We start from the raw sequence: 55,102 nt of genomic DNA on the forward strand, positions 1-55,102 counted from the left end.
ATCCGAAAACCAGTGCACTGAACCGTTACCTGCAGAGCTGGGACGTGCACAACGTGTTTGTGCCGGGTGCGTCTGCCTTCCCGCAAGGCTTGGGATACAACCCGACAGGTCTGGTTGCTGCGTTGACCTATTGGTCGGCTCGGGCGATCCGCGAGCAGTACCTGAAAAACCCCGGCCCACTGGTTCAGGCATAAGGAGCGATGACCATGAAAGCATTTGTTATCGCGACCCTGACACTCTTCGCCAGCCTCTCGGCGGTGGCTGCAGACAGTGACCCGCAAGCGTTGGTCAAGCAAGGTGAATACCTGGCTCGCGCCGGTGACTGTGTGGCCTGCCACACCGCCAAGGACGGCAAGCCGTTCGCCGGTGGCCTGGCGATGGAAACCCCGATCGGTACGATTTATTCGACCAACATCACGCCGGGCAAAAGCGGCATTGGCAGCTACAGCTTTGAAGATTTCGACAAAGCCGTGCGCCACGGCGTCGCGCAAAATGGCAGCACCTTGTATCCGGCCATGCCGTATCCGTCCTATGCGCGGGTCAACGAGGCCGATATGCAGGCGTTGTATGCCTACTTTATGAAGGGCGTGAAACCTGTCGAGCAAGTGAACCAGGAGGCCGATATTCCGTGGCCGCTGAGCATGCGCTGGCCGTTGGCGATATGGCGCTGGCTGTTTGCTCCGCAGGTTGAAGACTTCAAGCCGCAAACCGGGCAAGACGCGGTGACCAGTCGCGGCGCGTATCTGGTGGAAGGCCTTGGGCACTGCGGTGCGTGCCACACGCCACGGGCACTGACCATGCAGGAAAAAGCCCTGAGTGCCAGCGACAGCCCGGCGTTTCTGTCAGGCAGCGCACCACTGGAAGGCTGGATCGCGAAGAACCTGCGCGGTGATCACAAGGACGGTCTGGGCAGTTGGAGCGAGGCGCAACTGGTGCAGTTCCTCAAGACCGGGCGCAGTGATCGCAGTGCTGTATTTGGTGGCATGAGTGATGTGATCGTGCACAGCATGCAGTACATGTCCGAGGATGATCTGACCGCTATCGCTCGATACTTGAAGTCGTTGCCTGCGGTTGATCCGGCTGACGTGCCCCATCAGTACGATCCGGCGGTAGCGGATGCCCTGTGGAACGGTGACGACAGCAAGCGCGGCGCGGCGGTGTATATCGATAACTGCGCGGCCTGCCATCGTACTGACGGTCATGGCTACACCCGAGTGTTCCCTGCCCTGGCGGGTAACCCGGTGTTGCAGTCGGCGGACCCGACGTCGCTGATTCATATCGTGCTTAAAGGTGGGACGTTGCCTGCGACGCATACGGCGCCGTCGACCTTCACCATGCCTGCTTTCGACTGGCGTTTGTCGGATCAGGAAGTGGCCGATGTGGTCAATTTCATCCGCACCAGTTGGGGTAACAAGGCGGGTGAAGTGAAGGCCGGGGATGTGAAGGCGATTCGCACACCCTGAGTATCGGGAGCGGGCTTGCTCGCGATGCAGTTGACTCGGTATGCCTGAATTACCGATTCGATCCCATCGCGAGCAAGCCCGCTCCCACAGTGGGTATTCAGGGTTGTTTTGCACCCATCCCGAACCATTTCTGCGACAAGGCCTCCAGCCGGCCATCGGCCTTGATCCGCTGCAGTGCCTTGTCCAGGCTGGCCTGGAACGCCGGGTTGCCTTTCTGGAAGGGAATGGCCAGGGCAACTTCCTCATCCGTGACCGGCGCTTTCTGCGCCACGGTTACCAATGGCCCGCGGTCGACAAACGCGTTGCCCTGAACTACGCCTAATGTCTGGCCCTGCAACATGGCAAGGCTGTTGGGTGAGCGCGGCGGTTCCTGCCGGGCTATCGTCTGCGCTTGCAGGTGGCTGTAAGGCTCGCTGAAGTCGAAACGATCCTGAAGTTCGGGAGTCAAAGCGATGTGGTTGATGGCAACGTCGTATTTGCCGCTCTCAACGCCCGGCAACAGGTCATTGCTGTCCGTCACAAGAATGGAGGGATGCACGTCCAGTTCCTGAGCCAGCAGTTCGCCCAATTCCACGTCAAAGCCGGTCAGGCGCCCGTCTTGCTTGAAGCTGAACGGGGGCATATCGGCCTCAAGGGCGATGCGCAGTTCGCCCCGGTCGTTCACGTCGTCGATCAGTTCGGCTTGAGCAAAAGGGCTCGCCAATGGCAGTAAAAGCATCAGGCCTGGCAGGAAACGCATGGACACTCCTTGGAATTTGTTGCAAGCGATTCGCAATTGGCGTCCGCTTTGCTTTATGTTGGTCAGTTGCGGCGTTGGACAACAGATTGGCTCAAAGTTGTCCGGCGTCGAAGAATTTTGCAAAAAACCGGAGAAAAAAATGAAAGCTCTACTGTCTCGTGTTGCGTTGGCTTCTGTGTTGATGGGCGCTTCGGTCATGGCGACTGCGGCTGGCCTGGAATCGGAACCGGCTCCAAAAGGCGCCAAGGTTTTCATCGTCGAACCTAAAGACGGTGCCACCGTTGATCAAACGTTCACCGTTAAATTCGGTATCGAAGGCATGCCTCTGGCGCCTATCACCGAAGCCACTCCCCATGCTGGCCACCACCACCTGCTGATTGACGTCGACCAGTTGCCAGCCGAGAACGCACCGATCCCGGCCGATGCCAACCATATCCACTTCGGCAAGGCCCAGACCGAAACCCAGGTAACCCTGCCACCCGGCAAGCACACCCTGCAACTGGTGCTGGGCAACCAGGTACACGTGCCGTTCAAGCCAAGCATCGTGTCGAAGAAAATCACGGTTGATGTGAAATAAGTATTTTCGACCCACAAAAAAGGGAGACCCGAGGGTCTCCCTTTTTAGTAGCGCGCGTTTAGAACAAAACGCGGCAACGGATCGTGCCGTTGACGGTCTGCAACTTCTCTTGCGCCAGGTCCGAAGACTCGGCATCCACGTCGATCACTACATAGCCAACTTTTTCGTTGGTTTGCAGGAACTGACCGGAGATGTTGATCCCGTTTTCGGCGAAGATCTTGTTGATCTCGCTCATCACACCCGGGATGTTCTCGTGGATGTGCAGCAGACGGTGCTTGCCAGGGTGAGCCGGCAGGGCCACTTCAGGGAAGTTCACGGACGATACCGAGGTACCGTTGTCGCTGTACTTGACCAGTTTTTCTGCCACTTCCAGACCGATGTTGGCTTGCGCTTCAGCGGTGGAACCGCCGATGTGCGGGGTCAGGATCACGTTGTCCAGGCCGCGCAGCGGGCTTTCGAACACGTCGTCGTTGGAGCGCGGCTCAACCGGGAACACGTCGATGGCGGCGCCGATCAGGTGCTTGTCCTTGATCGCGTCAGCCAGGGCGTCCAGCTCAACCACGGTGCCACGTGCGGCGTTGATCAGAATCCCGCCCTTTTTGATGGCGCGGATTTCTTTCTCACCGATCATCCACTGGGTGGCAGCGGTTTCAGGAACGTGCAGGGTGACGATGTCGGACATGCCCAGCAGTTCGTGCAGATTGCCGACCTGGGTTGCGTTGCCCAATGGCAGCTTGGTCACGGTGTCGTAGAAGAACACTTGCATGCCCAGGCCTTCAGCCAGTACCGACAGCTGAGTGCCGATAGAGCCGTAACCGACGATGCCCAGCTTCTTGCCACGGATTTCGAAGGAGTTGGCCGCGCTTTTGATCCAGCCACCACGGTGGCAGGAAGCGTTTTTCTCAGGGATGCCACGCAACAACAGGATCGCTTCAGCCAGCACCAACTCAGCCACCGAACGGGTGTTGGAGTACGGGGCGTTGAAAACAGCGATACCGCGTTCGCGAGCAGCGTTGAGGTCGACCTGGTTGGTGCCGATGCAGAAACAACCAACAGCGACCAATTTCTTGGCGCAGTCGAACACTTCTTCGGTCAGCTGGGTACGAGAACGGATGCCGATAAAGTGGGCATCAGCGATCTTTTCCTTCAGCTGGGCTTCAGGCAAGGAACTGGTGATGTACTCAATGCTGGTGTACCCGGCAGATTTGAGCACTTCAACAGCGGATTGGTGGACGCCTTCCAAAAGAAGGAACTTGATCTTGCTCTTATCGAGAGAAGTCTTGCTCATCTGCGTAAACCTGTGTCCCAGAGAAAAAATGGCAGGGAATGGACAGCGAGAGCTGACCTGGCCGGCGTGAAGACCGGCACCGAGAATCGTCCTACGGCTCGATTCTGCGGGGGGGTCGTATGCTAGCATAAGCGCCCCGCTAAACACCCATTCCTGCGACGTGAAGCGTTCTCAGGATGACCATGAATTGTTCGAGAGTTCTGTTGATGACCCATCCTGCCTTGATTGATGAGCTGAAGACCCTGGTAGAGCCTGGCAAGGTCCTGACCGATGCCGACTCCCTTAATGCTTACGGCAAGGACTGGACCAAGCATTTCGCCCCGGCCCCGCTGGCCATTGTGTTCCCGAAAACCACTGAACAAGTGCAGGCCATCGTGCTGTGGGCCAACGCCCATGACGTGGCGCTGGTGCCATCGGGTGGCCGTACCGGTTTGTCCGCCGCCGCCGTGGCCGCCAATGGCGAAGTGGTTGTGTCGTTCGACTACATGAATCAAGTGCTGGACATCAACCTGACCGACCGCACCGTGGTCTGCCAGCCGGGTGTGGTCACCGAGCACCTGCAAAACCTGGCCGAAGAAAACGGCCTGTACTACCCGGTGGATTTTGCTTCGGCAGGTTCCAGCCAGATTGGCGGCAACATCGGCACCAATGCTGGCGGGATCAAGGTTATTCGCTACGGCATGACCCGTAACTGGGTTGCGGGCATGAAAGTCGTGACCGGCAAGGGCGACGTGCTGGAGCTGAACAAGGACCTGATCAAAAACGCCACCGGCTACGACATGCGCCAGCTGTTCATCGGCGCTGAAGGCACCCTGGGCTTTGTGGTGGAAGCCACCATGCGCCTGGATCGCGCACCGAAAAACCTGACAGCGATGGTGTTGGGCACAGCCGATTTCGACTCCATCATGCCGGTGTTGCATGCCTTCCAGAGCAAGCTGGATCTGACGGCTTTTGAGTTCTTCTCCGACAAGGCGCTGACCAAAGTCATGGACCGTGGCGACGTGCCTTCGCCGTTCGAGACCGACTGCCCGTTCTACGCGCTGCTGGAATTCGAAGCGACCACCGAAGAAGTGGCCAATGCTGCGCTGGAAACCTTCGAACATTGCATGGAAGAAGGCTGGGTGCTTGATGGTGTGATGAGCCAGAGCGAAACCCAACTGCAGAACCTGTGGAAACTGCGCGAGTACATCTCCGAGACGATCTCCCACTGGACGCCCTACAAAAACGACATTTCGGTCACTGTGTCGAAAGTCCCGGCATTCTTGAAAGAAATTGACGCGATCGTCGGCGAACACTACCCGGATTTCGAAATTGTGTGGTTCGGTCACATCGGTGACGGCAACCTGCACTTGAACATCCTCAAGCCTGAAAACCTGAGCAAGGACGAGTTCTTCGCCAAGTGCGCGACGGTGAACAAGTGGGTGTTTGAAACCGTTGAGAAGTACAACGGTTCGATCTCTGCCGAGCACGGCGTGGGCATGACCAAGCGTGACTACCTGACCTACAGCCGCTCGCCGGTCGAGATCGAATACATGAAAGCCCTCAAGGCCGTGTTCGACCCGAAGGGCATCATGAACCCCGGCAAGATTTTTGCGGTTTAAACCCTAGCGTGTAGTCGCTGCCGCAGGCTGCGAAGGATTGCGGAGCAATCCGTTTTCCTGAAGCCCTTGCGATTCCTTTCGCAGCCTGCGGCAGCGACTACACACAATCAGCATCCATCAGCGGAGTCGGTCAATGAGCTATCAGCACCAGTATGTCGACGGTACCCGGATTCACTTTCCTATCGGTAAAGTGGTGTGCATCGGCCGCAACTATGCCGAACACGCCAAGGAACTGGACAACCCGATCCCGTCTGAACCCCTGCTTTTCATCAAGCCGGGCAGTTGTGTCGTACCGCTGGACGGTGGTTTCGCGATTCCAACCGAACGCGGTTCAGTGCACTACGAAGCAGAAATTTCAGTGCTGATCGGCAAGCCTCTGTCGAATAACCCAAGTGCTGAAGAAGTGCTGGACGCCATCTCCGGTTTTGCCCCCGGCCTGGACTTGACCCTGCGCGACAAGCAGACCGAGCTCAAGGGCAAGGGTTTGCCCTGGGAAATCGCCAAGTCGTTCGACGGCGCCTGTGTACTGGCTCCGTTCGTACAGAGCAGCACCTTTCCTGATCTGGCCGATATCGGCATTCGCCTGACCATCAATGGTGAAGTGCGCCAGGATGGCAACAGCGCCCTGATGCTCAACCCGATTGTGCCGATGATCCAGCACATGGCTGCGTGCTTCTCGCTGCAAGCCGGTGACGTCATCATGACCGGCACTCCAGTAGGCGTTGGTCCGCTGAATGTGGGCGACGAGCTGGTACTGGAACTGACCGGCGCCAGCCGCTTCGAAAGCAGCGTGCGTTAAGCGTGAGTTGTAGGAGCGGGCTTGCTCGCGATGGTCTCAGCACGGTTTGCCTGACAGACCGCAGCGACTCAATCGCGAGCAAGCCCGTTCCCACAGTGTCATGAAGTCCCGGACGCGGAGCGCCTAAAACGCTATTCTGTCGAGGATATTTCCTATACAGAATGTGAACTGCCGAATGCCTAACTGGAACCTCCTCATACAGCGCGTCCTTGAGTTGATGAAGCGCTATCCGGGGCTCATTGCGGCGTTCGGTTTTTGCTCGGGCGTGGGCAGTTTTATCCTGGTGGACCGTCAACAGGGCATGGCCCGCTGGATCGCCGTGATCCTGCTGGTGAGCTGGGTCTGGTTGATGCTGGAAAACAGTTTTACCCAGCTGTTCAGCCGGGTATTCAAACGCGAAATACCCCCGCCGCTGCTACGTTATGCGACCCAGATGATCCATCAGGAAAGTCTGTTTTTCGTGTTGCCGTTTTTCTTTATCACCACCACCTGGAACAGCGGGCAGCTTGTCTTTACCGGGCTTTTGGGTGTGTGTGCCCTGATCACCATCACTGACCCGCTGTATTACAAATGGCTGGCCCCCCGGCGCTGGCTGTTTTTGGCGATGCACACCCTCGCCCTGTTCGCGGCGATGCTGACGGCGCTGCCGATCATCCTCAACCTCACCACCTCCGAGAGCTACAAGCTGGCGCTGGGCACTGCTGTGTTGCTTTCAATCCCCAGCCTGGCCGTGAGCCTGCCGCTCAAGACCTGGCGCGGCTGGCTGGTGCTGCCACTGATTGTCCTGGCCTTGGGCGGCACCGGCTGGCTGCTGCGCTCCTGGGTGCCGCCTGCCACGCTGTGGATGACCGAAGTGGCGGTCACCACGCAACTGCAAGACCGCACGCCGGGCGAGAGCATTAAAGAAATCAGCGTCAGCGAGTTGCGTGGCCGTGGTCTGTACGCTTACACCTCGGTCAACGCGCCGCGGGGTTTGAACGAGCGGATTTACCACGTATGGCAACTCAACGGCCAGGAGGTCGACCGTATCGCGCTCAATATTCAGGGCGGGCGCAAAGAGGGTTACCGCGCCTGGACCCACAAGCAGAATTTCCCGCCCAACCCGGTGGGTCGCTGGCAAGTTCGGGTATTGACTGAAGATGGGCAATTGATCGGTGTTTTGCGCTTTCGGGTTAACCCAGATCAATCCGCGCCTGCGCCTGTTCAGGCAAACTGAAACACTTTTGCAGGATTGTGCTATTACATAAGGTCTGTGTTCAAACGTACTTAGCTGGGAGCTTAAGACTATTACGGCCATGGCGGGCAATGCCCAACTAGACACTTCCAGTAACCCGGCGCGGCTGTTGATCAGCGGCGACTGGACGCTTGCCCATTACACCCGCCTCAAGCAACAGACCGAGCAACTGATGGGCAAGTACGACGCCCAGACCGCTATCAACCTGGATGACGTGACCAGTATCGATACGGCAGGTGCGTCACTGCTGGTGGAGCTGCTGGGTGCCGAGCGGGTCGGCCAGTTGACCGACACGGCACAAAAACTCCCGGCCGCAGACCGCGCCTTGTTGCAGACGGTCTATTCCTCGATGCGCGACTTTTGTGTGCCGGTCAAAGCCGCCCCGCAGAACGTCGCGATCCTGTTGCTCAGCCGCATCGGCAGCGCGGTCTACAAGCTGTGGCAAGACACCCTGCAATTGCTCGGCTTTATCGGCCTGATCCTGCAAACCCTGGCGCGTAACCTGTTCAGGCCCAAGCAATGGCGCATCACGCCGGTAGTGGCACACATCGAGCAGATCGGCCTCAACGCTGCCCCGATTGTGATGCTGCTGACCTTTATGGTGGGCGCCGTGGTGGCATTTCTGGGGGCCACGGTGCTGGCCAGCTTTGGTGCGGGGATCTTCACCGTCGATCTGGTGGCGTTTTCCTTCCTGCGTGAGTTCGGCGTGCTGCTGACCGCCATCCTGCTGGCGGGCCGTACCGCCAGTGCCTTTACGGCGCAAATCGGCTCAATGAAAGCCAACGAAGAAATCGACGCGATCCGCACCCTGGGTCTCGATCCGATGGACTTGCTGGTGCTGCCACGGGTGCTGGCCCTGTTGATCGCCCTGCCGCTGCTGACCTTCCTGGCCATGATGTCGGGCATCATCGGCGGCGCCGTGGTGTGCGTGATCTCGCTGGGTATTTCTCCCGACATGTTTATTTCGATGTTGCACTCTGACATCGGCGTTAAGAACTTTCTGGTAGGGATAGTCAAGGCACCGTTTTTTGCCTTTCTGATCGCTGCGGTGGGCTGCCTTGAAGGTTTTAAAGTCAGCGGCAGCGCCGAATCGGTCGGTGCCCACACCACGTCCAGCGTGGTGCAATCGATCTTTATCGTGATCGTCCTCGACGCCGTGGCCGCGTTGTTCTTCATGGAGATGGGCTGGTGAGTACTTCCCTGCGCAAGCCCGGCGAGGCGGTGATCGAGGTGCGTGATCTGTGCAACCGCTTTGGCAGCCAGAGCGTGCACGAACACCTCGACCTTGATGTGTACAAAGGCGAAATCCTGGGAGTGGTTGGCGGCTCCGGTACCGGTAAATCGGTACTGCTGCGCAGCATTGTCGGCCTGCGTCGACCCACTGAAGGCCAGGTGCGGGTGTTTGGCCAGGACTTGATGAGCCTGCAAGAGGCCGAGCGCTCGTTGATCGAACGTCGCTTTGGCGTGTTGTTCCAGCGTGGCGCGTTGTTTTCGTCGCTGACCGTGACGGAAAACATTGCCCTGCCCCTGATTGAACACGCGGGCCTGAGCCGCCCTGACGCCGAGCACCTGGCGTGCGTCAAGCTGGCGCTGGCCGGGTTGCCGTTGTCGGCGGCCGATAAATACCCCTCTTCGTTGTCGGGGGGGATGGTCAAGCGCGCCGCGCTGGCACGGGCACTGGCACTGGACCCGGACATCCTGTTTCTTGATGAGCCCACCGCCGGGCTTGACCCGATAGGCGCGGCGGCGTTTGACCAACTGATTCTGACCCTGCGCGATGCGCTGGGCCTGAGCGTGTTTCTGGTCACCCATGACCTGGACACGCTGTACACCATCACGGACCGGGTGGCTGTGCTGTCGCAAAAACGGGTGCTGGTGGCGGCACCCATCCGCGAGGTCGAAGACTTCGACGACCCGTGGATTCACGAATATTTCCATGGCCCCCGTGGCCGCGCCGCATACGAAGCGGCAACCCAGCTTAAGGAGCAATGACATGGAAACCCGTGCCCATCATGTATTGATCGGCTTGTTCAGCGTCCTGGTCGTCGTCGGGGGCATGCTGTTCGGTCTGTGGCTGGCCAAGGCGAGCATGGACAGCACGTTCAAGGACTACGAAGTGGTGTTCAACGAAGCCGTCAGCGGCCTGTCCAAAGGCAGTTCGGTGCAATACAACGGCATCAAGGTGGGTGACGTCATTGAGTTGCGACTGGACGACAAGGATCCGCGCCGCGTGCTGGCCCGCATCCGCCTGGCCGCCAGCACCCCGGTCAAGGTCGACACCAAGGCCAAGCTGGCCCTGACCGGCGTGACGGGCACCTCGATCATCCAGCTCAGTGGCGGCGACCCGAACAGCCCGGACCTCAAGGGCAAGGACGGCAAGCTGCCGGAAATCGTGGCCTCTCCGTCTCCGATTGCCCGCCTGCTAACCGACGGCTCCGACCTGATGGCCAACGTCAACATGCTGCTGCATAACGCCAACAGCCTGTTCTCGGAAGAGAACGTCAGCCGCGTCAGCAAGACCCTGGACAACCTTGAGCAAACCACCACGGCCATTGCCGGTCAGCGTGGCGACATCAGCCAGACGCTGAAACAGCTGGCCCAGGTTGGCAAGCAGGCCAGCGCCACCCTTGAGCAGACCACCGCGCTGATGCGCAATGCCAACGGCCTGCTGAGCACCGATGGCAAGCAGATGTTCAGCAGCGCAGAGCGCGCCATGAAGTCGCTGGAACAGAGCAGTGCGACCATCAACACGCTGATCGACAACAATGAGGACTCGCTCAATAGCGGCCTGCAGGGTCTGAATCAACTGGGCCCTGCGGTCAACGAGCTGCGCGAAACCCTCGGCACACTGCGCTCGATCTCGCGGCGCCTGGAAGCCAATCCAAGCGGTTACTTGCTGGGCCGCGAACAGAACAAGGAATTCACTCCATGAAGCGTACCTATCGCCTGGCAGGCTCCATCGTGCTTGCGACAAGCCTGAGTGTGCTCAGCGCCTGTTCGATACTGCCCAAGCCCGAGATGGTCGACGTGTACCGGCTGCCGGCTGCGCAAGCGCCCATGGCTGCGAGTCACAGCGCGCCGGTGAAGTGGTCGTTGCGCCTCGACAAGCCGATGGCCAGTGGCGCCCTGAACAACCAGAACATCGCCGTGGTGCCCGAGGGCAACCTGATCAGCAACTACAAGGGCGCACGCTGGACTGACACCGCGCCCGTGTTGATGCGCAATCGTCTGCTTGATGCTTTCTTGCAGGATGGCCGAATTCAGGGCCTGAGCACTGACGACAGTAACTTGCAGGCCGATTACGAGTTGGGTGGAGAGTTGCTGGCGTTCCAGACGCACTACAACGGCAAAAGCCCTGAAGTGCTGATCCAGTACAACGCCCGTCTGGTTCGCAGCAGCGATCAGCGTGTGATTGCCTCCAAACGGTTCGAAGCACGTCAGCCCCTGAGCAATCCATTGGTGCCGGGCGTGGTTGCAGGGTTTGGCCAGGCCAGTGATGTGCTGATGCCGCAAGTGGTGCAGTGGGTCATGCAACAAGGGCAAGCGCAGCGCTGATTGCCCTTGCTTCAGATCTTGTGGGAGCGGGCTTGCTCGCGATAGGAATGACGCGGTTTACCGGGTAAACCGCGCCGTCTCAATCGCGGGCAAGCCCGCTCCCACAGGGGTCATCAAACATGGGCTGGCGGCGGCTCTTTGTTCTCCTTGATCTTGTACGAGGCCACATATAGCGCTGGCAAAAACAGCAGCGTGAGTAAGGTGGCCGACAGGATGCCGCCAATCATGGCGTAAGCCATTGGTCCCCAGAACACGTCGCGGGCAATCGGGATCATCCCCAGGCTGGCCGCCGCCGCCGTCAGCAGGATCGGTCGGCGACGGTGCTGGGTGGCTTGCATCACGGCATGCCACGGGTCATAGCCGTCGCGCTCGTACTGGTCGATCTGGGTCACCAGAATCACCGAGTTGCGCACGATGATGCCCACCAGCGCCAAAATCCCCAGAATCGCCACAAAGCCCATCGGCGTCCCGGTGGGCACCAGCGCCAGCACCACCCCGATCAGCCCCAGCGGCGCCACACTCACCACCAGGAACATCTTCTTCACGCTTTGCAGCTGGATCATCAGGAAGGTGGCCATCAGGAACAACATCAACGGCACCACCTTGGCGATCGGGCCCTGGGCCTTGGCGCTTTGTTCTACCGTACCGCCGGTTTGCAAGGTGTAGCCCTGGGGCAGACTTTCGGCGAACTTGTCGATCTCAGGCTTGAGTTGCGCCACCAGGTCGGTCGGTTGCATCGAGCCACGCACCGAGGCCTTGAGGGTCAGGGTGGGGATCCGGTCCCGGCTCCATATCAACGGTTGCTCCAGCTCGTAACGGACCGTGGCAAAGGCCAGGAGCGGAATCGAAGTGCCGCTGGGGGTGGTGATCTGCAGGTTGAGCAGGGTTTCAGGGGTGCCGCGCTCACTGCTGTTGGCCCGCCCGACGATGTTGACCAGGTAGATGTTGTCCTTGACCTGGCTGATGGCGGCACCGCTGACGATGCTGTTCATCACATGGGCCACGTCCTCGGACGACAGTCCGAACTGGCGGGCCTTGTCCTGGGCAATGTCGATGCGCAAGACCTTGCCGGGTTCGTTCCAGTTGAAGATGGTTTCGCCGACGTTGGGGTTGGCGTCGAGCACGGTGGCCAGGTCGATCGAATACTTGCGCACCAGGTCGATGTTTTTGCCGCTGACCCGGTACTGCAACGGTTGCCCCACCGGAGGCCCCAGTTCCAGGGTATGGACGAAGCTGCCGACCCCCACGAACTCTTCGCGCAGACGCTTGTTGAGACGCTCCATCAAGGCGTCGCGGCTATCAAGCCCGGTACTGACGATGACCAGTTGGGCGTAGAAGGGGTTTTGCAGTTGCTGGTCCAGCGGCAGGTAGAAACGGATTGCACCTTCGCCGATGTACGAGCTCCAGCGCACGATATCCGGATCGCCCTTGAGTGACTCTTCAAACCGCTGGGTAACTTTGAGGGTTTCCTGAATTGAAGCGTTTTGCGGCAGGTTCAGGTCGACCAGGATTTCGGGGCGATCGGAGGCCGGGAAAAACTGGTTCTGCACCAGCCCCATGCCGAACACCGACAGCACAAACATCAGCACCGTGGCGCCGATGGTCCACCAGCGATTACGCATGCACCACAGCAGAGCAGTGTTGAAAGCCCGGGCCAGGCGCCCGGGTTCTTCGGACTTGGGTTTAACCTTGGCACTCAGGATATGCACACCCAGCACTGGCGCGAACAGTACCGCCACCACCCACGACACCAGCATCGCCACGGCAATCACCGCGAACAGGGTGAAGGTGTATTCCCCCGCCGAGCTGTTGTTGAGCCCGATGGGAACGAAACCTGCCACCGTCACCAGGGTGCCGGTCAACATCGGGAAGGCCGTGGAGTGATAGGCAAAGGTGGCGGCCTGCTCCTTGGTTTCCCCCAGTTCGAGGCGCGTGATCATCATCTCCACCGTGATCATCGCGTCATCCACCAGCAGGCCCAGGGCGATGATCAGCGCACCCAGCGACACCCGCTGCATGGCAATGCCGGTGAATTCCATAAACACGAACACCAGCGCCAGTACCAGCGGGATCGAGATCGCCACCACCAGGCCGGCTCGCAGGCCCAGGCTGATGAAACTCACCGCCAGCACGATGACCACGGCTTCAAACAGCGCACTGGTGAAGCCGCTCACGGCTTCTTCAACCACCTGCGCCTGATCGGACACCATGTGTACGCCCACTCCCACCGGCAACTCTGCGGTCAGTTCATCGATGCGTTCCTGCAGTTGCTTGCCGAACTCCTGAATGTTGCCGCCATCAATCATGGCGATTGCCAGACCAATGGCGGGCTTGCCGTTGTAATGAAACATGGGGGCCGCCGGGTCAACGTAGCCCCGGGTGATGTCGGCGATGTCGGCCAGGCGGTAAAAACGGTCGTTGACCCGCAGGTTCACCGCGGCCAGGTCTTCAACACTGTGGAATTGCCCCGAGGTACGCACCGACATGCGTTCGGGACCCGCTTCGATGACCCCCGCAGGGGTAACGGCGTTCTGGGCTTGCAGGCTTTCCAGTATTTGCTGTTGATCAAGGCCCAGCGCTGCCAGCTTGCGGGTCGAAAAATCCAGGTAGAAGGTTTCTTCCTGCTCGCCAATGGTCATCACCTTGCCGCGATTGGGTACATCGCGAATGCCGGTGCGAACCTGCTCCACGTAATCGCGCAGCTGGCGCATGGTGAAGCCGTCGCCGGTGAAGGCGAAGATGGTGCCGTAGACATCACCGAACTCATCGTCGAACCCCGGGCCTTGAATGCCCTGGGGGAAGTCGCCGCGAATGTCGCCGATTTTCTTGCGCACCTCGTACCAGATATTCGGGATGGCATCGGCCTTGGTGGTGTCCTTGAGGAACACAAACACCGTGGACTCGCCAGGGCGGGTATAGCTTTGCACGTAGTCGAGGGAATCCAGCTCCTCGAGCTTTTTCTCGATGCGGTCGGTGATTTGCAACCGGGTTTCATCGACCGTGGCGCCGGGCCAGCGGGTCTGGATCACCATGGTTTTGATGGCAAAGGACGGGTCTTCGGCCCGGCCCAGATTGATGTACGAGAAAATCCCGGCGACCACCGCCACAAACATCAGATACCAGACGAATGACTGATGTTTCAGGGCCCACTCGGACAGGTTGAACTTCCCATTCATTGCGAGCTTTCCTTATCGAGTCTGACTTTCTGCCCAGGGGTAAGGCTATGCACGCCTGCACTGACCACCATGTCGCCGGTTTTGATGCCGCCAGATAACAACACGCTTTTTGCATCGCGCCGCAGAACCGTGACGTCACGGGGGCTGACGGTCTGGGTCGCGGCGTCGATGATCCACACGCGGGTGTGGCCGTCGGTTTCCTGCATGGCAGTCAGTGGCAGTTGAAAGTGCTCGGCGGTCGGGCTGCTGACGGTCACGCTGACCGAGCTGCCAAGTCGAAACGCCGCCGGGGTCGAGTCCAGGGTCAGGCGGGTGCGTCGTGTGCGGGTTGCACTGTCGGCCTGTGGAGCGATTTCGCGGATATGGGCGCTGGTGTTGATGTTCGGGTCGAGCTGGCCGGCAACGCGGAACTCGATGCCTTTGGGCAACGCCTCGGCCAGCGGTCCCGGCAGGTCGATCACCGCCTCTTTGATTTCAGGGCGCGCCAGGGTGACGACTTCCTGGCCGATGCTCACCACTTGCCCGGCCTCGGCCTGCCATTGCGTGATCACGGCGTCATGGTCGGCGCGCAGGTTGCAGTAACCGAGCTGATCCTGGGCCTGATTCACCGCCGCCTGTGCCTGTTGCACCGAGGCCTGGGTGGTCTTGAGGTCGGCTTGTGCCGTGTCCAGTTGGGCCTGGGCGCCCACACCACGGTCGAACAGCTCTTGCTGGCGGCGGGCGTTGGCTTTGGCGTTGATCAATTGCGCTTGTACCTTGGCCAGGTCGCCCTGTGCCGAACGCAACTGATTTTGCTGATCAGTGGGGTCGAGGTTGGCCAGAATGTCGCCCTGTTTGACCACCGTTCCCACGTCGTAATAACGGCGCACGATGCGCCCCGGCACACGAAAGCCCAGGGTACTTTCGTAGCGGGCTTCGATATTGCCGGCAAAGCGTCCCAGATCTTGCGCCAGCTCTGGCTGTGCCACCACATACAGTGCGGGCCGAATGGGTTCGGGAGGCTGTTTTTCAGAGCATCCCGCCAGCAGTGCGGCGGCCAAGGGCATCATCCACAAACGCCTCATAGTTGAACTCCCTGGGCTGGAGTGGGGACGATTTCAACCTTCATGCCGGGGTGTAGCAATTGCCCGCCTGCGACCACGACTTTTTCTCCATCCTTGAGCCCTTCGCTGACGATGACGCTGCCGGTCAGGTAGCGCCCGACCTTGACCCGCTGCAGGCGCACGTTGTTTTGTTCGTCGGCGATCCATACGGCGGGCTCGCTGATGTCCTTGGTCAGGGCTGACCACGGCAACTCAATGCTGGGGCTGGAGGGCGGGGTCAGGTTGACGCTGACAATCGAACCCAGGTCCATGCCTTTGGGCAGTGCATCCAGTTGCACCTTTATTTGCAGCGTGCCGCTTTGTGCCGCCACGGTGGGGGTGATTTCACGGATCTGGCCGTTGACCTTGATCGCCGGATTACTCAAGAGCGTGACCTGAACCGTGGGGTCCTTGGGCGGCTCGATAAACAGCGATTCGTACACGTTGAACACCGCATCCCTTGCACCATCGCGAGCCAGGGTGAATATCGGCATGGTGGCCTGCACCACTTGGCCTACCTCGGCCTGGCGCGCCGTAATAATGCCGGGCGCCTCGGCTTCAAGGTTGCTGTAGCTCAATTGTTCACGGGCGTTGGCCAATTGCGCCTGGGCAGCAGTCAAGGCACTTTTGGCGCTGAGCTGGGCGGCGTTGGCAGCGTCGTATTCGCTTTGGCTGGTGTAGCCTTTTGGCAGCAGCTTTTGCTGGCGAATAAACGCAGCACGGGTTTGCACCACTTGTGCCTGTTGCGCATTGACGCTGGCCTGGGCGGTTTCGACCTGGATCTTCAGGTCCTTGGGGTCGAGGCGGGCGAGCACCTGATTAGCCTGGATGTGGTCCCCCACATCCACCTTGCGCTCGATAATCTTGCCGCCTACGCGAAATGACAGCTGGGTTTCGATCCGGGCCTGAATATCACCGCTGAGTTGAATGGGCGCAGCGAACGCTCGAGTGCTTACCTGCTGCACATACACCCTTGGGGACAAAGGCTCCTTGGGACCCTCTTTGCCGCACGCGGTGAGAAACGCCAACAGGCTCAAGCCCAAAATGCCCGTGTTCAGTGGACCTGCCATGCAAGCTCCTTTGCGTGATGCCGATTAACATGCGGATACGGGTGATAGCGTAGAACAGTGTTCAGCGTCTGTGGGACTCTATTGCCGCCTATCAGCTTCACGAAATGAGGTCATACCATGCTCACCACCCTGGCCGTGGCCAACTATCGTTCGATCAATCAGTTGGTGGTGCCTTTGGGCAGGCTGAACCTGATCACTGGCCCCAATGGTAGTGGCAAATCCAACCTTTACCGTGCGCTGCGGTTACTGGCCGAAACCGCCCAGGGTGGCGTGGTGAATGCATTGGCCCGTGAAGGCGGGCTGAGCTCGACTTTCTGGGCGGGACCTGAAGTGATTTCCCGGCGCATGAAGTTGGGCGAAGTCGATGTACATGCCAGCGTGCGTCAGGAAACCAAGCGCCTGCGCCTTGGATTTTCCGGAGAGGATTTCAGCTACGCCATCGCCCTGGGCTTGCCGATACCCGGACGCACGCAGTTCAACCTCGACCCTCAGATCAAGCACGAGAGTATCTGGGCAGGGCCTTTTTACCGGCCGGCCAGTGAATTGGTCGAGCGTAAAGGCCCGATGGTCCGCGCGCGTAATGGCCGTGACTGGCAGGTGCTGGCACAGCACACGCCGCTGTTCGACAGTCTGTTTGATCAGGTTGGCAGCTTGCAGGCTTCGCCCGAAGTGTTGCAGCTGCGCGAATCGATCCGTGGCTGGCGCTTTTACGATCACTTTCGCACCGACCCCCAAGCACCTGCGCGCCAACCGCAACTGGGCACTCGCACGCCGGTGCTGCATCACGACGGCCGTGACCTGGCGGCTGCGTTGCAAACCATCATCGAGGTCGGCAACCCCGAAGCCTTGCATGCCGCAATCAGCGATGCATTCCCTGGCGCCCGGTTGAAAATCGAGTGCGTGCCCGGCGGGCATTTTTATATCGAGTTTTATCAAGAGGGGCTGTTGCGCCCGTTATCGGCCGCCGAGTTGTCGGACGGTACCTTGCGATACCTGCTGTTGGTCGCAGCTTTGCTGACTCCGCGCCCGCCCAGCATGATGGTGCTCAACGAACCCGAGACCAGCCTGCACCCTGACCTGCTGCCCGCGTTGGCGCGGTTGATCACCCGCGCCTCGCAACACACCCAGATCTGGGTCGTGTCCCATGCCCGACGGTTGATTGCTGTGTTGCAGCAGGATGCGGACTGCAATTGCATCGTGCTGGAAAAAAACCTTGGCCAGACTGAAGTGGTCGGTCAGCGCTTGCTGGACCAGCCCGCCTGGCATTGGCCAGACAAATAAAAACGCCGACGGCCCTATAAGCCGTCGGCGTTTTCAGTGGAACGTGTGCTTGATCAGAACGCTGGCAGCACCGCGCCTTTGTATTTTTCAGCGATAAAGGCTTTTACTTCCGGGCTGGTCAGGGCTTTGGCCAGCTTCTGGATGGCCGGGCTGTCCTTGTTGTCCGGACGGGCGACCAGGAAGTTCACGTACGGTGAGTCAGCACCTTCGATGATCAGTGCGTCGGTGGCCGGGTTCAGGCCAGCTTCCAGCGCGTAGTTGGTGTTGATCATGTCCAGGTCGACCTGGTCCAGTACCCGTGGCAGCAGTGCCGACTCAAGCTCTTTGAACTTGAAGTTGTGCGGGTTCTTGGCGATGTCTTTTGGGGTGGACACAGCGTTGGTCGGGTCTTTGAGTTCGATCAGGCCGGCCTTTTGCAGCAGGATCAACGCACGACCGCTGTTGCTGCCTTCGTTAGGGATGGCGATGGTTGCGCCGTCTTTAAGCTCGGACAGGTGTTTGATTTTTTTCGAGTAGCCGCCGAACGGTTCAACGTGAACGCCGATCACAGTTTGCAGATTGGTGCCTTTACCTTTATTGAAGCTTTCGAGGTAAGGCAGGGTCTGGAAGTAGTTGGCATCCAGGTGTTTCTCGGCAACCTGGACGTTAGGTTGCACGTAGTCGGTGAACACTTTGATTTCCAGATCCACACCTTCTTTGGCGAGGGTCGGTTTGATCAGCTCAAGGATTTCGGCGTGGGGAACAGGGGTGGCAGCCACCACCAGTTTTTCGCCAGCCTGTGCCAGGCCTGCCGTCAGAGCAGCCGCCAATGCGGTAAACAACAGAACCTTTTTCATGCAATACCCTTAAGTGTGTGACCGTTCGCAGGACGGTTTTATTGGAAGACGAAACAAACAATACCGAGATTCTTTATTCCAGAACAATAACTTTTATTCAGCTTGTTATGCCTTTTTGTTCGCTTGAGTTTTATTCAGCTCAAAGCCTGTGGGAGCAATTGCTTGATTGCCGCCAACTCCTGTCCTGTCGCCCCCTTGATAAACAGCTCAATCTGGCTCAGTGCGTCGGGCAGGTTCAGGTGCTCGGGCTGGATCTCGTCGCCGGTGCTGACCAACAGCGCAAAATGAATCACGTTTTCCAGCTCCCGGGTGTTGCCCGGCCAGCTGTAGCGCTCAAGGACCCGCTGCGCGCCGTCGCTGATAAACGGTACGGGCAGGTTCAGGCGCTGGCTGTAGATGCCTAAAAAGTATTCGGCCAGCGAAAGAATGTCACCGGGCCGTTCGCGCAAGGCGGGTAACTCCAGCTTTCCTTCGCTGAGGTAGTGATACAGCCGCTCGTGGAATTTGCCGGCACTGACCGCCTGCGCCAGATCGATGCTGGTGGCCGCCACCAGGCGCACGTCCACAGGGCTGGGTTGATGGGCGCCTACGCGAGTGACTTCGTGGGTTTCCAGAGCCGCCAGCAGCTTGATCTGAATCGCCAGGGGCAAGTCACCAATTTCGTCCAGATACAGGGTGCCGCCATTGGCCGAGCCAAACCAGCCGGCGCGGCTGCTGGCCGAACTGTTGTGTGCTCCGGCGGCATAGCCGAACAGTTCGGCGTCTGCGTAGGTGGGGCTGATCGCGCCGCAGTTGACCGACACGAACAAGCCGGTGCGGTCGCTGGCGCGGTGGATATGCCGGGCCAGCAGTTCCTTGCCGCTGCCGGTTTCGCCACGAATCAACACCGGTAGCGCACGGGGCGCCAACAGTTCCAGATCGTTGCGCAGTGTGCGTGAGCGAGGGTCGACAAACACCAGCGCCTTGGCGCGAATGCTCAGCGGGCTTTTTTCCGCGTCGGGAAAGGTCAGCAATGGCTGGCCAAAAGTTTCATGCAGGCTCATGACAGGCTCCCACCCGCAGCCGTTGGGTGGGCGCGGGCGTTTCAGAAATTCATGCTCGGCGCAGGGCACCGTGCTCAATGCGGGTTTGTAGGCGGTACAAAAAGGCGAAGCCTTGCTCCCAGCGCTGGTGTCCGGATTTGACGTTGATATGCCCAGCGCCGCTGATCACGCCAATTTCGGCGCCCCACTGGCGGGCGAACTCCATCGCCCGTGGCGCACTGACCGCCCCATCGTTATCCGAGGTGACAATCTGGCTGGGGAACGGCAAAGGCTGGCTCGGGATAGGGGCAAAGTTGCGCAAGGCGGGCGCACAGGCGGGACGTTCGACATCTGCCGGGGCCACCAGCAACGCGCCGCGCACTTGGCCAAGCAGGCTTTCTGGCGCACGCTCGGCCCAATGGGCTACCGTGATGCAACCCAGGCTGTGGGCAATCAGAATCACGGGGGTGCTGTCGGCGGCAATGGCTTCGGCCAAGGCAGCGATCCAGTCTTCGCGCCGAGGCGTGAGCCAGTCGGCCTGCTCCACCCGGGCACTGTTCGGTAAGCTGTTTTGCCAGTGGGTTTGCCAATGATCGTCGGACGAACCTTGCCAGCCCGGCACTATCAAATAGCGAATCGAATCGTTGCCCATGGGTCTGCGCCTCCAGCGGTATGTGTGTTACCGAGTCAGTATAGGGACGGTTTTTAGATTCGCTAAGGAATAAGAAGCTATTTGTTTATAACCAAAAATAAGATAGTGAGGGTTCTGCGCCATGAAAAGCCTGGTCGACCATCTGAGCCAATATGCTGCCTATCACCGTGATCCGCACAATATCGCCACCCATTTCGTGGGTATTCCGCTGATTGTGATTGCCGTGGCGACGCTGCTATCGCGTCCGCAATGGGCAGGTATTTCCCCGGCGGTGCTGGTGATGCTGGCCAGCGCGGTGTTTTATCTGCGCCTTGAGCTGCGTCTGGGGGTGTTGATGACGGTGCTGCTGGGGTTGAGCGTCTGGCTGGGGCATACGCTGGCGGCGTTGAGCACCGCCGCCTGGCTGGGCTGGGGCGTGGGTTTATTTGTCGTGGGCTGGGTGTTCCAGTTTGTGGGGCATTACTACGAGGGGCGTAAACCGGCGTTTATCGATGACGTGACCGGGCTGATCGTGGGGCCGCTGTTTGTGGTGGTGGAGCTGGGTTTTCTGCTGGGCTGGCGCGAAGATTTGCGCCGCGCGATCGAGCTGCGCAGAGCATAGGTAGTCGCTGCCGAAGGCTGCGAAGGGGGGCGCAGCCCGCCGTTTCCCTGAGATCCATGCAGATCCCCTCGCAGCCTTCGTATCTCGTCAGCGACTACCCGTCCGGGGTTACTTGAACGCCTGATGCAGTTGCGCCAGCGTTTCAAAGTGGTATTTGGGCGCAAACGAGTTCAGTTCTTCGAAACTGCCAAAGCCATAACCCACAGCCGCTGCGTCCATGCCGTTGTCGCGGGCACCGATCAAATCGTGCTTGCGGTCGCCGATCATCAGGGTCTGGGCGGGGTCCAGTCCTTGCTCGCTGATCAAGTGAGCAATCAGCTCGACCTTGTTGGTGCGGGTGCCATCCAGTTCGCTGCCGTAAATCACGTTGAAGTACTTGGCGAAATCAAAGTGACGGGCGATTTCACGGGCATACACATGGGGTTTTGACGTGGCGATAAACAGTTGGCGACCCTGCGCCACCAGCTCTTCAAGCAAAGGTGTGACACCCTCGAATACGTGGTTTTCATACAACCCGGTCACGGCAAAACGCTCGCGGTAGAAACCCATCGCTTCCCACGCCTTTGCTTCGTCAAAGCCATAGGTGGCCATGAACTGCTGCAGCAGCGGCGGCCCGATAAAGTGCTCAAGCTGGGTGAGATCAGGCTCGTCAATGCCCAGCTTGCCCAGGCCGAACTGGATCGAGCGGGTGATGCCTTCCCGTGGGTCGGTCAGGGTGCCGTCAAGGTCGAACAATACGTTTTGGTAATGCATGCAGAGCTCCAGAATAGGTGACTTAAACGGGCTGGTCGTAGCCTTCGGCCAAATGCTGGTCCTTGAGCTTTACGTAATTGCCCGCGCTGTAGGTGAAGAAGGCTTTTTCTTTTTCGGTCAGTTCGCGCACCTGTTTGACCGGGCTGCCCACATACAGAAAACCGCTGGCCAATCGCTTGCCCGGTGGCACCAGGCTGCCTGCACCCACGATCACGTCGTCTTCAATAATGGCGCCGTCCATCACGATGCTGCCCATGCCGATCAGGATCCGGTTTCCCACGTGACAGCCGTGCAGCATGACTTTGTGGGCGATGGTCACGTCATCGCCGATCAGCAGCGGGAAACCCTCGGGGTTGAACGGGCCTGCGTGGGTGATGTGGAGCACGCAGCCGTCTTGAACGCTGGTGCGTGCACCGATGCGGATGCGGTGCATGTCGCCGCGAATCACGGTCAGCGGCCAGATAGAACTGTCGTCGCCGATCTCGACGTCGCCGATCACCACTGCCGAGCGGTCAACAAAGGCGCGCTCGCCCAGGGTCGGTGTGTGCTGCTGGAACGGACGAATGGACACGAATAGCTTCCTTCTTTAGCAGTGATAGCGGGGCTGATTGCTGCGCAGTGCGTCGATTGTAATTAAGATGGCCCAATGTTTCTTCAAGCCAAGGTGCCAAACGTGAGCGAGAACAACCCTCTTTTGCAGCCCTACGACCTGCCGCCGTTCTCGGCGATCCGTCCTGAGCACGTACAGCCGGCCATCGAACAGATCCTCGCCGACAACCGTGTAGGCATTCAAAACATCCTCAAAGACCAGGGCCAGAACCCGACATGGGCGGGTCTGGTGTTGGCGATGGATGAGCTGAATGACCGACTGGGCGCGGCCTGGAGCCCGGTCAGCCACCTTAACGCGGTGTGCAACAGCAGCGAACTGCGTGAAGCCTATGAGGCTTGCTTGCCTGCCTTGAGCGCCTATTCCACCGAGATGGGCCAGAACCGCGAACTGTTCCAGGCCTTCGAAGCGTTGGCCCACAGCCCGCAAGTGGCTGGTTTCGACCAGGCGCAAAAAACCATTCTTGAGCACTCGCTGCGTGACTTCCGCCTGTCGGGTATTGACCTGCCGGAGGCTGAGCAAAAGCGTTATGCCGAAGTCCAGAGCAAGCTGTCGGAACTGGGCAGCAAGTTCTCCAACCAGTTGCTGGACGCGACCCAGGCCTGGACCAAGCACATCACCGATGAAGCCGCACTGGCGGGCCTGACCGATTCGGCCAAGGCGCAAATGGCCGCTGCTGCACAGGCCAAAGGCCTGGACGGCTGGCTGATCAGTCTGGAGTTCCCGAGCTACTTCCCGGTCATGACCTACGCACAGGACCGCGCCCTGCGCGAAGAAGTCTATGCCGCGTATTGCACCCGGGCGTCAGATCAAGGCCCGAATGCCGGCAAGTTCGACAACGGCCCGGTCATGGAAGAAATCCTCGACCTGCGTCAGGAACTGGCAAAACTTCTGGGTTTTGGCAGTTTTGCAGAGCTGAGCCTGGCCACCAAAATGGCCGAGTCACCGGATCAGGTGCTGACCTTCCTGCGCGATCTGGCCAAGCGCAGCAAGCCATTTGCCGCTCGCGACCTTGAGCAGCTGCAAGCCTACGCCGCCGAGCAAGGCACCCCGGAGCTTAAAAGCTGGGACACAGGCTTCTTCGGCGAGAAACTGCGCGAGCAGCGCTACAGCGTGTCGCAAGAGGCACTGCGTGCCTACTTCCCGATCGACAAGGTACTGGGCGGCCTGTTTGCCATTGTGCAGAAGTTGTACGGGATCGAGATTGCCGAAATCAAAGGCTTCGACACCTGGCACCCGGATGTTCGCCTGTTCGAAATCAAGGAAAACGACCAGCACATCGGGCGCTTCTTCTTTGACCTCTATGCCCGTGCCAACAAGCGCGGCGGTGCCTGGATGGACGGCGCCCGCGACCGTCGTCGCACGGCAGCCGGCACGCTGCAAAGCCCGGTGGCGAACCTTGTGTGCAACTTCACCCCGGCGGTTGCGGGCAAGCCTGCGCTGTTGACCCATGATGAAGTGACCACCTTGTTCCACGAGTTCGGCCACGGCTTGCACCACATGCTGACCGAAATCGAACACGCGGGCGTATCGGGCATCAACGGCGTGGCCTGGGATGCGGTCGAGTTGCCGAGCCAGTTCATGGAAAACTGGTGCTGGGAGCCTGAAGGCCTGGCGCTGATTTCCAGCCATTACGAAACCGGCGAAGCATTGCCCAAAGACCTGCTGGACAAGATGCTCGCCGCCAAGAACTTCCAGTCCGGGCTGATGATGGTTCGCCAGCTGGAGTTCTCCCTGTTCGACTTCGAGCTGCACGCCACCCACGGTGACGGTCGCAGTGTGGCGCAGGTGCTGGACGGCATCCGCGACGAGGTTTCGGTCATGCGCCCACCGGCGTACAACCGCTTCCCCAACAGCTTTGCGCATATTTTTGCCGGTGGTTACGCAGCGGGTTACTACAGCTACAAGTGGGCTGAAGTGCTGTCGGCCGATGCGTTCTCGCGCTTTGAAGAAGAAGGCGTATTCAACCCGCACACCGGCAAGGCGTTCCGTCAGGCGATTCTGGCCCGTGGCGGTTCGAAGGCTCCAATGGAGCTGTTCAAGGACTTCCGTGGTCGTGAGCCGTCGATTGACGCGCTGTTGCGCCACAGCGGCCTGACTGAGGATTCGGCGGCATGAGTGATGCACCTGTGAATGTGACCAAAAAACGCTTTATCGCCGGGGCTGTCTGCCCGGCGTGCAGCGAGCCCGACAAGTTGATGATGTGGAACGAAGACGAAGTGCCGCACCGCGAATGTGTGGCCTGCGGTTATTCGGATACGTTGAATGAACAAGGTTTGTCGGTGCCCAAGGAATTGGGTACGCGGGTCAATGTTTCGGCGTTGAAAAAAGCACCGGACCCTAAAGTGCAGGCGGTGCAGTTTTTTCCGAATCCGAAGCTGAAAAAGCCTTAGATCCACTCTGAAACTGTGGCAGTGGGCTTGCTCGCGATGCAACCGACGCGGTTTATCTTGAAACCACGTTGCTGCCATCGCGAGCAAGCCCGCTCCCACAAGGGCAGTGGGCTTACGCCTTCTGCCATACCTTCGGCTTGAAGAACAACGTCTCGCCGCGCGCCAGATTGGTCAGGCTGTCGTGGTCCTTGACCACTTCAACTTCGATCAACTCGCTTTGCCCTTCTACTTTCAATGTCACCCGGGTGGTCGCGCCCAATGGGCGGATGTCGCGTACCTGCGCGGCATGGTGGTCTTCGATCTCGTGACGGGACAACGACACTTCGTGCGGACGGAACAGCAGGTGCTGATCTTCACCGATGTGCAGGCGGTTGGAGTCGCCCAGGAAGTGGTAAACAAAATCGCTGGCCGGGTTTTCGTAGACTTCGCCCGGTGAGCCGATCTGCTCGATCACGCCCTTGTTCATCACCACGATACGGTCGGCCACTTCCATGGCTTCTTCCTGGTCGTGGGTCACGAATACCGAGGTCAGGTTGATGTCTTCGTGCAGGCGCGCCAACCAGCGGCGCAGCTCTTTACGGACCTTGGCGTCCAGCGCGCCGAACGGTTCGTCCAGCAGCAGTACCTTGGGTTCTACGGCCAGTGCACGGGCCAGGGCGATACGCTGGCGCTGACCGCCTGAGAGCTGCTCAGGGTAGCGATCCGACAACCAGTCCAGTTGCACCATGTTCAGCAGTTCGTGGACTTTTTCGGCGATGCGGGTTTCGCTCGGGCGTTCCTTTTTCGGCTTCATGCGCAGGCCGAAAGCGACGTTGTCGAACACCGTCATGTGGCGGAACAACGCGTAATGCTGGAACACAAAACCGACGTTACGATCACGCACGTCGTGCCCCGAGACGTCTTCACCGTGGAACACGATGTTGCCTTCGTCCGGGGTTTCCAGGCCGGCGATGATGCGCAGCAAGGTGGTTTTGCCGCAGCCCGACGGGCCGAGCAGGGCGACCAGTTCGCCGCTGTGGATATCCAGGTTGATGCTGTTCAGCGCCTTGAAGGCGTTGAAGTTCTTGCTGACGTTACGGACTTCGATCGACATGGTTTATTCCTCCGCGGCGCTGGCGCGCAGGCGGTTAATACGGGATTCGCTCCACTGCTTAAGCAGCAGGATGAAGAGCGCCATAATCAGCAACAGGGTCGCCACAGCGAAGGCGGCAACGTGGTTGTATTCGTTGTAGAGGATCTCGACGTGCAACGGCAGCGTGTTGGTCACCCCGCGAATGTGCCCGGAAACCACCGACACCGCACCGAACTCACCCATCGCCCGTGCAGTACACAGCACCACGCCGTAGATCAGGCCCCATTTGATATTGGGTACGGTCACGTGCCAGAACATCTGCCAGCCGTTGGCGCCCAGCAGGCGTGCGGCTTCTTCTTCCTGGGTGCCCTGCTCCTGCATCAGCGGGATCAGTTCACGGGCCACAAACGGTACGGTGACGAAGATGGTTGCCAGCACGATGCCCGGCAAGGCGAAGACGATCTGGATGTCGTGCTCTTGCAGCCACTTGCCGAAGAAGCCCTGGGCGCCAAACATCAGCACGTAGACCAGACCGGCGATCACCGGCGAGACCGAGAACGGCAGGTCGATCAGCGTGACCAGGATACTCTTGCCGCGAAAGCTGTATTTGCTCACGCACCAGGCCGCGCTGACGCCGAATACCACGTTCAGCGGAACGGAAATCACCACCGCAATGATGGTGAGCTTCAGGGCTGACAAGGCGTCGGGTTCGATGATGGCGTCGACGAACGTGCCGATCCCCATTTTCAAACCCTGGGACACCACGATCAGCAGCGGCAGCAGCAGGAACAGGATGAAAAACAACCAGCCGAAACCGATCAGCAGGCGCCGCGACGTCGGGCTCCCCCGGCGGGCGGCGTTGGCTACGGATGAGGCACTTGGTGTTGAACTGGACATGGTCAGGCCTCCTTCACGGTTTTTCGATGCGGCGCTGAATCAAGTTGATGATCAGCAGCAAAATGAAGGAAACCACCAGCATCATCACGCCAATGGCCGTGGCACCGGTGTAGTCGTATTGGTCCAGCTTGACCATGATCAGCAACGGCAGGATTTCGGTTTTAAACGGCATGTTACCCGCGATGAAAATCACCGAGCCGTACTCACCGACACCTCGGGCAAACGCCAGGGCAAAGCCGGTCAGCCAGGCAGGCAGCAGGGCTGGTACCAGAATGTAGCGGAACACCTGCAGCGGCTTGGCGCCCAGGCAGGCAGCCGCTTCTTCGATTTCTCGCGGAATATCGGCCAGTACCGGCTGCACCGTACGCACCACAAACGGCAGGGTGACGAAGGTCAGTGCCAGGGTGATACCCATCGGGGTGTAGGCGATCTTGAAGCCCAGGTCGGTGGCGAACTGGCCAATCCAGCCGTTGGGAGCGTACAGGGCGGTCAGGGCGATACCGGCGACGGCGGTCGGCAGGGCAAACGGCAGGTCGATCATGGCGTCGATGACCTTGCGTCCCGGGAAGGTATAACGCACCAGCACCCAGGCCAGCACGGTGCCGATGATGCCGTTGATGATGGCCGCGACAAAGGCGGTACCAAAGCTCAGTTGCAGCGCAGCCAGCACCCGTGGAGCGGTGATGATGGCCCAGAACTGGTCCCAGGTCAGTTGAGCGGCATGCACGAACATCGCCGCCAGTGGAATGAGCACAATCAGGCTGAGGTACACCAAGGTGTAGCCCAGCGTCAGCCCGAAGCCGGGTATGACGGGGGAGATACGACGCGACATAAAAGTCCTTGGGTTAACGCACGAGGCCCGCAACCAATTGCGGGCCTGATGTTCTAGCTTTAAGCGTGGCCCGAAGGCCCGCCCCGCAGGTTATTGCGCCTGGTAAATCTGGTCGAACACGCCGCCGTCATTAAAGAATTTCGGCTGCGCAGTTTTCCAGCCACCGAAGTCTTTGTCGATAGTCACCAGTTCCAGTTTCGGAAATTGTTTGGCGTATTTGGCTGCAACTGCCGCGTCACGTGGACGGTAGAAGTTCTTCGCCGCGATTTCCTGGCCAGCCGGGCTGTAGAGGTGTTCCAGGTAGGCTTTGGCGATTTCGGAGTTGCCTTTTTTCTCGGCGTTTTTGTCGACTACAGCCACCGGTGGCTCAGCCAGAATCGACAGCGAAGGCACGACGATATCGAACTTGTCACCGCCACCGTCTTCCTTGAGTGCCAGGAACGCTTCGTTTTCCCAGGCCAGCAACACGTCACCCTGACCGTTGTTGACGAAGGTAATGGTCGAACCGCGTGCGCCGGTATCCAGCACGGGTACGTGTTTGAACAGCTCTTTTACGTATTCTTTGGCTTTTTCCTCGTTACCACCGTTGGCTTTAAGGCCGTAGGCGTATGCCGCAAGGAAGTTCCAGCGAGCGCCGCCGCTGGTTTTAGGGTTCGGGGTAATGACCGATACGCCTTCTTTGGTCAGGTCGCCCCAGTCCTTGATGCCTTTAGGGTTGCCCTTGCGTACCAGGAACACGATGGTCGAGGTGTACGGGGTGCTGGCGTCCGGCAGGCGGGTTTGCCAGTTTTCCGGCAGCGAGCCTTTGTTGAGTTTGGCGATTTCGTCAATGTCACCGGCCAGGGCCAGGGTCACGACGTCGGCACGCAGGCCGTCGATCACGCCGCGAGCCTGTTTGCCCGAGCCGCCGTGGGATTGCTGGATTTTGACGTTATCGCCGGGGTGGCTGGCTTTCCAGAAGTTGGTGAATTCGGTGTTGTAATCCTGGTACAGCTCGCGAGTCGGATCGTAGGAAACGTTGAGCAACTCATAATCTTTGGCTACAGCGGAGCCAGCAAAAATGGCACTGGCCAGCGCGGCCAAAGCGTAACGGCGTAGGGACATAGGTGAGGCTCCAAAGCTTTTTCTAGTTTTTTTATGAGGCGCACTCGCGTGAATGCGCTTTCTATTGATCAGGCGTTTTTTTGACTCGGGTTTTGCAGACGGAATTTTTCTTTACGTTCGATCTGAACCACTTGAGCGTTGTGCACAGTGATTTCAACAGCACCAAAGCGCAGGTCTCGCAGCGCGCTCTGGATTTCCCGAAGGATGGTTGCTTCGTCCTGGCCGTCAACGCTACGCAGAGATGCGCTCATGGTGCTGCTCCTGAAAATATGGGTGCCGACAGGGATGCTGGCGTAGGGCAATAGTAGTGAGGCAGGGATATTCTTAAAAATACTATTTAAGAATGTTTATATAACTGAAAGTTAAAAACGGTCCTGTCGTCCGTAGTCGCTGCCGAGGAACGAAGGCTGCGAGCACTTAAATATCCAAAGCTCGCAGCCTTCGTGCCTCGGCAGCGACTACACTCCAACTGCCTTATAACGACAGGCTGTTTTATAAAGGTGGGAACTGTCACTGGACAGTCAGCGCGAGTGCGATCACCTTAGAGCGGCTGTCGTCTTTTCCTGCATAGTCTGGAGTCTTTATGTCGTTTACCCCTGAGTTGGTTGCCGAACTGGAAGTCCTTGCACTGTTTGACTTGGAAAGTACCCTTGAGGGCCTGAAGATCCATCAACACGCGGCACCCGAAAAAGTGGCTGCTGCACGTCGTTTGTATGACAAGAAGCTCATTGACCAACCCGATGGCGGTTACCTGACTAGCCTGGGCCGTGATGCTGCTCAGAGTGTTCAAGTACTGCTGACAATTCTTGTAGAGTCCAAAGAAATCGCCTGACGCCACGCCGCGCCCTCGGGATCTGAACGATCAATGATTCCGCGGGCACACTTCTTCGCGCAGTAAAATTCTGACCTCAAACACCCATTCCTCCTGAGTCTTTGATACGGCTGGCTGTAGACTCCCCCTCCCTTTTGTCTTGTGGCGAGCCGGTCTGAGCGTGAAATGACGTGCCCTCCTGAAACACTCCCCATGCCGAGCGATGGAGTCGAGCGACAGACTCTCCTGCAACTTCGTGGGCGGTTTCTCACCGTCAATCAGGGTCGCATGGCCCGTGCAATGGAAGGCCTGGCACCCCATCAGCAATCGCTGCTGAGGCTGTTGGCGCTGTGCTTCCACGTGAATCACCCGCTGTTGCCCGGCTATGTTTCGGACTGCACCCCGGCCGGGGTGTCGGGCTATGAACCTGACGCCTCCACCCTTGGCGCAGCGCAGCAACTGATCCGGGACTTTTCCTGCAGCACGGGCCGCGCCTGCGCTTCAAAACCGATTCATGGGCTTTTTTTGATGGGCAGTCTGGGCACTTTGGCCCAGACCGATCAAAGCGATATGGACGTGTGGATTTGTCTGGGGCCGGACTTGAGCGACATGGCGGTGGCGGCGTTGCGCAAAAAATGTCGACGGCTGGAAGTCTGGGCGGCAAGCCTGGGGGTTGAAGCGCATTTTTTTCTGATTGATGCGCAGCGTTTCGCCCAGGGCGAATGTGAATCTCAACCGAGCAACGACGGGAGTGCAGAGCCTCGCAACAGGTTGTTGCTGGATGAGTTTTATCGCACCGCTATCTGGCTCGCGGGGCGTACGCCGATGTGGTGGTGGGTGCCAGCACATCAGGAGGCTCGCTACGCCGAATGTGCCCAAGGGCTATTGGCCAATGACGTTGTGGGTCGCGATGAAACCATTGATCTCGGGCATCTGGCGCAGATTGCCCCCGCAGAACTGCTGGGCGCCGGGCTGTGGCAATTGTTCAAGGGCATTGAGTCGCCGTACAAGTCAGTGCTCAAGCTGTTGCTGGTCGAGGTGTATGCCAGCGAGCACCCACGGGTGAACTGTCTGAGTATGGGGTTCAAGAAGAGGGTGTACGCCGATCGGCTCGACCTGGATGAGCTGGACCCCTACGTGGTGGTGTACCGGCGAATCGAGCAGTACCTGCAGGGGCGCGGCGAGTTGCAGCGTCTGGAACTGGTTCGCCGCAGCCTGTACCTGAAGGTCGGCCACACGCTGAGCAGTGGCGCGACGGGTATGCAGTGGCAGCGGTTGCTGCTGCAGCGCCTGACCCGCGAGTGGGGCTGGGATGAGCAGCAATTGGCAATGCTCGACAATCGCTCGCAGTGGGGGGCGCAGCAGGTCAGTCATGAGCTGCGGGCATTGGCCCGTGAGCTGAGTGTCAGCTACCGGTCCTTGTGCACGTTTGCGCGCGACGAGAGGCCATCAACCGAACTTAAGCGTTGAAGTCACTTGCGGCTTTTGGCTGGTATTCAACTTCAAGCAGTTCCAGTTTCAGGGTTTTGCCGCCTGGAGCTGGCCAGTTGATGTGTTGACCGACCTGCAAACCCAGCAGTGCGCTGCCGACAGGGGCCAGAATCGAAACCTTGCCTTCGTCGGCGTTGGCGTCTTTCGGGTACACCAATGTCAGGCGGTAGTCCTTGCCACTGCTTTCTTCGCGGCAGTGCACACGCGAATTCATGGTCACAACACCAGCAGGCACCTCTTCGTGGCCGACGATGGTTTCGGCGCGATCGAGTTCGGCTTGCAATGCCTCAATGCCAGGAGTCGTTTCTGGCAAGCTGTCGATGAGTTGCTCCAGACGCTGTACGTCCAGGCGAGTGAGGATGAGTGGGGTTGGGGTGCTCATGACCTGGCAGACTCCTTTTTTCTGCACGAAAAAGCAAAACCCCGCCGGAAAATGGCGGGGTTTTGACGAACCTCGTTAGTGCGAGGCGTACCCGGACACTACCACAGCAAAATAAATACACAAGCCGGGTGGGGTTTTGCTGTTTGCCCCTGAACTGATTGCAACCGGCGATTATTCGTAGCAGCTGCCGCAGGCTGCGATCGGCGACCCAGTCGTCGTAAAGTCAGGTTGCGCGGCGTGTCAGTTAAGCAAAGGACTCAGTTTTTACGATTGCTGCGCAATCGGACGCAGCCTGCGGCAGCTGCTACGGGAGCATTTGCCGCAGTTGAGCCTGTTCACAAATGACCCGACGCCGCTGGTCGTCTGCCGAACGCCATTCGCGAATATCTTCGACGTGGCGAAAACAGCCCAGGCAGACTTTGTGTTCATCCAGCCGGCAGGTGCTGATGCAGGGGGACGGCACTGCCGGACTGACGTTGCTGTAGAGCGGTTTTGCAGGTTTAGCAGGAGCGGTCACTATCAGATCTCTTCAAATTCCAGCTCGGCGCCAGCGTGTTCCAGTGTCAGGCGTTGAACCATTTCGCTGAGCAGTTCGTCGGATTTGTCGCACTTCCACGAGCTGCGCTTTTCATCGTAGTCGAAGTGGAAACCGCCGTTGGGAGCAGCCAGCCAGAGCTGTAGCACGGGTGCCTGACGGCTGAAGATCAGGGCTTTGCCATTCTCGAATTTGATCGTCAGGATTCCCGCGGAATTCTCCACATCTACATCCAGATCACAGTCGTCGAAGATGTCTTCCAGATTTTCCTGGGTGGCATCGACCAGATCGTGAAAACGGGCTTCAGTCAAACTCATGGTGGAACCTCGTAATATCTAGTCATGCTCGGAGCTCGCAAGATACGGGCGCTCCAGGCCGATTGCAAACCCCATGACAGCCTTGTGCCAACCACCACTGATCATCCAGACAGGGCGTTACGCTCGGCCGCTCTGCTGCATAGGCAAGCTGGTGGGTGCTCGGTATACTCGGGCGCAATTAATGCTTTTCAAAGGATTTCGCCATGAAGCGCCTGATCTCTTCTCTTGCTGCGCTCGTCGCGGTCGCCTGCCTTGTTTCTGCCTGTGGTCAAAAAGGACCGCTGTATCTGCCCGATGACAGCAAATCCCCTGAAGACCAAGCGAAGTCGTCGCAATCGCAATCGCACAAGCACCAATAAGGGAACACCATGGACGCTTTTAATTACCGGGACGGCGAGCTGTTCGCCGAAGGTGTTGCGCTGACGGCCATTGCCGAGCGTTTTGGCACGCCGACTTACGTTTACTCCCGGGCGCACATCGAAGCGCAATACAACGCTTACGCCGATGCTCTGGACGGCACGCCGCACCTGGTGTGCTTCGCCGTCAAGGCCAACTCCAACCTGGGTGTTCTCAATGTCCTGGCGCGTTTGGGTGCCGGTTTTGACATCGTTTCCCGTGGCGAGCTGGAACGTGTGCTGGCTGCAGGCGGTTCGGCCGACAAGATCGTGTTTTCGGGTGTAGGCAAGACCCGTGACGACATGCGTCGCGCCCTGGAAGTGGGCGTGCACTGTTTTAACGTCGAGTCCACTGACGAGCTTGAGCGCCTGCAGGTCGTGGCCGCCGAAATGGGTGTTCGTGCGCCGATTTCGCTGCGCGTGAACCCGGATGTTGATGCGGGTACGCACCCGTACATCTCCACCGGCCTCAAGGAAAACAAGTTCGGTATCGCCATCGCTGACGCCGAGGATGTCTACATTCGCGCCGCGCAGTTGCCTAACCTGGAAGTGGTCGGCGTCGATTGCCATATCGGCTCGCAACTGACCACCCTCGAACCCTTTATCGATGCCCTGGACCGTTTGTTGGCCCTGATCGATCGCTTGGGCGATTGCGGCATTTACCTGCGTCACATCGACTTGGGTGGCGGCCTGGGCGTGCGCTATCGCGATGAAGAGCCGCCTCTGGCTGGCGATTACATCAAGGCCGTGCGCGAGCGCATCGAAGGGCGCGATCTGGCGCTGGTGTTCGAGCCGGGCCGCTTTATCGTGGCCAACGCGGGCGTGCTGCTGACTCAGGTCGAGTACCTCAAGCACACCGAGCACAAAGACTTTGCCATCGTCGATGCGGCGATGAACGACCTGATTCGTCCGGCGTTGTACCAGGCCTGGATGGACGTGACCGCGGTTCGCCCGCGTGACACCGAGGCTCGCAACTACGACATCGTCGGCCCGATCTGCGAAACCGGCGACTTCCTGGCCAAGGACCGCCAACTGGCACTGGCTGAAGGCGATCTGCTGGCGGTGCATTCGGCCGGTGCTTATGGTTTTGTCATGAGCTCGAACTACAACACCCGTGGCCGCGCCGCCGAAGTTCTGGTGGATGGCGATCAGGCGTTTGAAGTACGTCGTCGCGAGACCGTAGCCGAGTTGTTTGCTGGCGAAAGCCTGCTGGCGGAGTAAACCCATGTTGCTGCGTTTTACCAAAATGCACGGCCTGGGCAATGATTTCATGGTTCTCGACCTGGTCAGCCAGCACGCGCATATCCTGCCCAAGCACGCCAAGCAATGGGGTGATCGGCACACGGGCGTCGGTTTTGATCAACTGCTGCTGGTTGAGGCGCCGAGCAACCCGGAAGTTGATTTCCGTTACCGGATCTTCAACTCCGACGGTTCGGAAGTTGAGCAATGCGGCAACGGGGCGCGCTGTTTCGCGCGTTTCGTGCTCGACAAGCGCTTGACCACCAAACGTCAGTTCAAGGTCGAAACCAAAGGCGGCATCATCGAACTGAACGTGCGCAGTGATGGGCAAATCAGTGTCGATATGGGCCCTCCGCGCCTGATTCCGGCCGAGATCCCGTTTGTTGCCGACGCTCAGGCGCTGAGCTACGAACTGGATGTCGACGGCCAGACCGTTGAGCTGGCGGCCGTGTCGATGGGCAATCCCCATGCGGTGCTGCGTGTCGACGATATCAACGCCGCGCCGGTGCATGAACTGGGGCCAAAAATTGAACATCACCCGCGCTTTCCGGCGCGGGTCAATGTCGGCTTTCTTCACGTGATTGATCGCCAGCGCGGACAGCTACGGGTCTGGGAACGCGGCGCCGGGGAAACCCAGGCGTGCGGTACCGGGGCGTGCGCCGCCGCTGTGGCTGCGATCAGCCAGGGCTGGATGGACTCACCGCTGATCCTCGATTTGCCGGGTGGCCGTTTGTCTCTCGAATGGGCGGGTCCCGGCCATTCGGTGATCATGACCGGCCCGGCGATGCGAGTTTACGAAGGACAAGTCCGTTTATGAGCGAGCGCAACTGATGACCGACAAAACGCAGCCTGCAGCACTCGAAGTACCTGTGGATAACTCGCAAGCAGCAACGGTTGCGGCGTACCTGCAGGAACATCCGGATTTTTTCGGCCAGCGCGAAGAGCTGCTGCTGTCGCTGCGTATTCCTCACCAGCGTGGCGATACGATTTCGCTGGTGGAGCGTCAACTGGAGTTGCTGCGTGGTCGTAACATCGAGATGCGTCATCGCTTGTCGCAGTTGATGGACGTGGCCCGCGATAACGACCGCCTCTTTGAAAAAACCCGCCGTCTTAACCTCGCCCTGATGGACGCCACCAGTCTCGATGAGCTGGTGATTGCCGTCGAAGACAGCTTGCGTCAGGACTTCCAGGTGCCTTTTGTCAGCCTGGTACTGTTCGGTGACAACCCGATGCCGGTCGGACGCTGGGTCAGCAGCGCCGATGCGCAACGTGCACTGGGTGGCTTGTTGACGGAAGGCAAGACGGTCAGCGGCAGCCTGCGTGAGCATGAGCTGGACTTCCTGTTTGGCGAAGAACAGCGCAAGCAGATCGGCTCGACGGCCGTAGTCGCGCTCAATCATCTGGGGTTGCACGGTGTACTGGCGATTGCCAGTCGCGATCCGCAGCACTACAAAAGCTCGGTGGGCACGCTGTTCCTCGGTTATATCGCCGAGGTGCTGGGCAGGGTTCTGCCGCGCTTTACCAACGCTTTGCGCTCGGTACGTTAGATGGAACGGCAACTGGACGCTTACTGCATTCACCTGCGCAGTGAGCGCCAGGTGTCGCCCCATACGCTGGAGGCCTACCGCCGCGACCTGAACAAGGTGCTGGCGTTTTGCGCCAAGGAGTCGATCGTCAGCTGGACGGCACTGGATATCCAGCGCATGCGCCAACTGGTTTCGCGTCTGCATCAGCAAGGTCAATCCTCGCGCAGCATTGCCCGTCTGTTGTCGGCGGTGCGCGGGCTTTATCACTATCTCAACCGCGAAGGCTTGTGCGACCACGATCCGGCAAACGGTCTGGCGCCGCCCAAAGGCGAGCGCCGCCTGCCCAAGACCCTGGATACCGATCGTGCCCTGCAATTGCTGGAGGGGGGTGTCGAGGACGACTTTCTGGCGCTGCGGGACCAGGCCATTCTGGAGTTGTTCTATTCGTCGGGGCTGCGTTTGTCGGAGTTGACCGGGCTTGACCTGGATCAGCTGGATTTGGCCGATGGGCTGGTCGAGGTGCTCGGCAAGGGCAGCAAGACCCGGGTTTTGCCCGTCGGTCAAAAGGCCCGAGAGGCGCTACAGGCCTGGTTACCCTTGCGGGCACTGGCCAACCCCGGGGATGGCGCCGTGTTCGTCAGCCAGCGCGGTACACGCCTTGGGCCGCGGGCCATTCAAGTGCGGGTCAAGGCAGCCGGTGAGCGCGAGCTGGGGCAGAATCTGCACCCCCATATGCTGCGCCATTCATTTGCCAGCCACTTGCTGGAGTCCTCCCAGGATTTGCGTGCCGTGCAAGAGTTGCTCGGGCATGCGGACATCAAAACCACGCAAATCTATACTCATCTGGATTTCCAGCATCTGGCATCGGTCTACGACAGCGCCCATCCACGGGCCAAACGCAGTAAGGACAGTGAATGACGATTGAGCTGATTACCTTCGACCTCGACGACACCCTGTGGGATACCGCCCCGGTGATTGTCAGCGCCGAAGCCGTTTTGCGTCAGTGGCTTGGCAATAACGCACCAAAACTGGGCGTCGTCGAGGTCGGGCATTTCCAGGCGATTCGCGAACGGGTGTTAAGTGAGGAGCCCCAGCTCAAGCACCGGATCAGCGCGCTGCGTCGGCGTATCCTGTTTCATGCGTTGAACGAGGCAGGTTACGTGAACGCAGCAGCCTTGGCTGATGACGCCTTTGAAGTCTTTATTGAGGCGCGTCACGCATTGGACGTGTTCCCGCAGGCTGAGCCGACCCTGATTGCACTGGCCCGTGATTACAGCTTGGGTGTGGTCACCAATGGCAACGCCGATGTGCGGCGAATCGGTTTGGGGCACCACTTCAAATTTGTGTTGTGTGCTGAAGATATCGGCATCGCCAAACCGGATGCGCGACTGTTCCACGAAGCGTTGTTGCGCGGTGGTGTGGTAGCGGGTGCAGCGGTACACGTGGGCGACCATCCGGGGGACGACATCGCCGGTGCCCAACGGGCAGGCCTGCGAGCGGTGTGGTTCAACCCTGGCGGCAAGCACTGGGACGGCGAGAAGGCCCCGGATGCGGAAATTGGCTGCTTGAGTGAGTTGCCGGCGGTGTTGAAGCACTTGTAAGTGTGGGAGCGGGCTTGCTCGCGATGCAGACAACGCGGTTTGCCTGTCAAACCGCGTCGCTAACATCGCGAGCAAGCCCGCTCCCACAGGGTCATGTCAGTCTTCTTTCCGTCACCCACAAAAAAACCCGCAGCGACGGCGGGTTTTTTCTTCAAGCAAACAGCTGGCCCTTAGATAGGACGGCTGCCGTACTTGTTGTCAGGCTTCTTGGGTGGGTCAGCCACCACGTTAGCCTCAACTTCCTGCACTTTGCCGCCTTTGGACAGAAACTCTTCCATGGCGCGAGCCAGAGCATCACGCTCTTTGTTCTTGGCTTCTACACTGGGCAGGTCGTCAACTGACACGGCAGCCTTGGATTTGCCTTTGGCCGCAGGGGCCGGCACATCGTCGCCACCATCGTCGTCTGCAACGTCCTCGGCGGCCGTTTCCAGGCCCTCTTCGGTATCGTCGTCTTCGCCTACTTCGAGGTCATCATTTTCCAGATCGTCGTCGCTCATGTTCTACCCCATGACATACGTAAAGCAGATTAGTTATAGACCAGTTGTGGCAACTGTCGACCACCGCTGGTGAAAAAGTAGCCTTGGGCAAACCGCGGCTTACACCTCTTCATCGTTGTAAGGTGAAGAGGGTTTGACGCACACCGCTATCATCACGGCGCGCGCCTGAATAAACACCTTGCCAGGCGCCCAGTGCCAGATACTCCGGCAGCACGGATCACGGGCCTTGAAAGCGTCGGGAGATCATCCTCGCCTTCGTCGTACTCGAGCATTGTTTCCTGCCCTTGGGCGCGCATTCTAGCGTGCTGAATAAAAAAGCAAAGCAGCTAATAGTCGAGTTGTGTCGCAAGTACGGGTGGCATTCACAAGCGTAGAACTTGGTGAACCCTTTAACCTGTAGGGCAAATCATTCCATTGCCGAGAATATCGTCTTTTTATGAGCAAAAAAAAACCCGGCACGCCGGGTTTTTTATAGGGATATTTACAGGTTGTAGCCACGCTCGTTGTGCTGAGCCAGATCGAGGCCCACAGCCTCTTCCTCTTCAGTCACTCGCAGACCCATCACGGCATCCAGCACTTTGAGAATGATGAACGTCACAATCGCGGTGTAGACCACGGTGAAGGCGACGCCCTTGAACTGGATCCAGACTTGGGCCGGGATGTCGGTCACGGTGCCGAAGCCACCCAGTACAGGGGCGGCAAACACGCCAGTCAGGATGGCGCCGACGATGCCGCCGATGCCGTGTACGCCGAACGCATCCAGTGAGTCGTCGTAGCCCAGTTTGCGCTTGAGGCTGGTGGCGCAGAAGAAGCAGATCACGCCAGATGCCAGACCGATCACGACCGAGCCCATTGGGCCTACGGTGCCAGCGGCCGGGGTGATTGCCACCAGGCCTGCGACTACGCCCGAAGCAATACCCAGTGCGCTTGGCTTGCCGTGGGTAATCCACTCGGCAAACATCCAGCCCAGTGCCGCGGCAGCGGTAGCGATCTGAGTGACCAGCATCGCCATGCCGGCAGTGCCGTTGGCGGCCGCTGCGGAGCCGGCGTTAAAGCCGAACCAGCCGATCCACAGCATGGCAGCGCCCATCAGGGTGTAACCCAGGTTGTGCGGAGCCATTGGGGTGGACGGGTAGCCTTTACGCTTGCCAAGCACGATGCACGCGACAAGACCTGCGATACCGGCGTTGATATGCACCACTGTGCCGCCTGCGAAATCGAGGACGCCCCAGTCCCACATCAGGCCGCCGTTGCCGCTCCATACCATGTGCGCGATCGGCGCATAGACCAGGGTGAACCACACGCCCATGAAAATCAGCATGGCCGAGAACTTCATGCGCTCGGCAAAGGCACCGACGATCAGCGCCGGGGTGATGATGGCGAAGGTCATCTGGAAGGTAATGAACACGGCTTCCGGGAACAGCGCGGTAGGTGAGGTCAGGCTTTCAGGCGTTACACCCGCCAGGAAGGCTTTGCCGAACCCGCCGATGAACGAATTGAAATTGGTGACGCCCTGCTCCATGCCCGTGGTGTCGAACGTGATGCTGTAGCCATAAATGACCCACAGAATGCTGATCAGACCGGTAATGGCGAAGCATTGCATCATCACGGAAAGAATGTTTTTGGAGCGCACCATGCCGCCGTAGAACAGCGCCAGGCCGGGAATGGTCATGAACAGCACCAAAGCGGTAGCAGTCAGCATCCAGGCGGTATCGCCCGAGTTGAGGACTGGAGCAGCCACTTCGTCTGCCGCCATGGCCAGGCCAGGCATTACGACAGACAGCAGGGCTCCGAGCCCTGCGATTTTACGCAGAGTCATAGTGTTTTCTCCTGGGGCGTTGGGGTTTGGCGGCTTAGATAGCGTCGGTATCGGTTTCGCCGGTACGGATGCGAATAGCCTGTTCCAGATTGACCACGAAAATCTTGCCGTCACCAATCTTGCCGGTGTTGGCAGCCTTGGTTATCGCCTCGATAACCCGATCAAGATCCTTGTCGTCAATGGCGACATCAATCTTCACTTTTGGCAGAAAATCGACCACGTATTCCGCGCCGCGATACAGCTCGGTGTGACCCTTCTGCCGGCCGAAGCCTTTGACCTCAGTAACAGTAATGCCTTGTACGCCGATCTCAGACAGCGATTCGCGCACGTCATCCAACTTGAACGGCTTGATAATGGCGGTGACTAGCTTCATGAAACTTCTCCCGAATTGGTGGACTTGCCCCAGGAAAACAAACCCGGCTCAAGTCTAAGCGCAGTGTCTGGCTTTGTAACGCATCGTCAGCCTTCTTCAGGCTGTACAACGTGTGTAAATCGCTGGTGACGAAAACACTCCCTGAACCACCTGCCGCACTGCCTTCGTCACAGCTACTGCATCAGTGCATGAGTCATATACGCCTAAGCAGAAACCTTGCCATGTCTGGAAAAATCAACAATTACAGCGGTTTAGAAGAAGTTGATGGCTTTTGGCCTGATTTGTCGGGATGTTTGTGCTCGATGATGGTGCGCAGCCTGCAGGGAAGGTGCGCGAAAAACGTGCAGAAAGCCGTCGGCAGTGAGCGCCAACCCCCCGTGATACACTCGCCGCCATCAGTTTTAAGGACTTTATCCATGCTCGCGCCCAAAGATTTTCTCGACGCCCTTGGTGGCCACGCTTCCCGTTTGTTCAGTGGCGAAACCGCGCTGCCGCGCAACGAAATCGAAAGCCAGTTCAAAGCCTTGCTGCAAAGTGGTTTCAGCAAGCTGGATCTGGTGAGCCGCGAAGAGTTCGACAGCCAAATGGTGGTTCTGGCCCGTACCCGTGCTCGTCTTGAGAGCCTGGAGGCCAAAGTGGCCGAACTGGAAGCCAGGCTGCTGCCGCCGACGCAATAACGCTCGAAGGCGGTGCGTCGATCATTGAAACAAGGATGTTTTAGTATGTTGGTGATGAACCCGCTGGTACCCGAGATGATCGTCTCGGACCTCTCGCGCAGCCTGGGCTTTTACTGTGAAGTGCTCGGATTCAAGATCGAGTACCAGCGCCCCGAACATCTTTTTGCGTTTTTGTCGTTTCATGGCAGCCAGTTGATGCTGGAACAGGATGACCTTGAAGAGTCTTCCTGGCGTGTCGGGCCGCTGGAGCCGCCGTTTGGTCGCGGCATGAACCTGTCGATCAAATGCCCGGATGCCCAGGGGCTGATCCAGCGCCTTGAAGCCGCAGGTCACAGCTTGCGAAAACCCCTGGAAGAACGCTGGTACCGCAGTAACGACGTGTTGTTTGGCGAGCACAATTTTTTGGTGCTCGACCCCGATGGCTACCTGTTGCGCTTTGCTGAAGATCTGGGCACCAAGGCGCTGGGGGCGTGAATCAGGCGCAGTGATGAATGGGTTCAACCTGCTCGCGAATCGCTGCACCCCGTTCGATTTGTGCTTTGCGCAGATCGTAAGTGGTTTGCAGGTTTAGCCAGAACTCAGGCGTCGTCTCAAGGCAAATCGCCAGCCGCAAGGCCATATCGGCACTGACACCACGGCGCTGCAGCACGATATCGTTCACCGTCGGTGTGGACACCTTGAGCGCTCTGGCCAGCGCAGCGGCCGAGAGGCTCAGTGGCTCCAGGTATTCCTCTTTAAGGATTTCACCCGGATGAACCGGGCGCATGCCGTTCTTGATCATGATGACCTCAGTGATAATCAACGATTTCTACCGCTTCAGGGCCATTCGCGCCCCAAATGAAGCAGATTCGCCATTGTGCGTTGATGCGAATGCTGTGTTGGCCTTTGCGGTTGCCGCCCAACGCTTCGAGCCGATTGCCAGGAGGCGACAGTAAATCGGCCAGCACGGATGCAGCATCTAGCAACGTTAGTTTGCGTTCTACCACATTGATAATGTCTGACCATGCGCGGGTCTTGCCACTTCGGAACAGACGTTCAGTTCTGCAGCACTTGAAGTTTATTATCATGGTTAATGGATAACGTTATTCGTTAACTTTAGAGGGTTGTGCGTTTTATGCAACCGCACTTTGGCAGCTCGCCGGTCGTGTTTGCATGCACATTCACATCCCGTATCCATTACACCCCTGCCCTCGGCTCCTGATTCGCGCAGGATGAGTTTTTTGCGAACTCAAGGAATGAGTCATGGCTCTGGCTATCGTTTACAGCCGCGCCCAGGTGGGTGTCGAGGCGCCTGCCGTTATGGTCGAGGCGCATCTGGCCAACGGATTGCCCGCGTTAACACTGGTCGGCTTGCCTGAAGCCGCCGTCAAGGAAAGCAAAGACCGGGTGCGCAGCGCGATCCTCAATTGCGGGCTGGATTTCCCGGCCAGGCGCATCACTCTTAATCTGGCGCCCGCCGATCTGCCCAAGGACGGCGGGCGTTTTGATGTGGCCATTGCCCTGGGAATTCTGGCGGCCAGCGGGCAAATACCGGCCGCAGCGTTGGAGCGGGTGGAGTGTCTGGGCGAATTGGCGTTGTCGGGTGCAATCAGGTCTGTCCAGGGCGTTTTGCCAGCGGCGTTGGCGGCCCGTGCTGCGGGACGGGCCCTGGTGGTGCCGCTGGCCAATGCTGAAGAGGCCTGCCTTGCATCCGGGCTTGAAGTGATCGCGGTCGAACACTTGTTGCAGTTGGTGGCACATTTCGCAGCGCGTGAGGTGATTGAGCCTTATGTCGCCAGCGGTTTATTGCAGTTGAGCAAACCTTATCCTGATCTGATCGATGTCCAGGGGCAGCTTTCGGCAAAGCGGGCGTTATTGATTGCCGCCGCAGGCAGCCACAATCTGTTGTTTTGCGGCCCGCCCGGTACCGGCAAGACCTTGTTGGCCAGCCGCCTGCCCGGGTTGTTGCCGCCGCTCAACGAACAAGAGGCGCTTGAGGTTGCGGCCATTCAGTCGGTGGTCAGCCATGTGCCGCTGAACTGCTGGCCACAGCGCCCGTTTCGTCAGCCTCACCACTCGGCCTCCGGCCCTGCACTGGTGGGGGGCGGCTCAAAGCCACAGCCCGGCGAGATCACGCTGGCGCATCACGGAGTGTTGTTTCTTGATGAGCTTCCCGAGTTTGATCGCAAGGTGCTGGAAGTCCTCAGGGAGCCAATGGAGTCCGGCTTTATCGTGATTGCCCGCGCCCGGGATCGAATGCGCTTTCCGGCGCGCTTCCAACTGGTCGCGGCCATGAACCCCTGCCCCTGTGGATATCTTGGTGAGCCCACGGGCCGCTGCCGTTGTACCCCGGAACAGATCCAGCGGTATCGCAACAAACTTTCCGGACCGTTGCTCGACCGCATTGATTTGCATCTGACCGTGGCGCGCGAGACCACGTCGCTCAACCCGCCCCTTGCCTCTGGCGATACCACGGCCATCTCGGCAGCATTGGTGGCAGCAGCACGTGAGCGCCAGTTACAGCGTCAGGGGTGTGCCAATGCCTTTCTCGATCTGCCGGGGGTGCGTACACAGTGCCGGCTGAGTGAGGTGGACAACGCCTGGCTGGAGACCGCCTGCGAGCGGATGACGTTGTCGCTGCGGGCGGCACACCGGATATTGAAGGTGGCAAGGACCTTGGCCGATCTGGAGCAGCTGCAAGGCATTGAGCGCAGGCACCTGGCGCAGGCGTTGCAGTATCGGCCGGTAACAGGGTGATGGGCCCGGCTACTTCATTCGCTCCACCTCTGGCAGCTCCATCGCGGCGACTTCATGTTGCAGAAAGTCGCTCAGACGGCGCAGGCGCTCACCACCAGGACGGGTTTTTGGCCAGACCAGATAGTAATTTTCGCCGCTGGCCACGGCGGCCGGGAATGGCAGGCTAAGGCGACCCTGAGCAACGTCTTCGGCAACCATCAGCAAGTCGCCCATGGATATGCCATACCCCCGGGCGGCAGCGATCATGCCCAGCTCCAGGGTGTCAAAAACCTGCCCGCCCTTGAGTGAAACCTGCCCGCTCAGGCCCATGCAGTCGAGCCAGCGGCGCCAGTCACGGCGATCGGGAGTGGGGTGCAGCAGTTCGGTGGCGGCCAGGCGCGTGACGTCCCAAGGCGTGTCGTCCTGCACGGTGGGCGCGCCGACCGGGATCAGCATCTCGGGAAACAACAGCGTGGCCTCCCAGTCAGGCGGAAAGTGTCCATTGCTCAGCAGCACGGCGCAGTCGAATGGCTCCTGATTGAAGTCCACATTGTCGATGTCCATCCAGGCGCTGGTCAGTTGCACCTCGTTACCGGCCTGCAGGTGGCGAAATCGGCTCAGACGGGCCAGTAGCCAGCGCATGGTCAGGGTCGAGGGGGCCTTCATGCGCAAGGTGTCATCTTCGGCGCGCAAAGTGGTGCAGGCACGTTCCAGGGCGGCAAAGCCTTCGCGCACACCCGGCAGCAGCAAGCGGGCGGCTTCGGTGAGTTGCAGGCTGCGGCCATTGCGCTGGAACAACCGGCAGGCGAAGTGCGCTTCCAGGGTCTTGATATGTCGGCTGACGGCGCTTTGGGTAATCGACAGCTCTTCTCCCGCTCGGGTAAACGAGCTATGGCGAGCTGCCGCTTCAAAGGCGCGCAAGGCATAAAGAGGAGGAAGGCTACGAGACATTGAGATTGTTCCTATCGTGTCACAGTCGGTGGTGAGAACTATAAGCTTACACATGAGTTTTAGTCATGCTACGGATCGTTTTTATCCCTTTGCTTAAAACACTCAACGCGCCGAGAATCAGGCCTTTCAACGCACCTATAGAAATCTGACTGATGACCAAACAGCATCCTGCACGTATCGAACTCTGGGCAATCATGCGGCTGGCAGGGCCGCTGATCGCCTCTCAGTTGGCTCACATGCTGATGGTGCTGACCGATACGCTGATGATGGCGCGTCTGAGCCCAGAGGCTCTGGCTGGCGGGAGTCTGGGTGCGGCCAGCTACTCGTTCGTGTCGATTTTTTGCATTGGTGTCATTGCTGCCGTGGGTACGCTGGTGTCGATTCGCCAGGGCGCGGGTGACATTGAAGGCGCAACCCGTCTTACACAGGCGGGTCTGTGGCTGGCCTGGGGGCTGGCGCTGGGGGGCGCGGTGATGCTGTGGAATATCAAGCCGCTGTTGCTGTTGTTCGGCCAGACGCCCACCAACGTTGAGGCCGCGGGCCAGTTCCTGATGCTGTTGCCGTTCGCTTTGCCCGGCTACATGACGTTTATGGCCCTGCGCGGTTTTACCAGTGCAATGGGCCGGGCCACGCCAGTGATGGTAATCAGCCTGATCGGCACCGTGGCCAACTTCCTGCTCAATTACGCACTGATTACCGGCATGTTCGGCCTGCCTAAGCTGGGCTTGATGGGCATCGGCCTGGTCACGGCGATTGTGGCGACCTTCATGGCGCTGGGCCTGGCCTGGCATATCCACCGTCATCCGGCCTACGACGCGTATCCGATCGGCAAAGGCCTGTCGCGGATCAATCTGACTTATTTGCGTGAGCTGTGGCGCCTCGGCCTGCCGATTGGCGGTACGTACGCGGTGGAGGTCGGGCTGTTTGCGTTCGCGGCGCTGTGCATGGGCACCATGGGCAGCACGCAACTGGCTGCGCACCAGATTGCGCTGCAAATCGTATCGGTGGCGTTTATGGTGCCGGCGGGCATGTCGTACGCAATCACCATGCGTATTGGTCAGCACTATGGCGGCGGTGACTTGCTGCGGGCGCGCCTGGCGGGCCGGGTCGGGATCGGCTGCGGTGCGGTGATCATGCTGGGCTTCTCTGTGGTGTTCTGGTTCTTGCCGACCCAACTCATCGGTTTGTTCCTGGATTACAACGATCCGGCGTTCCGCCCGGTATTCGAGTTGGCGGTGAGCTTGTTGGCGGTGGCTGCCTGGTTTGAGCTGTTTGATGGAGCACAGACCATCGCGATGGGTGCCATTCGCGGGCTCAAGGATGCCAAGACAACGTTTCTGGTGGGGCTGTTTTGCTATTGGGTGATTGGTGCGCCGATGGCCTGGATGCTGGCGTTTACTTTCGAGTGGGGCCCGACCGGCGTGTGGTGGGGCCTGGCACTGGGCCTGGCCTGTGCCTCGATCAGCCTGACGCTGGCGTTCGAATGGAAGATGCGGCGCATGATCAAGCAGGAGCGCAAGGCGGCGAAAGTGGCGGGCTTGAGTGCGGCATAACCGCTTGGGAGAGGGTCAGGCTTTTGTGGGCGCGGGCTTGCTCGCGCTGCAGGACCCGCGGTCTGTCAGGTAAGCCTGGGTGAGGCCATCGTGAGCAAGCCCGCTCCCACAGATAGATCCCACCGTTTCACAGGTTATGTTGTGGGCTAGATCGCCTGCGGCACCTGCTGCTGAGCCCCAAACGTCAAGTATTCCACCAGATCCGCCAGCGGCAGCGGTTTGCTGATGAAGTAACCCTGTACCTGATCGCAGCCAAAGTCGCGCAAAAGGGCAAGTTGTTCAGGGGTTTCGACGCCTTCGGCGACTACTTCCAGCTTCAGGTTATGGGCCAGGTTGATCATGGCGTGGACCAGCTTGCGGTTCTCTTCGCGGCCTTCCATGCCGCCAACAAAGCTTTTGTCGATCTTGAGCAGCGCAATCGGCAGGCTGTTGAGGTGCACAAACGATGAGAACCCCGTACCAAAATCATCCAGCGAAAAACGCACGCCGAGTCGGCCCAGTGCATCCATCGTCTGCTTGACCAGGTCACTGCGACGCATCACGGCTGTTTCTGTCAGCTCGAACTCCAGCCATTGCGCTTCAACACCGCGCTCGATGATCAAGCGGCTGAGGGTCGAGAGCAGCTGGCTGTCCTGAAACTGGCGAAACGACAGGTTGACCGCCATGTGCAACGGCTCCAGCCCGCGTTCACGCAGCGACTGCATATCGCGAAGAGCCCGGGAGATGACCCAGTAACCCAGCGGTACAATCAGCCCGCTCTGCTCTGCAAGAGGCACAAACTCACTGGGCGCCAGCAGGCCACGCTCGGTGTGGCGCCAGCGCACCAACGCCTCCAGCCCGACGATCTGCCCCGTGCCCAGATCCAGACGCGGCTGGTAATGCAGTTCCAGTTCATCGCGGCGCAGGGCGCGGCGCAGCTCGCTTTCGAGGTCGGCCAGGCTGCGGGCATTGCGATTGATGCGTTCGTTGAAGACGTGGAAGGTGCAGCCCTGGGTGCTTTTGGCCTGCTGCATGGCGATATGCGCGTGCCACATCAGCGGGTCGGCCCCGGCGTTGGCCCGCGCATGGGCGATGCCCAGGCTGCAGCCAATCAGCAGACTTTCGCCGTCGACCCAGTAGGGCTCAGCCATCACCTCGGTGATCCGCTCGGCCATCCACTCGGCACGCTCGGGCGCACGATGGGTATTGATCAAGAGCGCGAACTCGTCGCTTCCCAGCCTCGCCAACTGGTCGCCGGCTTCGAGCTGGCTTTTGAGGCGCGCCACCACTTGCAGGATCAGGCGATCGCCAGCCTGATGGCCCAGTGCATCGTTGGCGTGGCGAAAGTTGTCCAGGTCCAGATGGCCGAGGGCGATGCCGCGACCGTCACTTTCGGCCAGGCGCACTGCCAGCAGGGTCTGGAAGCCCTGACGGTTGGCGATGCCGGTCAGCGGGTCTTCTTCGGCCAGACGTTGCAGCGTGTGTTCGAGCAAGCCGCGTTCGCGTACATGGCGCAGGCAACGGCGCAGGACATCGGGAGTCAGGCTGGTGCTGACCAGCCAGTCGCTGACACCGTGGGGTGACGTTGCAGGTTCGGTGTCGAGCAGCAAAACCGTGGGCAAGCGGCAGCGGCCCGCTGAAGGCTGCAGGTCCGCCGTGGTCAGGAGCAGCGCATTGCGATCGTTCTCGAACAGATGGCTGACAGATTCCCAGCTCGGCGCGGCTATCATGACGGCCGCACTTCCCATGGGCGCCAGACATTCACGTAATAACGTTGCCCATGATGGCTCTTCGGCCAATAGCAGTAAACGCAAGGGTTCGACAGGCGTAGACAAGCTAGCTCCCTAGACTCTGCAAAAATTCGGGCGGTGGGCATTATGACGTGCCAGCAACCAATGGCAATGACACTGGTTATCAAATACGTATTTGCTGTATTAATCCTACGGTAGCTGCAAATACTCATGGCATCCTGCGCGAAAGTAACAAAAGCGGCAAATTAAGATGATGTGGCATGTCACACCGTCGCACAGAGGCAGCAATATTTGCTCAGCCTGTTAAAATGCCCGCCCTTTTTACACACGACCCCTGATCTCGTCATGTCCCGACTCAATCCCCGGCAGCAAGAAGCCGTGAGCTATGTCGGCGGCCCTCTATTGGTGCTCGCCGGCGCGGGCTCCGGCAAAACCAGCGTGATTACCCGCAAAATCGCGCACCTGATCCAGAACTGTGGCATCCGTGCCCAGTACATCGTCGCCATGACGTTTACCAATAAAGCCGCCCGCGAGATGAAAGAGCGTGTCGGCACCCTGCTTAAAAAGGGTGAAGGTCGTGGCTTGACGGTGTGCACGTTCCACAACCTGGGGCTGAACATTATCCGCAAGGAGCATGCGCGGCTGGGTTACAAGCCGGGTTTCTCGATCTTTGACGAAGCTGACGTCAAAGCGCTGATGACCGACATCATGCAGAAGGAATACTCGGGCGACGACGGGGTCGACGAAATCAAGAACATGATCGGCTCGTGGAAAAACGACCTGATCCTGCCGCCCCAGGCGCTGGAAAATGCGCGCAACCCCAAGGAGCAGACGGCAGCCATCGTCTACACCCACTACCAGCGCACGCTCAAGGCCTACAACGCAGTGGACTTTGACGACCTGATCCTGCTGCCGGTGAAGTTGTTCGAAGAGCACGCCGACATTCTTGAGAAGTGGCAGAACAAGGTTCGTTACCTGTTGGTGGATGAATATCAGGACACCAACGCCAGCCAGTACCTGCTGGTCAAATACCTGATCGGCAAGCGCAATCAGTTCACAGTGGTCGGTGACGACGACCAGTCGATCTACGCCTGGCGCGGCGCCCGTCCTGAAAACCTGATGTTGCTCAAGGACGATTACCCGTCCTTGAAAGTGGTGATGCTGGAGCAAAACTATCGCTCCACCAGCCGTATCCTGCGCTGCGCCAACATCCTGATTGCCAACAATCCGCACGAGTTCGAGAAGCAATTGTGGAGCGAGATGGGCCACGGCGATGAAGTGCGGGTGATTCGCTGTCGCAACGAAGACGCCGAAGCCGAGCGCGTAGCCGTCGAGATTCTGACCCTGCACCTGCGCACCGACCGGCCGTACAGCGACTTTGCGATTCTGTACCGCGGTAACTATCAGGCCAAATTGATTGAGTTGAAGCTGCAACACCATCAGATTCCCTATCGTCTGTCGGGTGGTAACAGCTTCTTCGGGCGTCAGGAAGTAAAAGACCTGATGGCGTATTTCCGTCTGATTGTGAACCCGGATGACGACAACGCCTTCCTGCGCGTGATCAACGTCCCGCGTCGCGAGATCGGTTCGACCACGCTGGAAAAGCTGGGTAACTACGCAACCGAACGCAAAATCTCGATGTATGCCGCCACCGATGAAATCGGCCTGGGTGAGCATCTGGATGCCCGCTTTACTGATCGCCTGGGACGCTTCAAGCGTTTTATGGACCGTGTGCGTCAACAATGCTCAGGCGAAGACCCGATCTCTGCACTGCGCAGCATGATCATGGACATCGACTACGAGAACTGGCTGCGCACCAACAGCTCCAGTGAAAAGGCGGCGGACTACCGCATGTCCAACGTCTGGTTCCTGGTCGAGGCGTTGAAAAACACCCTCGAGAAAGACGAAGACGGTGCCATGACCATCGAGGAAGCCATTGGCAAGCTGGTGTTGCGCGACATGCTTGAGCGCCAGCAGGAAGAGGAAGACGGTGCCGAAGGCGTGCAGATGATGACGTTGCACGCGTCGAAGGGCCTGGAATTTCCTTACGTATTCATCATGGGCATGGAAGAAGAAATCCTGCCGCACCGCTCCAGCATTGAAGCGGACACCATTGAAGAAGAACGGCGGCTGGCCTACGTGGGTATTACCCGTGCCCGTGAGACGCTGGCGTTTACCTTCGCCGCCAAGCGCAAGCAATACGGCGAGATCATCGATTGTGCGCCGAGTCGCTTCCTCGATGAGTTGCCCCCGGACGATCTGGCCTGGGAAGGCAACGACGACACCCCCACCGAAGTGAAGGCGGTTCGCGGAAATACGGCATTGGCCGATATACGCGCGATGCTAAAACGCTAGAATTGACTATTTTTTACTCTACCTTCAGCGCATAAGCGCTATTTGAGGACGTTACGTTGGAAGCACTGCACAAGAAAATTCGCGAAGAAGGCATCGTGCTTTCCGATCAGGTTTTGAAGGTCGACGCCTTCTTGAATCATCAGATCGACCCTCAGTTGATGAAAGAAATCGGCGACGAATTCGCGCGTTTGTTCAAGGATTCGGGCATTACCAAGATCGTCACCATTGAAGCGTCGGGTATTGCTCCTGCCGTGATGACTGGCTTGAACTTGGGTGTACCTGTGATTTTTGCGCGTAAGCACCAGTCCCTGACCCTGACTGAAAACCTGTTGTCGGCCACGGTGTACTCGTTCACCAAGCAGACAGAAAGCACTGTTGCGATCTCCCCGCGTCACCTGCAAAGCAGCGACCGCGTGTTGGTCATCGACGACTTCCTGGCCAACGGCAAAGCCTCGCAGGCACTGATTTCGATCATCAAGCAAGCGGGCGCCTCCGTTGCCGGTCTTGGCATCGTGATCGAGAAGTCGTTTCAGGGCGGCCGTGCCGAGCTGGACGCACAGGGCTATCGCGTCGAGTCCCTGGCCCGGGTTCAATCCCTGGCTGGCGGTAAAGTGACCTTTATCGAGTAATACCTCGACCACCCTGCCCGGGCTTGCTCAGCCCCGTAGTCGCTGCCGAAGGCTGCGAGCTTTTTATCGGGGCTGACCAACATCAAAAGCTCGCAGCCTTCGGCAGCGACTACGGGCAGTGTCGGGTTTAGCGCCTCGTTGCCTGCAGCCCTGCCAGCAGCAAGCGCTGATAAAGCTCCTCGCGCAGTCCGTCCGGTTCGGCCAGGTGCATACGCTCCAGGTGTTCGGGATATGCCTGCGGCGAGGGCGCGTCCAGTGTGGCTTTGCCCAGCTGGTACATCTGCGTGAGCTTGAATTTGCTCTTGAGCCAGTTCAGCGCTCGCAGCAGGTCTTGCTCCTGCGCGCTGAAATCACTGCCCAGCGGGTACTCGGGGAACAAGTGCGAGTGCCTGGCGGCAATGGCCTGCAAGCGTTCCGGGCTGTTATCGGCAAACCGTGGGTCCAGGCAAAAGTCCTTGGGCAGTTTGCCGATTTGCTGCGCCTGCGCTATCAGCTCGGTCTGGAAGCGCGAGTCGGTGATGTTGAGCAGGGCTTCGATGACGTTGCGATCGGTTTTGCCGCGTAAATCGGCGATCCCGTATTCGGTGACCACGATGTCGCGCAAGTGTCGCGGGATCGTGCAGTGGCCGTACTCCCAGACGATATTGGAACTCACCTCGCCTCCCGATTCGCGCCAGCTGCGCAGCATGATGACCGAGCGTGCGTCATGTAGCGCATGGCCCTGGGCGACGAAGTTGTATTGCCCGCCGACCCCGCTGAGCACCCGCCCGTCTTCCAGTTGATCGGCCACGGCGGCACCGAGCAGGGTGGCGGTAAAGGCACTGTTTACGAACCGCGCATCGCGCCGTTGCAGGCGCTTCAAGTCTTCCTGGCCATACAGCTCGTTGATGTAGCTGATGGCAGTCATGTTGAATTCGCTGAGCTTGCTGTGGGGCAGGTCTCGCAGTCGCTGGTAAAACTCCCGCGGGCCAAGGATGAAGCCCCCGTGGATGCTCACGCCGTCGCTTTGCAGGCTTTCGTCCAGGGTCCCTGCGTTGGCCTGTGCTTGCCGTTCGGCATCGGGGTAGACCTTGCGCCGCACAATCCCGGCATCGGCCAGCACCATCAGTCCGTGGACAAACATTTCGCTGCAACCATACAAGCCCCGGGCGAACGGCTCGATACCGCCCTGCTGTTCAATCAGCGTGTGCCAGGGCGTGATGTCGATCTCGTTGAGCAGGGCGCGATAGTCGTCATTGTTGCCCTGGCGCGCCAGCAAGGCGGCACTCAGGGCGTCGCCCATCGAGCCAATGCCAATCTGCAGGGTGCCGCCATCCCGTATCAGGGTACTGGCGTGTAAACCGATAAGGTGATCTTGCAGGCTGACCGGCATATTGGGGGTAGAAAACAGCGTAGTGCGCTCATCTTCGTCGATCAGGAGGTCAAAATCATCAACGTCAAGTTCCGAGTCGCCGGGCATGTAGGGCAGGTCGCTGTGGACCTGGCCGAGCATCAAAATGGTTTCGCCCTTGGCTCGCCGCTTGGCAATCATGGGCAATAAATCGAGGGTGATGTCGGGGTTGCAACTCAAGCTCAGGCGCCGTGCATCCTGAGGGTTGCGGGCAACCAGCTGCGCCACCAGGTTCAGGCCGCCAGCATTGATATCTCGTGCCGCGTGGCTGTAGTTGCTGCTGACATAATCCTGCTGGGCTGGGGGGCTGTTGAGCAAACTCCCCGGCTGCATGAAGAATTGCTCGACGACTATATTGCCGGGCAGGCTGTTTCGATGCAGGTCGGCCAGGTAGTCCAGCTCGATGTAGTCGCCAAATACCCGCTCGACAAAAGGCTCCAGAAACAGCCGCTGCAAACCATCCCCAAGCGGCGGGCGACCAAGGCTCAGGGCGGTGTAGATCGTGAGCCGGCGCTCGGGTAACAGTTTGATCCGCTGATACAGCGCGTTGACGAACCGGTTGGCCTTGCCCAGCCCCAGCGGCAGGCCCAGGTGAATATGCATGGGTAGTCGCGCCAGGACATCATCGACTGCGCGCTCGATCGAACAGGACTGCACCATCTGACCTCCTCCTTATCAATCCTTGAATATAGACGTGATAGACATCAGGGGAGGCGGACTGACTCAAATCCCGGGCACAAAAAAGCCGCCCATCAGCGGCTTTTTCAGAGAGGTGCGGTTTATTTCAAACCGGACATCTTCTCGATGGCGCCTTTAAGGTCTTCATCGGAGCACGTCATGCAGGTGCCTTTAGGCGGCATGGCGTTGATACCGGTGATGGCCTTGGCCAGGATGCCATCAAGGCCGCCCTGGTGATCAGCGCGCTCTTTCCAGGCTGCGGTGTCACCGATTTTCGGTGCGCCCAACAGGCCGGTGCCGTGGCATGCGCTGCAATGCTTGGCAATGATGTCGTCGGGGGTCATGCCGCCGCCACCGCCCACAGAGGCCGTCACTTCCATGCCTTTGCATTCTTGCCCTTGAACACAGACTTTACCGACTGGCTCAAGACGTTTTGCGATGTCATCGTTCGTTGTTGCCTGAGCGCTGACTGCCCAAAGGGCCATTACTGTTGCTGGTACGGCCAGCATTTTCATAATTAGGTTCACGCGTACACCCTCAATGGTGGCTAGTCACGCCCACAACCACGGTTTCGCGGGCGGGCGAAAGTATAACGGTTAGCCCGCCACTCTGAAACAACCCTAAAGACAAAGGGGGAATAGAGCTGGCGAAATGCATCTTCGGGTGCCTCTGCAAGCAGGCAGGGCGCCTCTGTTCTTAGAAGTTCGCCGGGGTGGCTGCGCTGATTAGTCGCGCCGCAACGTCGAACGGATTACGGAAACGGTGTGGCTTTGAGCTTTCGAAATAGTAGCTGTCACCGGCTTCGAGCACGAAGGTTTCAAGCCCCACGATTAACTCTAGGCGACCTTCCACTAAAATCCCGGTTTCTTCGCCTTCATGGGTCAGCATTTCGTCCCCGGTATCGGCACCCGGTGGATAAATCTCGTTGAGAAAGGCGATGGCACGGCTTGGATGTGCCTTGCCGACCAGTTTCATGGTCACGGCGCCATCGGAAATGTCGATCAGCTCGTTGGCTTTGTACACAATCTGAGTCGGGTTTTCTTGAAGGATCTCTTCGGAAAAAAACTCGACCATGGACATGGGGATGCCACTCAGCACTTTTCTCAGGGAGCTTATGGACGGGCTCACGCTGTTCTTTTCGATCATCGAAATGGTGCTGTTGGTGACGCCCGCGCGCTTGGCGAGTTCACGTTGTGACAGGCCTTTCAGTTTGCGGATGGATTGCAGTCGTTCACCGACGTCCAATGCGGGAGCCTCCTAGGGGTCAGATTCAGGTCGAGAAGTCGCCATCATGGCGATAGCGTTCAGTATTTACAACACTTCGACTTCAAACCTGGGTGCCCATCAGCCCCCGCACTTTGGATACAACCGATCAGCTACCGGAATAGAGGCGTGGCGCTCGTTTCAGGTTGCAGAAAATCTGGTAAGGAATGGTGTCTGCCTTGGCTGCCACTTCACTGGCGAGGATGTTTTTGCCCCACAGCTCCACTGTCGAACCCAGGCCTGCCTGCGGCACATCGGTGAGATCGATGCACAGCATGTCCATCGACACCCGGCCCAGCAATTGACTGCGTACACCGGCCACCAACACGGGCGTACCGGTGGGGGCCTGACGCGGATAGCCGTCGGCATACCCCATGGCGACCACGCCAATGCGCATCGGCTTCGGGGTAATGAATTTGGCGCCGTAGCCCACGGGCTCACCGGCGGGCAATTCGCGGACGTTAATCACCTTAGATTCCAGTGTCATCACCGGCTGCAGGCGTGATGCAGTGGCCTGGGGTTCGTCAAATGGCGAGGTGCCATACAGCATCAGGCCCGGGCGTACCCAGTCGCTTGGCACGCGTGGCCAGCCGAGTACAGCCGGCGAGTTACGCAAGCTGATTTCTGCCGTCAAGTCGGCGCGAGCGCCCAGGAACACCGCGACTTGCTCCACGCTTCGGGTGCAATCGAGTTCATCGGCGCGGGCAAAGTGGCTCATCAGCACGATTTTCGCCACATTGGCACTGGCCTGCAGACGCTGGTATGCAGCCTTGTAATCATTGGGGTGCAAACCGACGCGGTGCATGCCGCTGTCCAGTTTCAGCCACACGTGGATCGGTTTGGCGAGTCTGGCCTGCTCGATGGCATCGAGCTGCCACAGCGAATGCACCACGCACCAAAAGTCGTGTTCGACGATCAGTGGCAGTTCATCGGCTTCAAAAAAACCTTCGAGCAGCAGGATGGGCGCGCTAATACCGGCGGCGCGCAGTTCCAGTGCTTCTTCAATACAGGCGACGGCAAAACCGTCGGCTTCAGCCTCAAGGGCCTGGGCGCAGCGCACGGCTCCGTGGCCGTAGGCATCGGCCTTGATCACAGCGAGGGCTTTGGCCCCCGTGACTTCACGGGCCAGTTGGTAATTGTGACGCAGGGCTTGGAGGTCGATCAGGGCACGGGCTGGGCGCATGGCGGCGGGCTTCTAACGGCTGTTGAATAAAAAAACCGGCGCTGACCCGCGGCGTTAACCGCGTGCCGCGCCGGAAGAGGGACTGTTACTTGATCGAAAAACCTAGGGCAGTGCTGCCACAACAGACAATTCGACCAGGATTTCTGGTTCGCACAACTTGGCTTCGACGGTAGCGCGGGCCGGTGCAACGCCTTTAGGCAGCCACTGATCCCAGACGCTGTTCATGCCGGTAAAGTCGGCATCAATGTCTTTGAGGTAGATAGTTACCGACAGGATGCGGCTTTTGTCGGTACCCGCCAGGTCCAGCAAGTGCTCGATGTTGGCCAGTGTTTCACGGGTTTGCTGCTCAATCCCGGCG

General features: G+C 59.1%; 57 protein-coding genes and 1 pseudogene (2 of these 58 running past the window's edge). 28 read left to right on the forward strand and 30 right to left on the reverse strand.

The genetic code is table 11. The annotated features are described in order from the left end of the window. Positions 1 to 194: the 3' end of a GMC family oxidoreductase gene (locus AACY07_RS12600; protein ID WP_133075001.1), read on the forward strand. The gene continues 1,591 nt to the left of window position 1, outside the view; 194 of the gene's 1,785 nt are visible here — the last part of the coding sequence; the start codon falls outside the window, past its left edge; it ends in the stop codon at positions 192 to 194. A 12-nt stretch (positions 195 to 206) separates the two neighbouring features. Then, positions 207 to 1,463: a c-type cytochrome gene (locus tag AACY07_RS12605; RefSeq protein WP_133075002.1), complete on the forward strand. Its 1,257-nt coding sequence runs from the start codon at positions 207 to 209 to the stop codon at positions 1,461 to 1,463. Positions 1,464 to 1,560: 97 nt separating this feature from the next. Here the strand turns inward: AACY07_RS12605 and AACY07_RS12610 are convergent, their stop codons facing one another. Next, on the reverse strand, positions 1,561 to 2,202 hold the full coding sequence (locus AACY07_RS12610) for a transporter substrate-binding domain-containing protein (protein WP_339475031.1): 642 nt from the start codon (positions 2,200 to 2,202) through the stop codon (positions 1,561 to 1,563). Between the two features lie 139 nt (positions 2,203 to 2,341). On the opposite strand from AACY07_RS12610, the gene AACY07_RS12615 reads away from it, so the two are divergent. After that, positions 2,342 to 2,779 carry a DUF4399 domain-containing protein gene (locus AACY07_RS12615; protein WP_037032682.1) on the forward strand — a complete coding sequence of 146 codons (438 nt, stop codon included), beginning with the start codon at positions 2,342 to 2,344 and terminating at the stop codon, positions 2,777 to 2,779. A 58-nt stretch (positions 2,780 to 2,837) separates the two neighbouring features. Here the strand turns inward: AACY07_RS12615 and serA are convergent, their stop codons facing one another. Further along, positions 2,838 to 4,067 carry a phosphoglycerate dehydrogenase gene (gene serA / locus AACY07_RS12620; protein WP_133075005.1) on the reverse strand — a complete coding sequence of 410 codons (1,230 nt, stop codon included), beginning with the start codon at positions 4,065 to 4,067 and terminating at the stop codon, positions 2,838 to 2,840. Positions 4,068 to 4,273: 206 nt separating this feature from the next. On the opposite strand from serA, the gene AACY07_RS12625 reads away from it, so the two are divergent. The 7 genes from AACY07_RS12625 (at position 4,274) to AACY07_RS12655 (ending at position 11,256) form a co-directional block, all read left to right on the forward strand. Further along, positions 4,274 to 5,668 carry an FAD-binding oxidoreductase gene (locus tag AACY07_RS12625; RefSeq protein ID WP_019828298.1) on the forward strand — a complete coding sequence of 465 codons (1,395 nt, stop codon included), beginning with the start codon at positions 4,274 to 4,276 and terminating at the stop codon, positions 5,666 to 5,668. A 133-nt stretch (positions 5,669 to 5,801) separates the two neighbouring features. After that, on the forward strand, positions 5,802 to 6,467 hold the full coding sequence (locus tag AACY07_RS12630) for a fumarylacetoacetate hydrolase family protein (RefSeq protein WP_339475033.1): 666 nt from the start codon (positions 5,802 to 5,804) through the stop codon (positions 6,465 to 6,467). Between the two features lie 175 nt (positions 6,468 to 6,642). After that, positions 6,643 to 7,683: a DUF5924 family protein gene (locus AACY07_RS12635; protein WP_133075007.1), complete on the forward strand. Its 1,041-nt coding sequence runs from the start codon at positions 6,643 to 6,645 to the stop codon at positions 7,681 to 7,683. Positions 7,684 to 7,762: 79 nt separating this feature from the next. Further along, positions 7,763 to 8,893, forward strand: coding sequence for an ABC transporter permease (locus AACY07_RS12640; protein WP_339475036.1), 1,131 nt, complete (start codon positions 7,763 to 7,765; stop codon positions 8,891 to 8,893). A gap of 8 nt (positions 8,894 to 8,901) precedes the next feature. Continuing rightward, entirely contained in the window at positions 8,902 to 9,693 is a 792-nt protein-coding gene (locus tag AACY07_RS12645) for an ABC transporter ATP-binding protein (protein WP_219262038.1), read from the forward strand. Between the two features lies 1 nt (position 9,694). Beyond that, positions 9,695 to 10,633, forward strand: coding sequence for an MlaD family protein (locus tag AACY07_RS12650; protein WP_326398841.1), 939 nt, complete (start codon positions 9,695 to 9,697; stop codon positions 10,631 to 10,633). Beyond that, the gene (locus AACY07_RS12655; protein WP_326398839.1) at positions 10,630 to 11,256 is read left to right on the forward strand and encodes an ABC-type transport auxiliary lipoprotein family protein; all 627 of its coding nucleotides are present in this window, start codon (positions 10,630 to 10,632) and stop codon (positions 11,254 to 11,256) included. Before AACY07_RS12650 ends, AACY07_RS12655 begins: the two co-directional genes overlap by 4 nt. 113 nt (positions 11,257 to 11,369) lie before the next feature. On the opposite strand, the gene AACY07_RS12660 is transcribed toward AACY07_RS12655, so the two are convergent. The 3 genes from AACY07_RS12660 to AACY07_RS12670 are packed head-to-tail and all read right to left on the reverse strand — an operon-like array spanning position 11,370 to position 16,584. Next, positions 11,370 to 14,432, reverse strand: coding sequence for an efflux RND transporter permease subunit (locus tag AACY07_RS12660; protein WP_133075012.1), 3,063 nt, complete (start codon positions 14,430 to 14,432; stop codon positions 11,370 to 11,372). Then, positions 14,429 to 15,496 carry an efflux RND transporter periplasmic adaptor subunit gene (locus tag AACY07_RS12665; protein WP_339475040.1) on the reverse strand — a complete coding sequence of 356 codons (1,068 nt, stop codon included), beginning with the start codon at positions 15,494 to 15,496 and terminating at the stop codon, positions 14,429 to 14,431. Before AACY07_RS12665 ends, AACY07_RS12660 begins: the two co-directional genes overlap by 4 nt. Further along, positions 15,493 to 16,584, reverse strand: a complete 1,092-nt coding sequence (locus AACY07_RS12670) for an efflux RND transporter periplasmic adaptor subunit (RefSeq protein WP_339475041.1) — start codon at positions 16,582 to 16,584, stop codon at positions 15,493 to 15,495. The genes AACY07_RS12665 and AACY07_RS12670 overlap by 4 nt, the downstream gene beginning before the upstream one ends. A gap of 117 nt (positions 16,585 to 16,701) precedes the next feature. Between AACY07_RS12670 and AACY07_RS12675 the strand changes: the two genes are divergently transcribed. Continuing rightward, complete coding sequence (locus tag AACY07_RS12675; RefSeq protein WP_339475042.1) at positions 16,702 to 17,865, forward strand: AAA family ATPase; 1,164 nt, start codon at positions 16,702 to 16,704, stop codon at positions 17,863 to 17,865. Between the two features lie 53 nt (positions 17,866 to 17,918). Here the strand turns inward: AACY07_RS12675 and AACY07_RS12680 are convergent, their stop codons facing one another. From AACY07_RS12680 to AACY07_RS12690, 3 genes are all read right to left on the reverse strand, one after another. Beyond that, positions 17,919 to 18,701, reverse strand: coding sequence for a MetQ/NlpA family ABC transporter substrate-binding protein (locus AACY07_RS12680; RefSeq protein ID WP_133075015.1), 783 nt, complete (start codon positions 18,699 to 18,701; stop codon positions 17,919 to 17,921). Between the two features lie 134 nt (positions 18,702 to 18,835). After that, positions 18,836 to 19,744 carry a sigma 54-interacting transcriptional regulator gene (locus AACY07_RS12685; RefSeq protein WP_339475044.1) on the reverse strand — a complete coding sequence of 303 codons (909 nt, stop codon included), beginning with the start codon at positions 19,742 to 19,744 and terminating at the stop codon, positions 18,836 to 18,838. A gap of 49 nt (positions 19,745 to 19,793) precedes the next feature. Beyond that, complete coding sequence (locus AACY07_RS12690) at positions 19,794 to 20,375, reverse strand: alpha/beta hydrolase (protein WP_133075017.1); 582 nt, start codon at positions 20,373 to 20,375, stop codon at positions 19,794 to 19,796. A gap of 121 nt (positions 20,376 to 20,496) precedes the next feature. Here AACY07_RS12690 and AACY07_RS12695 point away from each other — a divergent pair, with 121 nt between their 5' ends. Further along, positions 20,497 to 20,976 carry an Mpo1 family 2-hydroxy fatty acid dioxygenase gene (locus AACY07_RS12695; protein WP_133075018.1) on the forward strand — a complete coding sequence of 160 codons (480 nt, stop codon included), beginning with the start codon at positions 20,497 to 20,499 and terminating at the stop codon, positions 20,974 to 20,976. A gap of 108 nt (positions 20,977 to 21,084) precedes the next feature. Here the strand turns inward: AACY07_RS12695 and AACY07_RS12700 are convergent, their stop codons facing one another. After that, positions 21,085 to 21,729 carry an HAD family hydrolase gene (locus AACY07_RS12700; RefSeq protein WP_339475046.1) on the reverse strand — a complete coding sequence of 215 codons (645 nt, stop codon included), beginning with the start codon at positions 21,727 to 21,729 and terminating at the stop codon, positions 21,085 to 21,087. A 22-nt stretch (positions 21,730 to 21,751) separates the two neighbouring features. After that, on the reverse strand, positions 21,752 to 22,300 hold the full coding sequence (locus AACY07_RS12705; RefSeq protein ID WP_133075020.1) for a gamma carbonic anhydrase family protein: 549 nt from the start codon (positions 22,298 to 22,300) through the stop codon (positions 21,752 to 21,754). A 75-nt stretch (positions 22,301 to 22,375) separates the two neighbouring features. Between AACY07_RS12705 and prlC the strand changes: the two genes are divergently transcribed. Both prlC and AACY07_RS12715 read left to right on the forward strand, forming a co-directional pair. Then, a complete protein-coding gene (prlC, locus tag AACY07_RS12710) occupies positions 22,376 to 24,454 on the forward strand; it encodes an oligopeptidase A (protein WP_339475048.1) in 2,079 nt (692 codons plus the stop codon). After that, positions 24,451 to 24,729 (forward strand): YheV family putative zinc ribbon protein, encoded by a 279-nt coding sequence (locus AACY07_RS12715; RefSeq protein ID WP_019828279.1) that lies wholly within the window; start codon positions 24,451 to 24,453, stop codon positions 24,727 to 24,729. The genes prlC and AACY07_RS12715 overlap by 4 nt, the downstream gene beginning before the upstream one ends. Positions 24,730 to 24,841: 112 nt before the next feature. Here AACY07_RS12715 and AACY07_RS12720 read toward each other — a convergent pair whose 3' ends face one another. The 5 genes from AACY07_RS12720 to oscA form a co-directional block, all read right to left on the reverse strand. Beyond that, positions 24,842 to 25,822, reverse strand: a complete 981-nt coding sequence (locus tag AACY07_RS12720) for a sulfate/molybdate ABC transporter ATP-binding protein (RefSeq protein ID WP_133075022.1) — start codon at positions 25,820 to 25,822, stop codon at positions 24,842 to 24,844. Positions 25,823 to 25,825: 3 nt separating this feature from the next. Then, complete coding sequence (gene cysW, locus AACY07_RS12725) at positions 25,826 to 26,698, reverse strand: sulfate ABC transporter permease subunit CysW (RefSeq protein WP_133075023.1); 873 nt, start codon at positions 26,696 to 26,698, stop codon at positions 25,826 to 25,828. 13 nt (positions 26,699 to 26,711) lie between these two features. Further along, on the reverse strand, positions 26,712 to 27,530 hold the full coding sequence (gene cysT, locus AACY07_RS12730) for a sulfate ABC transporter permease subunit CysT (protein WP_133075024.1): 819 nt from the start codon (positions 27,528 to 27,530) through the stop codon (positions 26,712 to 26,714). Between the two features lie 90 nt (positions 27,531 to 27,620). Further along, positions 27,621 to 28,634: a sulfate ABC transporter substrate-binding protein gene (locus AACY07_RS12735; RefSeq protein ID WP_339475051.1), complete on the reverse strand. Its 1,014-nt coding sequence runs from the start codon at positions 28,632 to 28,634 to the stop codon at positions 27,621 to 27,623. Between the two features lie 68 nt (positions 28,635 to 28,702). Next, the gene (gene oscA, locus AACY07_RS12740) at positions 28,703 to 28,885 is read right to left on the reverse strand and encodes a sulfur starvation response protein OscA (protein ID WP_016782652.1); all 183 of its coding nucleotides are present in this window, start codon (positions 28,883 to 28,885) and stop codon (positions 28,703 to 28,705) included. A 332-nt stretch (positions 28,886 to 29,217) separates the two neighbouring features. On the opposite strand from oscA, the gene AACY07_RS12745 reads away from it, so the two are divergent. Next, positions 29,218 to 29,466: a TIGR02647 family protein gene (locus AACY07_RS12745; RefSeq protein WP_019828271.1), complete on the forward strand. Its 249-nt coding sequence runs from the start codon at positions 29,218 to 29,220 to the stop codon at positions 29,464 to 29,466. 165 nt (positions 29,467 to 29,631) lie between these two features. Then, positions 29,632 to 30,891: pseudogene (locus AACY07_RS12750) on the forward strand (class I adenylate cyclase); the annotation flags it as partial. A gap of 13 nt (positions 30,892 to 30,904) precedes the next feature. Here AACY07_RS12750 and rnk read toward each other — a convergent pair. The 3 genes from rnk to cyaY form a co-directional block, all read right to left on the reverse strand. Continuing rightward, on the reverse strand, positions 30,905 to 31,318 hold the full coding sequence (gene rnk / locus AACY07_RS12755; RefSeq protein WP_133075027.1) for a nucleoside diphosphate kinase regulator: 414 nt from the start codon (positions 31,316 to 31,318) through the stop codon (positions 30,905 to 30,907). Between the two features lie 304 nt (positions 31,319 to 31,622). Next, positions 31,623 to 31,835, reverse strand: coding sequence for a DUF1289 domain-containing protein (locus AACY07_RS12760; RefSeq protein ID WP_445261378.1), 213 nt, complete (start codon positions 31,833 to 31,835; stop codon positions 31,623 to 31,625). 2 nt (positions 31,836 to 31,837) lie between these two features. Next, the gene (gene cyaY / locus AACY07_RS12765) at positions 31,838 to 32,170 is read right to left on the reverse strand and encodes an iron donor protein CyaY (RefSeq protein ID WP_339475054.1); all 333 of its coding nucleotides are present in this window, start codon (positions 32,168 to 32,170) and stop codon (positions 31,838 to 31,840) included. Between the two features lie 203 nt (positions 32,171 to 32,373). Here cyaY and lptM point away from each other — a divergent pair, with 203 nt between their 5' ends. From lptM to AACY07_RS12795, 6 genes are read left to right on the forward strand one after another with little or no spacing between them, the layout of a single operon-like run. After that, the gene (lptM, locus tag AACY07_RS12770) at positions 32,374 to 32,529 is read left to right on the forward strand and encodes an LPS translocon maturation chaperone LptM (protein ID WP_133075030.1); all 156 of its coding nucleotides are present in this window, start codon (positions 32,374 to 32,376) and stop codon (positions 32,527 to 32,529) included. Between the two features lie 9 nt (positions 32,530 to 32,538). Further along, positions 32,539 to 33,786, forward strand: a complete 1,248-nt coding sequence (lysA, locus tag AACY07_RS12775; protein ID WP_339475056.1) for a diaminopimelate decarboxylase — start codon at positions 32,539 to 32,541, stop codon at positions 33,784 to 33,786. A gap of 4 nt (positions 33,787 to 33,790) precedes the next feature. Continuing rightward, positions 33,791 to 34,621, forward strand: a complete 831-nt coding sequence (dapF, locus tag AACY07_RS12780; RefSeq protein ID WP_133075032.1) for a diaminopimelate epimerase — start codon at positions 33,791 to 33,793, stop codon at positions 34,619 to 34,621. A 13-nt stretch (positions 34,622 to 34,634) separates the two neighbouring features. Continuing rightward, positions 34,635 to 35,351 carry a DUF484 family protein gene (locus AACY07_RS12785; protein ID WP_339475058.1) on the forward strand — a complete coding sequence of 239 codons (717 nt, stop codon included), beginning with the start codon at positions 34,635 to 34,637 and terminating at the stop codon, positions 35,349 to 35,351. Next, a complete protein-coding gene (xerC, locus tag AACY07_RS12790) occupies positions 35,352 to 36,248 on the forward strand; it encodes a tyrosine recombinase XerC (RefSeq protein ID WP_133075034.1) in 897 nt (298 codons plus the stop codon). Further along, positions 36,245 to 36,931 (forward strand): HAD family hydrolase, encoded by a 687-nt coding sequence (locus AACY07_RS12795; RefSeq protein ID WP_133075035.1) that lies wholly within the window; start codon positions 36,245 to 36,247, stop codon positions 36,929 to 36,931. Before xerC ends, AACY07_RS12795 begins: the two co-directional genes overlap by 4 nt. Positions 36,932 to 37,101: 170 nt before the next feature. Here AACY07_RS12795 and sutA read toward each other — a convergent pair whose 3' ends face one another. From sutA to glnK, 3 genes are all read right to left on the reverse strand, one after another. Continuing rightward, positions 37,102 to 37,428, reverse strand: coding sequence for a transcriptional regulator SutA (gene sutA, locus AACY07_RS12800; protein ID WP_095027614.1), 327 nt, complete (start codon positions 37,426 to 37,428; stop codon positions 37,102 to 37,104). A 481-nt stretch (positions 37,429 to 37,909) separates the two neighbouring features. After that, on the reverse strand, positions 37,910 to 39,247 hold the full coding sequence (locus tag AACY07_RS12805) for an ammonium transporter (RefSeq protein ID WP_133075036.1): 1,338 nt from the start codon (positions 39,245 to 39,247) through the stop codon (positions 37,910 to 37,912). Positions 39,248 to 39,281: 34 nt separating this feature from the next. Then, positions 39,282 to 39,620, reverse strand: coding sequence for a P-II family nitrogen regulator (gene glnK / locus AACY07_RS12810; protein WP_002555808.1), 339 nt, complete (start codon positions 39,618 to 39,620; stop codon positions 39,282 to 39,284). A gap of 416 nt (positions 39,621 to 40,036) precedes the next feature. Between glnK and AACY07_RS12815 the strand changes: the two genes are divergently transcribed. Both AACY07_RS12815 and AACY07_RS12820 read left to right on the forward strand, forming a co-directional pair. Beyond that, positions 40,037 to 40,297 carry an accessory factor UbiK family protein gene (locus AACY07_RS12815; protein ID WP_326398816.1) on the forward strand — a complete coding sequence of 87 codons (261 nt, stop codon included), beginning with the start codon at positions 40,037 to 40,039 and terminating at the stop codon, positions 40,295 to 40,297. A 45-nt stretch (positions 40,298 to 40,342) separates the two neighbouring features. Further along, positions 40,343 to 40,771, forward strand: coding sequence for a bleomycin resistance protein (locus AACY07_RS12820; protein WP_339475061.1), 429 nt, complete (start codon positions 40,343 to 40,345; stop codon positions 40,769 to 40,771). A gap of 1 nt (position 40,772) precedes the next feature. Here the strand turns inward: AACY07_RS12820 and AACY07_RS12825 are convergent, their stop codons facing one another. Together AACY07_RS12825 and AACY07_RS12830 are read right to left on the reverse strand one after the other, a co-directional pair. After that, entirely contained in the window at positions 40,773 to 41,078 is a 306-nt protein-coding gene (locus AACY07_RS12825; protein WP_048352553.1) for a HigA family addiction module antitoxin, read from the reverse strand. 7 nt (positions 41,079 to 41,085) lie between these two features. Further along, the gene (locus AACY07_RS12830) at positions 41,086 to 41,364 is read right to left on the reverse strand and encodes a type II toxin-antitoxin system RelE/ParE family toxin (RefSeq protein ID WP_339475063.1); all 279 of its coding nucleotides are present in this window, start codon (positions 41,362 to 41,364) and stop codon (positions 41,086 to 41,088) included. A gap of 175 nt (positions 41,365 to 41,539) precedes the next feature. Here AACY07_RS12830 and AACY07_RS12835 point away from each other — a divergent pair, with 175 nt between their 5' ends. Then, on the forward strand, positions 41,540 to 43,033 hold the full coding sequence (locus AACY07_RS12835) for a YifB family Mg chelatase-like AAA ATPase (protein ID WP_339475065.1): 1,494 nt from the start codon (positions 41,540 to 41,542) through the stop codon (positions 43,031 to 43,033). 9 nt (positions 43,034 to 43,042) lie between these two features. Here the strand turns inward: AACY07_RS12835 and AACY07_RS12840 are convergent, their stop codons facing one another. Then, positions 43,043 to 43,963: a LysR substrate-binding domain-containing protein gene (locus AACY07_RS12840; protein ID WP_133075041.1), complete on the reverse strand. Its 921-nt coding sequence runs from the start codon at positions 43,961 to 43,963 to the stop codon at positions 43,043 to 43,045. 152 nt (positions 43,964 to 44,115) lie between these two features. On the opposite strand from AACY07_RS12840, the gene AACY07_RS12845 reads away from it, so the two are divergent. After that, a complete protein-coding gene (locus AACY07_RS12845) occupies positions 44,116 to 45,516 on the forward strand; it encodes a NorM family multidrug efflux MATE transporter (RefSeq protein ID WP_339475068.1) in 1,401 nt (466 codons plus the stop codon). 146 nt (positions 45,517 to 45,662) lie between these two features. Here the strand turns inward: AACY07_RS12845 and AACY07_RS12850 are convergent, their stop codons facing one another. Then, complete coding sequence (locus tag AACY07_RS12850; protein ID WP_326398758.1) at positions 45,663 to 47,330, reverse strand: putative bifunctional diguanylate cyclase/phosphodiesterase; 1,668 nt, start codon at positions 47,328 to 47,330, stop codon at positions 45,663 to 45,665. 261 nt (positions 47,331 to 47,591) lie between these two features. Between AACY07_RS12850 and rep the strand changes: the two genes are divergently transcribed. Further along, the gene (rep, locus tag AACY07_RS12855; protein ID WP_133075044.1) at positions 47,592 to 49,601 is read left to right on the forward strand and encodes a DNA helicase Rep; all 2,010 of its coding nucleotides are present in this window, start codon (positions 47,592 to 47,594) and stop codon (positions 49,599 to 49,601) included. Between the two features lie 56 nt (positions 49,602 to 49,657). After that, positions 49,658 to 50,230 carry a xanthine phosphoribosyltransferase gene (locus tag AACY07_RS12860; RefSeq protein WP_326398755.1) on the forward strand — a complete coding sequence of 191 codons (573 nt, stop codon included), beginning with the start codon at positions 49,658 to 49,660 and terminating at the stop codon, positions 50,228 to 50,230. Positions 50,231 to 50,357: 127 nt separating this feature from the next. Here AACY07_RS12860 and AACY07_RS12865 read toward each other — a convergent pair whose 3' ends face one another. The 5 genes from AACY07_RS12865 to AACY07_RS12885 all read right to left on the reverse strand — a co-directional run. After that, positions 50,358 to 52,280 carry an acetyl-CoA hydrolase/transferase C-terminal domain-containing protein gene (locus tag AACY07_RS12865; RefSeq protein ID WP_339475071.1) on the reverse strand — a complete coding sequence of 641 codons (1,923 nt, stop codon included), beginning with the start codon at positions 52,278 to 52,280 and terminating at the stop codon, positions 50,358 to 50,360. A 119-nt stretch (positions 52,281 to 52,399) separates the two neighbouring features. Continuing rightward, positions 52,400 to 52,813, reverse strand: coding sequence for a c-type cytochrome (locus AACY07_RS12870; protein ID WP_133075340.1), 414 nt, complete (start codon positions 52,811 to 52,813; stop codon positions 52,400 to 52,402). 181 nt (positions 52,814 to 52,994) lie between these two features. Next, entirely contained in the window at positions 52,995 to 53,543 is a 549-nt protein-coding gene (locus tag AACY07_RS12875) for a cupin domain-containing protein (RefSeq protein WP_019828220.1), read from the reverse strand. Between the two features lie 127 nt (positions 53,544 to 53,670). After that, positions 53,671 to 54,744 (reverse strand): alanine racemase, encoded by a 1,074-nt coding sequence (alr, locus tag AACY07_RS12880; protein ID WP_339475075.1) that lies wholly within the window; start codon positions 54,742 to 54,744, stop codon positions 53,671 to 53,673. A gap of 102 nt (positions 54,745 to 54,846) precedes the next feature. Next, positions 54,847 to 55,102 carry the 3' portion of a RidA family protein gene (locus tag AACY07_RS12885; RefSeq protein ID WP_326398749.1) on the reverse strand. 98 nt of this gene lie beyond the right edge of the window, so 256 of the gene's 354 nt are visible here — the last part of the coding sequence; the start codon falls outside the window, past its right edge — the gene reads right to left on this strand; it ends in the stop codon at positions 54,847 to 54,849.

The organism is Pseudomonas sp. RL_5y_Pfl2_69 (genome assembly GCF_963970465.1).
GTDB lineage: Bacteria > Pseudomonadota > Gammaproteobacteria > Pseudomonadales > Pseudomonadaceae > Aquipseudomonas.

Bases quoted from the DNA above. Each gene is read 5' to 3' on its own strand.
- AACY07_RS12660 (WP_133075012.1), bottom strand. From the start codon at position 14,432: ATGAATGGGAAGTTCAACCTGTCCGAGTGGGCCCTGAAACATCAGTCA.
- prlC (WP_339475048.1), top strand. From the start codon at position 22,376: ATGTTTCTTCAAGCCAAGGTGCCAAACGTGAGCGAGAACAACCCTCTT.
- dapF (WP_133075032.1), top strand. From the start codon at position 33,791: ATGTTGCTGCGTTTTACCAAAATGCACGGCCTGGGCAATGATTTCATG.
- AACY07_RS12610 (WP_339475031.1), bottom strand. From the start codon at position 2,202: ATGCGTTTCCTGCCAGGCCTGATGCTTTTACTGCCATTGGCGAGCCCT.
- AACY07_RS12695 (WP_133075018.1), top strand. From the start codon at position 20,497: ATGAAAAGCCTGGTCGACCATCTGAGCCAATATGCTGCCTATCACCGT.
- AACY07_RS12720 (WP_133075022.1), bottom strand. From the start codon at position 25,822: ATGTCGATCGAAGTCCGTAACGTCAGCAAGAACTTCAACGCCTTCAAG.
- sutA (WP_095027614.1), bottom strand. From the start codon at position 37,428: ATGAGCGACGACGATCTGGAAAATGATGACCTCGAAGTAGGCGAAGAC.
- cysW (WP_133075023.1), bottom strand. From the start codon at position 26,698: ATGTCCAGTTCAACACCAAGTGCCTCATCCGTAGCCAACGCCGCCCGC.
- AACY07_RS12630 (WP_339475033.1), top strand. From the start codon at position 5,802: ATGAGCTATCAGCACCAGTATGTCGACGGTACCCGGATTCACTTTCCT.
- AACY07_RS12680 (WP_133075015.1), bottom strand. From the start codon at position 18,701: ATGAAAAAGGTTCTGTTGTTTACCGCATTGGCGGCTGCTCTGACGGCA.
- AACY07_RS12675 (WP_339475042.1), top strand. From the start codon at position 16,702: ATGCTCACCACCCTGGCCGTGGCCAACTATCGTTCGATCAATCAGTTG.
- rep (WP_133075044.1), top strand. From the start codon at position 47,592: ATGTCCCGACTCAATCCCCGGCAGCAAGAAGCCGTGAGCTATGTCGGC.
- AACY07_RS12805 (WP_133075036.1), bottom strand. From the start codon at position 39,247: ATGACTCTGCGTAAAATCGCAGGGCTCGGAGCCCTGCTGTCTGTCGTA.
- AACY07_RS12785 (WP_339475058.1), top strand. From the start codon at position 34,635: ATGACCGACAAAACGCAGCCTGCAGCACTCGAAGTACCTGTGGATAAC.
- oscA (WP_016782652.1), bottom strand. From the start codon at position 28,885: ATGAGCGCATCTCTGCGTAGCGTTGACGGCCAGGACGAAGCAACCATC.
- AACY07_RS12690 (WP_133075017.1), bottom strand. From the start codon at position 20,375: ATGGGCAACGATTCGATTCGCTATTTGATAGTGCCGGGCTGGCAAGGT.
- AACY07_RS12670 (WP_339475041.1), bottom strand. From the start codon at position 16,584: ATGGCAGGTCCACTGAACACGGGCATTTTGGGCTTGAGCCTGTTGGCG.
- AACY07_RS12815 (WP_326398816.1), top strand. From the start codon at position 40,037: ATGCTCGCGCCCAAAGATTTTCTCGACGCCCTTGGTGGCCACGCTTCC.
- lptM (WP_133075030.1), top strand. From the start codon at position 32,374: ATGAAGCGCCTGATCTCTTCTCTTGCTGCGCTCGTCGCGGTCGCCTGC.
- AACY07_RS12745 (WP_019828271.1), top strand. From the start codon at position 29,218: ATGTCGTTTACCCCTGAGTTGGTTGCCGAACTGGAAGTCCTTGCACTG.
- AACY07_RS12820 (WP_339475061.1), top strand. From the start codon at position 40,343: ATGTTGGTGATGAACCCGCTGGTACCCGAGATGATCGTCTCGGACCTC.
- AACY07_RS12640 (WP_339475036.1), top strand. From the start codon at position 7,763: ATGGCGGGCAATGCCCAACTAGACACTTCCAGTAACCCGGCGCGGCTG.
- glnK (WP_002555808.1), bottom strand. From the start codon at position 39,620: ATGAAGCTAGTCACCGCCATTATCAAGCCGTTCAAGTTGGATGACGTG.
- AACY07_RS12845 (WP_339475068.1), top strand. From the start codon at position 44,116: ATGACCAAACAGCATCCTGCACGTATCGAACTCTGGGCAATCATGCGG.
- AACY07_RS12840 (WP_133075041.1), bottom strand. From the start codon at position 43,963: ATGTCTCGTAGCCTTCCTCCTCTTTATGCCTTGCGCGCCTTTGAAGCG.
- xerC (WP_133075034.1), top strand. From the start codon at position 35,352: ATGGAACGGCAACTGGACGCTTACTGCATTCACCTGCGCAGTGAGCGC.
- AACY07_RS12835 (WP_339475065.1), top strand. From the start codon at position 41,540: ATGGCTCTGGCTATCGTTTACAGCCGCGCCCAGGTGGGTGTCGAGGCG.
- AACY07_RS12715 (WP_019828279.1), top strand. From the start codon at position 24,451: ATGAGTGATGCACCTGTGAATGTGACCAAAAAACGCTTTATCGCCGGG.
- cyaY (WP_339475054.1), bottom strand. From the start codon at position 32,170: ATGAGTTTGACTGAAGCCCGTTTTCACGATCTGGTCGATGCCACCCAG.
- AACY07_RS12700 (WP_339475046.1), bottom strand. From the start codon at position 21,729: ATGCATTACCAAAACGTATTGTTCGACCTTGACGGCACCCTGACCGAC.
- AACY07_RS12830 (WP_339475063.1), bottom strand. From the start codon at position 41,364: ATGATAATAAACTTCAAGTGCTGCAGAACTGAACGTCTGTTCCGAAGT.
- AACY07_RS12735 (WP_339475051.1), bottom strand. From the start codon at position 28,634: ATGTCCCTACGCCGTTACGCTTTGGCCGCGCTGGCCAGTGCCATTTTT.
- AACY07_RS12685 (WP_339475044.1), bottom strand. From the start codon at position 19,744: ATGAGCCTGCATGAAACTTTTGGCCAGCCATTGCTGACCTTTCCCGAC.
- AACY07_RS12825 (WP_048352553.1), bottom strand. From the start codon at position 41,078: ATGATCAAGAACGGCATGCGCCCGGTTCATCCGGGTGAAATCCTTAAA.
- rnk (WP_133075027.1), bottom strand. From the start codon at position 31,318: ATGAGCACCCCAACCCCACTCATCCTCACTCGCCTGGACGTACAGCGT.
- serA (WP_133075005.1), bottom strand. From the start codon at position 4,067: ATGAGCAAGACTTCTCTCGATAAGAGCAAGATCAAGTTCCTTCTTTTG.
- AACY07_RS12665 (WP_339475040.1), bottom strand. From the start codon at position 15,496: ATGAGGCGTTTGTGGATGATGCCCTTGGCCGCCGCACTGCTGGCGGGA.
- lysA (WP_339475056.1), top strand. From the start codon at position 32,539: ATGGACGCTTTTAATTACCGGGACGGCGAGCTGTTCGCCGAAGGTGTT.
- AACY07_RS12865 (WP_339475071.1), bottom strand. From the start codon at position 52,280: ATGGTGCAGTCCTGTTCGATCGAGCGCGCAGTCGATGATGTCCTGGCG.
- AACY07_RS12870 (WP_133075340.1), bottom strand. From the start codon at position 52,813: ATGAAAATGCTGGCCGTACCAGCAACAGTAATGGCCCTTTGGGCAGTC.
- AACY07_RS12650 (WP_326398841.1), top strand. From the start codon at position 9,695: ATGGAAACCCGTGCCCATCATGTATTGATCGGCTTGTTCAGCGTCCTG.
- alr (WP_339475075.1), bottom strand. From the start codon at position 54,744: ATGCGCCCAGCCCGTGCCCTGATCGACCTCCAAGCCCTGCGTCACAAT.
- AACY07_RS12795 (WP_133075035.1), top strand. From the start codon at position 36,245: ATGACGATTGAGCTGATTACCTTCGACCTCGACGACACCCTGTGGGAT.
- AACY07_RS12655 (WP_326398839.1), top strand. From the start codon at position 10,630: ATGAAGCGTACCTATCGCCTGGCAGGCTCCATCGTGCTTGCGACAAGC.
- AACY07_RS12615 (WP_037032682.1), top strand. From the start codon at position 2,342: ATGAAAGCTCTACTGTCTCGTGTTGCGTTGGCTTCTGTGTTGATGGGC.
- AACY07_RS12605 (WP_133075002.1), top strand. From the start codon at position 207: ATGAAAGCATTTGTTATCGCGACCCTGACACTCTTCGCCAGCCTCTCG.
- cysT (WP_133075024.1), bottom strand. From the start codon at position 27,530: ATGTCGCGTCGTATCTCCCCCGTCATACCCGGCTTCGGGCTGACGCTG.
- AACY07_RS12635 (WP_133075007.1), top strand. From the start codon at position 6,643: ATGCCTAACTGGAACCTCCTCATACAGCGCGTCCTTGAGTTGATGAAG.
- AACY07_RS12625 (WP_019828298.1), top strand. From the start codon at position 4,274: ATGACCCATCCTGCCTTGATTGATGAGCTGAAGACCCTGGTAGAGCCT.